The organism is Brevundimonas sp. P7753 (assembly GCF_013386595.1).
Lineage (GTDB): Bacteria > Pseudomonadota > Alphaproteobacteria > Caulobacterales > Caulobacteraceae > Brevundimonas > Brevundimonas bullata.
The window spans coordinates 1-42,926 of sequence record NZ_JACARP010000027.1 but is presented as its reverse complement, the minus strand read 5'-3'; the positions used below and the strand labels follow the sequence as shown (position 1 = coordinate 42,926).

Genomic DNA, 42,926 nt, shown 5'->3' with positions numbered 1-42,926 from the left:
TCGAACTTTTCCTTGGCCATGGCCAAACTCCTGTGGCCCGGGTCCAAAGCGGAGGGGCGCTTCTGCTCAGTTCAAAAATCTGGAGCGGGTAGACGGGATCGAACCGACATCCTCAGCTTGGAAGGCTGCTGCACTACCATTGTGCTATACCCGCGCGAAGAATGCGTTGCCCCAACCTCTCGTAAGAGATTGGCGTTTCCGCACCCGATTCCTTTTCTGGGTTTCCGTCCTCTCGGCCTTGAAACGCGCGTGGTGGGGGAAGAAGGACTCGAACCTTCGAAGCTTTCGCAGCGGATTTACAGTCCGCCCCCTTTGCCACTCGGGACATTCCCCCAGCGCGCGTTTTCAAAACCGGTCTGGATACGCAACATCACGATCTTTCGATCATTTTGTCGCGAAAGCCTTCGTGTCCGGCGACGCCTGTAATAGAGGAAGCGCCTGACCCGAAGCCCTAGGGCCCAAATCGGAGGCCGTCTTATAGTGTCGTCATTTTCAGAACGCAACGACCGGAAACCCGGTAAAAAGCAGTCTTTCCACAAACGCGTGGAAAGCCGGCCCGAGAAAGGTTGGTCGCCTACGCCAACAGGCCGTTCCGGGGGCGATTCAGCCCCCAAAGCCCCGCGCGGCAAGGCAGAATCGGATAATTTTGTCTGGGGCCGCCATCCCGTTTTGGCCGCCTTGGCCAATCCAGCCCGCCGCGGCATGGGCCGTTTGATGGTCACAGAGGACCGAGCCGCTGAAATCGAACGGGAAAATCTGGCGAACGGCCACCGAATCGAGGTGATTGATTCGACCGCTCTGGCCCGAATGCTGCCCGCCGGCGCCGTTCACCAGGGCATGGTCTTCAAGGTTCAGCCGCTGGAAGGCGTCTCGCTGGAAGACATCGCCGAAGACGCCAGCGGCGTCATCGTCCTGCTGGATCAACTGACCGACACCCAGAACGTCGGCGCCATCTTCCGCTCGGCCCTGGCCTTCGGCGCCAAGGGAATCGTCGTCCAGGACCGGCACTCGCCCGCCCTGGCCGGCGCCCTGGCCAAGGCGGCGGCCGGCGCGACCGAGCGCCTGCCCTGCGCCCGCGTGACGAATCTGAGTCGCGCACTGGAAAAACTGGCCGATCTGGGCTGGCGCGCCGTCGGTCTGGACGGTTCGGCGGAACAGACTCTGGAACAGGCGCTAGATTCGCGCCCGACCGTTCTGGTCATGGGGTCCGAAGGCGACGGCGTGCGCCGTCTGGTGGCCGAGCACTGCGACGTCATGGCCAAGATCCCCATGCCCGGCGGATTCGAAAGCCTGAACGTGTCCAACGCAGCGGCCATCGCCCTGTATGAAGTCGCCCGCGCCCAGCGGTCGGCCTGATCTACCTCGCTCCCGCTGGCCCGCGTCGGCGGGAGCGAGTTTGCTGCGACGTCTTGGCGCAGCTTTCCTCGGGGCTTAATGAACCCTGATGGAATTTCTCTCTGACCCCCACCTCATCAGTCAGGCCACCGCCCTCGGCAAGGTTCTGATGATCGACCTGGTCCTGGCCGGCGACAACGCCGTGGCCGTGGGCCTGGCCGCCGCCGCCCTGCCCCAGGAACAACGCCGCAAGGCCATCCTGATCGGCCTGGCCGCCGCCGTCGTCATGCGCATCGGTCTGGCCCTGATCACAGTGCAACTGCTGGCCATCGTCGGCCTGCTGCTGGCGGGCGGCTTCCTGCTGCTGTGGGTGTGCTGGAAGATGTGGCGCGAACTGCGCGAACAGGCGACCCATGATCAGGCCGAGGCCGAGGCCGAGATTGAACGCGCCCTGGCCATCGAACACGGCGGCGGGCCGTCCCCCGAGGAACTGGGCCTGAAGCGCAAGACCTTCGGCGCCGCCCTGCTCCAGATCATGATCGCCGACCTGACCATGAGCCTGGACAATGTGCTGGCCGTCGCGGGCGCCAGCCACGACCACCCCTGGATCATGGTCTTCGGTCTGATCTTGTCGATCGCCCTGATGGGCCTGGCCGCCAGCTTCATCGCCAAGCTGCTGAACCGCTATCGCTGGATCGCCTACGTCGGTCTGGTCATCGTTCTGTACGTCGCCCTGCACATGGTCTGGGACGGCGGACGTTCCGTCATCGTGCGTATGGGCCACGCCGACCAGTTCAATGCTTCGGCCCCCGCCTTCCTCGACATCGGCGAGGAAGAACAGGCCAAGCACATGAAACACGCCGGTGCGGGCAGCAAGGACGCTACCCCGGCCGGCCTGCCCGGCGCGCGAGAACAGCGAACCGCTCCGCCCGCCGAGACGGCGCCGGCCCAGTGACCTGACAGCAAAAAGGCCCGGAGCGATCCGGGCCTTTTCTTTATTCAGCGCTCAGAGGTTCAGCCCTCGGCGCCGCCGAAGCGTTCGGTCCATTCGGCGACCTGGGCGTCTTCGATCTTGGCGAACAGGACGGCGGGCGCGGCGACCGTCTGACCGGCGGGGACCAGGGTCAGCAGGTCGGCGTCGGCGTTCGGCCACGACAGGTCGGTCGCGCCGACCGTGGCGCCGATGCGCTCGGCGCTGCCCGGCATGAAGGGCACGGTGATGCGGGCGAACAGGGCAACCAAGGACAAGCCGGTGCGGACCACCACGGAGGCGCGGTCGCGGTCGGTCTTCAGCGCCGTCCAGGGGGCGGCTTCCTGAAGATACTCGTTGCCCATGACCCAGAGGGCGCGCGCGGCCTGAGCGGCCTTGCGGAACTCCATGGCCTCGAACTCTGCGGTCAGGGTTTCCAGACCGGCCTTGATGTCCGCCGCCAGCTTGGCTTCCAGCGGGCCGGCCTCGCCGCCCTCGGGCACGACGCCGTCGAACTTGGATTCCGTGAACTTGACGATGCGGTTGACGAAGTTGCCCAGGACATCGGCCAGGTCCTTGTTCGTCGTCGCCTGGAACTGCTCCCAGGTGAAGGCCGCGTCGGAGTGTTCCGGGCCATAGGCGGTCAGATGCCAGCGCCAGTAGTCGGCGGGCAGCAGTTCCAGCGCCTGATCCATGAAGACGCCCCGGCCCATGCTGGTCGAGAACTTGCCGCCGTACCAGTTCAGCCAGTTGAAGGCCTTGAGCTGATCGACCGTCTTCCACGGCTCGCCCGAGCCCAGAATCGTGGCGGGGAAGCTGACGGTGTGGAAGGCCACGTTGTCCTTGCCCATGAACTGGACGTAGCGGACATCGTCGGCGCCTTCATCCAGACGCCACCAAGAGCGCCAGTCGCCGCCGGTGGCGTCCGCCCATTCCTCGGTCGCGCCGATGTATTCGATGGGGGCGTCGAACCAGACGTAGAAGACCTTGCCCTCCATGCCCGGACGCGGGCCGCCGTCGGGACCGACGACCGGCACGCCCCACTTCAGGTCGCGGGTGATGCCGCGGTCGATCAGGCCTTCGTCCAGATGCTTGTAGGCGATGGAGCGGGCCAGCGGCTGCCAGCCCTCCGAGCGGGCGTCGACCCAGGCGCGGACTTCGTCAGCCACCTTGGTCTGCAGCAGATAGAGGTGGCGGGTGTCGCGGACCTCGAGATTGCGGCTGCCCGAAACCGCCGAATAGGGGTTGATCAGATCGGTCGGGTCCAGCAGGCGGCCGCAGTTGTCGCACTGGTCGCCGCGCGCCTTTTCGTAGGCGCAGTGCGGGCAGGTCCCCTCGACATAACGGTCGGGCAGGAAGCGGGCGTCGTCGATCGAATAGATCATCCGGTCCACGCGCTCCTCGATCAGGCCGCGCTCTTCCAGCACCTGGGCGAAGTGCTGGGTCAGGCGAGTGTTCGGGGCGTTGGAGCTGCGGCCGAAAACGTCGAAGGACAGGCTGAAGGCCTCGCCGGCCTTCTTCTGGACCTGATGCTGCTCGTCGCAATAGGTGCGGACGTCCTGGCCGGCGGCGGCGGCGGCCAGCTCGGCCGGGGTGCCGTGCTCATCGGTGGCGCAGACATAGAGGACGTCGTGGCCGCGCCCGCGCATGAAGCGCGCCCAGACATCGGCGGGCAACATGGACCCGGCCAGATTCCCAAGGTGCTTGATGCCGTTGATGTAGGGCAGCGCCGAGGTGATGAGGATGCGGGCCATGGTCGTCCAGTCTGCGGGAGGAAGCAGACGGATATAGAGGGCGAAACCCGAGGCGTCACCCCGCCGTCACGCCTCAGGCCGGCAAGCGCTTCGCGATCCGCACGAACCGGCCGATCAGCAGCGCGCCGGAGATCAGGCTGGCCACGATGACCGACCAGACCAGACCGTCGACGCCGATCCGATGCGCCAGCCACCAGCCCAGCGGGATCATGATGATGCCGTAGGACAGAAGGTGCATCAGCGTCGGCCAGACGACGTCGCCCGACGCGCGGTTGGCCTGGGCGGCTACGACCTGCTGGGCGTCGGCGACGAAGAATAGGGTCGCCAGCACCAGGGCCGGGGCTGCGATGGCCAGGATGGCCGGGTCGGTCGTATAGGCGCTGACCACCAGGGGCGCGGTCAGCCACAGGCCGATAGCGATGATGAAGGCCAGGACCGTCACCACGCCGATGCCGGCCAGGCCCCCGCGCATGACGCCGTCCCGGTCGCGCGCCCCGTAACTGCGGCCCACCAGGACCGCCGTCGCCGAGCCCAGGCCCATGGGCACCATGAAGACGATGGCGGAGACGTTGATGACCACGGCCCAGCTGGCGGTCTCGGCGGCGCCCAGCTGACCAGCGAAAACGGTCATGGCGGCGAAGGCGCCGACCTCGATGAAGTTGGACGAACCGGCGCCGACGCCGACCTTGACCTGCTCGCGCTCGACCGCCTTGTCGCGCTTGGGCTTGCTGAAGACGCCCAGAGCCCTCGCCTCGGGCAGGCGCAGGATGAAGATGACGAGGAAGATCGCCAGCGCGGTGCGCGCGCCGAAGGTGGCCCAGGCCGAGGCGACCGCGCCGTCGACGCCCAGCCCCAGAAGGTCCGGCACCAGCATCAGATTCAGACCCAGGTTGACGGCGTTGGCGACCCACATGGCCACCATCCCGGCCTTGGGCCGATGCAAGCCCTCAAGGAAGAACTGGGCCGCGACCGAGATCAGATAGGCCGGCATCGAAAGCGCGAAGACCATCAGGGCGGGCGAAGCGCCCTCGCCCAGTCCGTCTTCCAGACCCATGTGCTGAAGCCCGAACGGCCCCAGCAGCATCAGGGCGAACATGGAGACGAAGCCGATCTGCAGCGCATAGACCATGCCCCGGCGCAGCACGGCGCCGACCTCGTCCTTGCGGCCCTCGCCCAGCAGGCGGGCGGTCATGACCTGTACGCCCATCATCAGGCCGACCGCCGTGGTCAGGACGACCGACGACGGCGCCCAGGCCAAGGAGTGATAGGCCAGTTCGCGGCTGGCGTAGTGGCCGACGACGATGGCGTCGGTGAGCCCCATGGTCATTATGCCCAGACGCGCCATGACGACCGGCCAGGCCAGCTTCAGCAGCTCGGACAGGGTCTCGCGGGTCTTGAAGCTGAACAGGGCGTTGGTCATGGGAGCCGGGACAGGCCACGGCGGCGGCCAAAGGTCAATACTTGCGGCCTAAAGCCACGAAAGGGTCACCAAGCGCCGAGTTCGCGCAGCTCTCGGGCCAGATCGTCGGGCAGGTCCGTCGCCTCGGCCACGGATAGATCCGGCGGCACGTCCTTGTCGAAATAGCGCCAGCCCTGGAACGGCCGCCGAGCCAGGGGCGCGGTGCGGATGACCTGGCTGTCCAGCCTGATCTCGCAGCGGCTGGCCTTGCCCTCGCCGACCGTGGTGATGTCGAGGATGCGCTGACGGCAGGTCACAGAGCCCTTCATCACCCAGTAGAGCGAGCCGCCGTCCTCGATCTCGGCGGCGCGCTTGGGCGTCATGCGGGTGTGGACGATGCGCCAGTCGGAACGGGCCGCGTTCGCCTCCAGCGTCTCGACCTCGGACACGCCGACGCAGAGTTTGATCATGTGAAGGGGCATGAGGGTGCAGATAGTCTCTTGGCGGGATTGGCGAAACCACCTCTTCCGTCATCCGGGGCCGCGCAGCGGAACCCGGGACCCAGACGGCGGCTCTGATCCAGCCCTGCCCTGTTTGAAGTCAACGTCTGGGTCCCGGATCAGCCTGACGGCCGTCCGGGATGACGGCGGGGGTCAGTCCGCCGCCTTCACCACGGCCAGAACCGCGCCGTCCACGACCTGATCGCCGACGGCGACGTTGAACTCGGCCACCACGCCGTCGAAGGGCGCGGTCAGGGCGTGCTCCATCTTCATGGCTTCCAGAACGACGATGGGCTGACCCTTGATGACGGCGTCACCGGCCTTGGCGGGCGCGGCGACGATCTTGCCGGGCATGGGGGCGCGCAGGCCGCCGTCGGAGGCGGAAGCGCCCGCGCCCGCCGCATTGGGGCGCCAGTCCGCGAACTCGATCGCTTCGCCGCCGTCAAACAGCACCGCGCTGTCGCTCGTCTCAAACGACCTGATGAAATCGTCGCCGACCCAGATCCCCGACTGGAGGTCGTCAGGCGACACGCCTCCTGGCGCCACCCGCTCAACCGTGCTCGACGCGGTGACGTCATACCAAGTGGCGTGGCCCTTCCGGCGCATGATCAGAGAAGCCGTATAAGCCTCGCCGTTCATTGTCGTCTTAACCGCCAGCGCCGCAGACCTGTTCATTCTGAAGCCGGCGATATCGCCGCGGTAAGCGGCCCACGGAGATGTTCCGTCATCGGCAGGCGACAGCGACGCGCGGCGCTGCTCCTCGAAGCGATGCGCGGCGCCAGCCGCCGCAACCTCGGGCCGCACGGGTCGGGTGAACAACTCCTCGCCTTCCGCCCCGATGAACCCCGTGTCCACGTCGCCCTCGACGAAGCGCGGGTGGTCCAGGCAGCGGGCCAGGAAGCCGGCGTTGGTGCGGACGGGCCAGACCTCGACTGCGCGGCAGGCGTCGGCCAGGCGGGCGGCGGCGGCTTCGCGAGTGTCAGCGTGGACGATCAACTTGGCGATCATGGGATCGTAGAACTGGCTGACCTCGCCGCCCTGCTCCACGCCGGTATCGACGCGGATGTCGTCGGGCATGACGAAGTGATCCAGCTTGCCGATGGACGGCAGGAAGCCGTGGGCCGGGTCCTCGGCATAGAGACGGGCCTCCATGGCCCAGCCCTTCATCGGGATGTCGGCCTGGGCCAGCGGGATGGGTTCGCCCGCCGCGACGCGCAACTGCCATTCGACCAGATCGACGCCGGTGATGGATTCCGTGACCGGATGCTCGACCTGCAGCCGGGTGTTCATCTCCATGAACCAGATGCGGTCGGCCTTCAGCCCGTCGGAGGCGTCGGCGATGAACTCGATGGTGCCTGCGCCCTGGTAGTTCACGGCCTTGGCGGCGCGGACAGCGGCGGCGGTGACGGCGTCGCGCGTGGCCTGATCCATGCCCGGCGCGGGCGCCTCTTCGATCACCTTCTGGTGGCGACGTTGCAGCGAGCAGTCGCGCTCATGCAGGTGGACGACATTGCCGTGGCTGTCGCCGAAGACCTGCACCTCGATGTGGCGCGGGCGGGTGATGTAGCTCTCGATCAGGACGCGCGGATCGCCGAAGGAGGACTGGCCCTCACGCTGGGCGCTGGCCAGACCATCGGCGAAGTCCTCGGCCCGGTCGACCTTCTTCATGCCCTTGCCGCCGCCGCCGGCGACCGCCTTGATCAGGACCGGGAAGCCGATGCGGTTGGCCTCGGCCGTCAGTGTCTCCAGCGACTGGTCCTCGCCCTGATAGCCAGGGGTGACGGGCACGCCCGCCTCGATCATCAGCTTCTTGGCCGCGTCCTTCAGGCCCATGGCGCGGATCGAGGACGGCTGCGGGCCGATCCAGACGATGCCCGCGGCCATCACCGCCTCTGCGAAGTCGGCGTTCTCGGACAGGAAGCCGTAGCCGGGGTGGATGGCCTCCGCCCCCGTCGCCTTGGCCGCCGCCAGCACCTCGGCCGCATCCAGATAGGATTCGCGCGCCGCTGCCGGGCCGATCAACACCGCCTCGTCCGCCTCGCGAACGTGCAGGGCGGCGGCGTCGGCCTCGGAATAGACGGCGATGGTGCGCAGGCCCATGCGGCGGGCGGTGCGGAAGACGCGGCAGGCGATCTCGCCGCGATTGGCGACCAGGACGGACTTGAACATCAGGCTTTCCGAAGTGGCGGGTGACGAGTGTCGAGAAGATGGGCGGTCGGCGTCGGCGGGTGAAGGCGTGCTAGCACTCTCCCCACTCGCCACTCACCACTGACCACTCACCACTTTATTGCGCCCAGCTGGGGGCGCGTTTGTCGAGGAAGGCGCGGACGCCTTCCTGGCCTTCTTCCGAGACGCGAGCGCGAGCGATGCGCTTGGCGGTCTCTTCCAGCAGGCGATGGTCGATGGCTTCGCCGGCCAGGTCGTTCACCAGACGCTTGGCCTCGCCCATGGCGCCGGGGGCGCAGGTGGTCAGGCTGTCGGTCAGCATGGAGATGAACTCGTCCACCGAACCTTCCGGCAGGACCAAGTCGATCAGGCCCGCGTGCGCCGCATAGTCGGCGTCGAAGGTGTTGGCCGTCAGGAACAGCTGACGGGCGCGACGGGCGCCGACGGCTTCGATGACATAGGGAGCGATGGTCGCGGGGATGAGGCCCAGCTTGACCTCGGAGAAGGCGAAGCGCGCACCCTCGACCGCCACGGCCATGTCGCAGGCGGCGACGATGCCCGCCCCGCCGCCCATGGCCGAGCCCTCGACCAGGGCCACCGTCAGGGCCGGTACGTCGTGCAGGGCCTTGAGCATTTTCGCCAGACCCATGGCGTCGTCGCGGTTGTCGCTCTCGGACCAGCCGGCGGCGTCGGCCATCCAGTTCAGATCGGCGCCCGCGCTGAAGGTGCCGCCCGCGCCACGGATGAAGACCACGCGCACCCGATCCGCGCCGTGCAGGGTCTCGAACGCTTCATACAGGGCGGCGATGGTGGCGGCGTCGAAGGCGTTCTTCTTCGCCGGACGGTTGATCGTCACGAAGACCACGCCCGACGGCAGGGCGTCGATCTTGACCAGCTCATTGTCCGCGTCCGGCGCCGGATCGGCGACGAAGGGATGGGCGATGGCGTTCATCTCGGCGGCCTCGGCGTCGGTGATGTCGAGGGCGTTCAGGTCTTCTTCGGTAGGTTGGTCAGTCATGGATGGCTCCTTCAAGCTCTGAACGCCTGAAATGTCTTCCTTCTCCACTTGGGGGAGAAGGTGGCCTGCGGAGCAGGTCGGATGAGGGGGCGATTTCCCCATTTGTGCCGCGCGAAGGCGGATCGCGTCCAGCAAGATATTGGGATTGTGCAAAAATGCTTCGTTTGAGAAGCGGACAACGGCGAAACCCGCCTCGGCGAGGCGATGGTCGCGCAGGGCATCTTCGGCCTCGCGGAGGCGATGAACGCCGCCGTCCAGCTCGATGACCAGCTTGAGGTCGAGACAGAGAAAGTCGGCGACATAGCCGGCGACCGGGGTCTGACGCCGGAATTTCCAGCCTTCGAAGCCGCGATTGCGCAGCAGGGCCCAGAGGCGGGACTCGGCTGGCGTGGTGTCGGCTCGGAGACGACGGGCGCGGCGCGTTCGGTCTGGCGACTGATGCATAAGGCCTAGCCTAACCCCTTCTCCCCTCGGGGGAGAAGGTGCCTCGCGCCAGCGAGCCGGATGAGGGGGCCGTCGGCTCCATCCTCATTGTTCGCGTTTGCCTGCAGATAGCGCCCCCTCATCCGACCTGCTCCGCAGGCCACCTTCTCCCCCGAGGGGAGAAGGATTCTTGGAGTGCCAAGGATGCAGTTTACATCCTGAACACGCCGAAGCGCGTCTCGGGGATGGGGGCGTTCAGGCTGGCGCTGATGGCCAGGCCCAGGACGTCGCGGGTCTGGGCCGGGTCGATGACGCCGTCGTCCCAGAGGCGGGCGGTGGCGTAATAGGGGTTGCCCTCGTCCTCGTACTTCTGGCGGATCGGGGCCTTGAAGGCCTCGGCTTCGTCGGCGCTCCAAGTGTCAGCGTCACGGTGGACGGTGGCCAGCACCGAGGCCGCCTGCTCGCCGCCCATCACCGAAATGCGGCTGTTGGGCCAGGTGAAGAGGAAGCGGGGCGAATAGGCGCGACCGCACATGCCGTAGTTGCCGGCGCCAAAGCTGCCGCCGATCAGGACGGTGAACTTGGGCACCTCGGCGCTGGCGACGGCCGTGACCAGCTTGGCGCCGTGCTTGGCGATGCCCTCGGCTTCGTACTTGCCGCCGACCATGAAGCCCGAGATGTTTTGCAGGAAGAGCAACGGAATCTTGCGCTTGCAGGCCAGTTCGATGAAGTGCGCCCCCTTCTGGGCGCTCTCCGAGAACAGGACGCCGTTGTTGGCCAGGATGGCGACCGGATAGCCCCAGATGCGGGCGAAGCCGCAGACCAGGCTGGTCCCGTACAGGGCCTTGAACTCATCGAAGTCCGAGCCGTCGACGATACGGGCGATGACCTCGCGCACGTCATAAGGCGCGCGCACGTCGTCGGGGATGATGCCGTAAAGCTCTTGCGGGTCCAGGGCGGGGGGGCGCGGCTCGCGCACGTCCAGCGGCACGTCCTTGACCGTGTTCAGGTTGGCGACGATGGAGCGGACGATTTCCAGCGCGTGCTCGTCATTCTCGGCCACATGGTCGACCACGCCGGACTTGCGGCCGTGGGTCTCGGCCCCGCCCAGCTCCTCGGCGGAGATGATCTCGCCGGTGGCGGCCTTCACCAGAGGCGGACCGGCCAGGAAGATGGTGCCCTGGTTGCGCACGATCACCGTCTCGTCGGACATGGCCGGAACATAGGCGCCGCCCGCCGTGCAGGAGCCCATGACGCAGGCGATCTGCGGGATCGACCTGGCCGACATCCGCGCCTGGTTGAAGAAGATGCGGCCGAAGTGGTCGCGGTCGGGGAAGACCTCAGCCTGGTGCGGCAGGTTGGCGCCGCCCGAATCGACCAGATAGACGCAGGGCAGATTGTTCTGCTCGGCGATTTCCTGCGCCCTCAGGTGCTTCTTCACCGTCATGGGGAAGTAGGCGCCGCCCTTCACCGTGGGGTCGTTGGCGACGATCATGACCTCGCGGCCCGAGACGCGACCGACGCCGCAGATCATGCCCGCGCCGGGGGCTTCATCCCGGTACATGCCGTTGGCGGCCAACTGGCCGACCTCGAGGAAGGGCGAGCCGGGGTCCAGAAGGCGCTCGACCCGGTCACGCGGCAAGAGCTTGCCGCGCGCCACGTGGCGCTCGCGGCTGGCGTCGGAGCCGCCGCGCGCGGCCTTGGCGACCTTATCGAAAAGTTCGTCCCGCAGGGCGCGATTGTGCGCATCCAGCGTTTTGAAAGCAGGACTGTTGCGATCGACGGCGGAAATCAGCTTGGGCATGCCCAAGGTTTAGGAGGCTTCCGCTTCGGGGGGAAGCGTCCGCTTTCCTGTCGAACGGATTCCGGCCTAAACCATCCCCATGGTTGCTGAACGTAACGACACGCTGCCCGACACGCTGGAAGCCGCCCTCGCGCGTGTCTTCGATGGCGCCAGGAACACCCGCGCCAGCTGGTTCGCCCTGACGCGGGGCGAGCGACTGTTCTCGGCCGGAGATCCTGCCGACACCCTCTATCTGCTGCGCGCCGGGCGGCTGGGCGTGTTTCGCGACGACAACGGACGCGGGCAACAGTTCGTCGGCGTCATCAAGCCGGGCGATCCCGTCGGTGAGATGGCCATGCTGGCGGGCACGACCCACATGGCCAATGTCGTGGCCCTGCGCGACAGCGACGTGATCGCCCTGCCCCGTGACGCCTTCTTCGAGGCGGCCCGCGCCGAGCCCGCCCTGATGGCCGAACTGGGCCAGATCATGCTGATGCGGGCGCGCGAGCGGAACTCGACCGGATCAGACCCGACCGTCTTCGGTTTCGTCTCGGCGCGCGCCCAGCCGATTCGCAGCTTCGTCGAGCGGGTCGCGCGGGCTGTCGAGTCCCAGGGCTTTAGCTGCCGCATCATCGACCACAGCGCCCTGTCGTCCGCCGCCGAGTGGTTCTCGGGCGTCGAGGACGCGCACGACTACGTCCTCTATGTCGCCGAATCCGATGAGCCAGGCTGGGCCTCGCTGTGCGCCCGGCAGGTGGACCGAATCTTTATCGTGGGCGATGCCGACCGCAGGCCGCAGGCGCCCGTCCTGCCGCCCGAGATCGAGGACGAAGCCCACCCCCTGACCGACCTCATCCTGTTGCGTCCCGCGCATATGGCCCGGCCCACCAGGACGCGGGCTTGGCTGGAGGCGTTCAAGCCCGGTCGCTGGTTCCATGCCGTCGAGGGCCTGTTTGACGACACGGCGCGGATCGCCCGCATCGTCACCGGCTCGGCGGTCGGGGTGGTGCTGTCGGGCGGCGGCGCCCGGGCCTATGCTCATATCGGCGCCCTGAAGGCCTTGCGCGAAGCCGGGATGCCGATCGACTTCATCGGCGGGTCCTCCATGGGCGCGGTCATCGCCGCCGGCCCCGGCCTGGGCTGGTCCGACGATGAGCTGGACGAACGCATCCGCAGGGCCTTCGTCGAATCCGATCCCCTGTCGGACATCGCCTTCCCCATCATCGCCATGACCCATGCCCGCAAGGTCGCGCGCCTGATGCAGGAGGCCTATGGCGACGTGAATATCGAAGACATGCCCCTGCCCTTCTTCGCGGTCTCGACCAATCTGACATCCGGCAAGGTGGAGGTGCATCGCGAGGGGATGCTGCGCCACGCCCTGCGGGCCTCGATCTCCATTCCCGGCGTCATGCCGCCGGTGGTGATGAACGGCCAGGTGCTGGTCGATGGGGCCGTGCTGCGCAACTTCCCCAGCGAGGTCATGCGCCGCCTGAACAGCGGCCCCGTCGTCGGCGTGGACGTGTCACAGACGCGTGGCGTCGATCCCAAGGCGCTGGAAGACCCGCCGTCCTGGTGGCGCTGGATCGTCTCGGGCGCGTGGAAGAAGGGGCCGCCGATCGTGTCGGTGCTGATGCGCTCGGCCACCCTGACGACCGAGGCCGAACTGATGCAGGCGCGGGCGGACACCGACCTGCTGATCCTGCCCAGGCCCGAGGGCGTCGATATCCGCGACTGGAAGGCCTACGCCCCGGCGGTGTCTTCAGGATACGCCGCGGCGAAGACGGCGCTGGCGACGCTGAAATGCCCGGTCGAGCATCTGCACCGGGGGCCCGTCAACGACGCTGCGCCACCAGAAACAGGCGAGGAAATGGTAGAAACGTCGCTCCGTCCCGACGCCGTGGAAACGCCTCGGACAGTCGCAAGCTGAGAGCGGTCAGGAAGGCCTCGCGCAGCGCCGCGTCGCCTGCCAGGGCGGTCAGATAGGGCCGCAGCGCCGTCCCCTTCATCCATTCCAGCACGGCGTTCTCGCCCGTCAGAACATGCAGATAGGTCGTCGACCAGATGTCGATGTCGTCGCAAAGGGGCGCCAGAGCCTCGTAATAGGCCTCGGCAGGCAGCAGGGGCGCGATCGTGTCCACGCCGGTCAGGACCGAGGCCCACGGCCCCTCGGCCGCCGTCTCGCGCATGATCGTATGGTGGCACGTCTCCCAGGCCATGGGCATCTGCACCGCCAGCAGGCCGCCGGGCGTGAGGGCGCCGGCCAGATGAGCGAACAGGGCCGTGTGATCGGGCAACCATTGCAGCGAGGCGTTGGCGAGAATCAGGTCGGCGGGGCGATCCGGCGCCCAGGTCGCGATGTCGCCGACCGACCAGTCGACGTCGGCGGACAGGGCGCGGGCCTGCTCCAGCATGGCGGCGCTGGAATCCAGGCCGTACACCCTGGCGTTCGGGTGGCGGCGCTTCAGCAGGGCGGCGTGCTGGCCGGTTCCGCAGCCCAGGTCCCAGATCTCGGCGGGATCAAGATCCTCGGGCAGGCGCACGAGAAGATCGAACGCGGCGCGGTCGCGCTGGGCTTCAAATCGGTTGTATTGGCGGGGGTCCCAAAGGGGGAAAGCGTCGCTCATATCGTCACCACTCCACGTCGCCGAAAGCGATTCGTAGGAGCGATGGTACCGCCTCTCAGGCTTGAACTGAGGACCTCCGGTTCCACAAACCGGCGCTCTAACCAACTGAGCTAAGGCGGCGCGATCAACGCGAGGCCGGTTCTCTAGCGGGCCTCGTCCCGGTCAGCAATATGCATTTGAAGGAATTTCACTTTATCCCCCGTCAGTTCCAGCCTCGGCTGGCGATATACTGCTGCAAGGCGGTGATCCGGGTCTGGTCCGATGGGTGGGTCGAGGCGAACTCGGGCGTGCCCGACTGGCGCTGTTGCGCCATCAACCGCCAAAGCGCGATGGATTCCGAGGGCTTGTAGCCGGCGGTGGCGACGTAATCGACGCCCAGACGGTCGGCTTCCAGCTCATGACTGCGAGAGAAGGGCAGCAGCAGGCCCAGTTGCGCGCCCATGCCGCCCAGGGCGCCAATGGCCTGCGAATAATCCCCTGCCCGGCTCTGGACCGCGCCCAGGACAAGACCCGTCGTCGATTGGGTCGAATAGCGTTCGGCGGCGTGACGGGCGACGACGTGACCGACCTCATGGCCGATGACGGTCGCCAGCTGATCATCGTTCTGCACCAGCTTCAGCAAACCCGTGGTGACGCCGATCTGGCCCGAAGGCAGGACGAAGGCGTTGGGGCTGGCGTCCTCGAACACCGCATAGTCCCACTGGCGCCCCGCGAGCCCGGCGGCCTGAACCATCCGCCCGCCGACACGCCGCACGCGTTCGTTCTGCGCGGCGTTGGTCGACACCTTCTGCGACCGCAGCGTCTCGGCCCAGGCGGCATTGGACTGCTGCATCAGGGCGCTGTCGTCGACGATCAGGAACTGATTACGGCCGAGGCTCTCGTTGTAGGCGCAGGCGCCCAGGCCGAGCGTGGTGGCGGCGGCGATGACGGCGACGAATGTCTTCATGGCAAAGCCCTCTGATTATGCCTGCCGAACATGAGCAAGCTTGCCTCTTCGCGCCAGTCCTGCGCGCTGTTCAACGGACAAAGAAAAACGCCCCGGAGTTTCCTCCGGGGCGTTCAACCTGATCTCTAGAGAGATCCTTAGTCCAGACGGAAGCGGGTCGTGAACTCGACGCGGGCGCCGACGGCGGCGCCGTCAACAGTCCGCGGCGCCAGACGACCCGAACGGGCCGCCCGAAGAACCGCTTGGCCGAAACCGGCGCCGGCGGGATCTTCCGACACCACGCGGCAATCCGAGAGGCTGCCGTTCGGGGCAACCGCGCAGTTCACCTTGGCCGAGCCCGCTTCGATGCCGCGCGATTGGGCGCGTTCCGGGAATTCCGGCGCGACCTGGCGGGACCAGCTCGGGTTAGTGATGACCGAAGGCTTCGGCGGTGCGGGAGGAGCCGGCGGAGGCGGAGGTCCGGGGACGATCACGGGCGGACCCGTGTATTCCTGACGGTCTTCCTTCTTCGTCGGTTCGATGGCCACAGTCACCGGAGGCGGAGGCGCCTGGGTGTTGATCTGCGGTTCACGCACCTGAAGCTTCGGCGGCGGAGGGGGAACCTCCATCAGCTCGACGTCGACGGCCTCGTCCTCGTAGGTCATCTCCTTCAACACGAACTTGTTGTTATACAAGTACAGGCCCGCCAGGGCGTGAACGATCACCGAGACGGTGATGCCCACGACGGCGCCGGTCGAAAGCTTCTTCTTCTTCTTCGGCGGATCCAGAATCGGATCGCGGTGGACGTGAGGTTCAGCTGTCATGCTATGCGCCCCGCCCCCTTACGAGTTGTCTTCGCCAACCAGGGCGACGCTGTAGAAACCATTGTCCTGGAGGGCGTTCATGACCTGCATGAAGTCGCCGTACCGGGTCTGCTGGTCTGCACGAATGAAAATACGTTCTTCCGAAGGGTTCCTGCGTCCGATCTGCACCCGCAGGTCATCGCCCAAAGCACCGGGAGAAGACTTGAGGTCGCCGATCCACACGTCGCCATCGTTCTGGATGGAGATGAAGACCGGCGTCGGCGGATTCTTGCCCGGAGGCGCGACGGCGCGAGGCAGTTTCACCGGCACCGACACGGTGGCGAGCGGAGCCGCCACCATGAAGATGATGAGGAGGACGAGCATGATGTCCACGAAGGGTGTGACATTGATCTCGGCATTAGCCTCGACGGTGTACTTGCCGCCGCCGGAACCGGAAAGTTTGGCGGCCATCCGTCTTACGCTCCCTTGTCGAGCTGACGCGAGATGGCGTTGATCAGTTCAGCGTTGAAGCCGTCCGAACGCGTGCCGTAGTTCGAGATACGCGTGTTGAAGTAGTTGTAGAAGATAACGGCCGGGATAGCGGCGAACAGGCCGATACCCGTAGCCAGCAGGGCTTCAGCAATACCCGGAGCAACGACGGCCAGGTTGGTCGTGTTGGATTCGGCGATGCCGATGAAGGAGTTCATGATGCCGTAAACGGTGCCGAACAGACCGACGAACGGACCGGTCGAACCCGTCGAAGCCAGGAACTGCTGGCCGCCCGAGAGGCGCTTGGGCAGACCGGCTTGAACGGCGGCGACGGCGGTTTGGGCGCGCAGCAGAGCCGAGTCGCGGTGATCGCCAGTGACGCTCAGGCCAGCCTGACGCGACAGTTCGATTTCTTCGGTAGCGGCGGCGGCCATGTCGGCCAGCGGGTTGCCGTCGAACTCTTCCGAGGTCGAAACGCGACGCATGTCAGCGATGGTGCGAGCGCCGCGGAAGGCTTCCAGGAAGCGGTCGGTGGCTTTGTTCAGCGCGCCGAACTCCAGCAGCTTGATGAGCAGCAGGGTCCACGAGAAGATCGAGGCCAGCAGCAGACCGATCATGACGATCTTAACGACGGCCGTGGCTTCCATGAACATGGAGACCGGGGTGATGCCGCCGCTGTGACCGCCGGAAACCGATTCACTGACCGTAGTGGGGTCAGCGGCCGGAGCAGCAGCGTCAGCAGCCGGAGCAGCAGCATCGGCGGCCGGAGCGGCGGTCGAGGCGGCGGCTGCCGGAGCGGCCGGGGTTGCGGCGTCTTGCGCCAGAACCGGCGAGCTCGCCATCAGGACGGCAGCGCCGGCCAGTGCGAGGAGGATATTCGTCTTCTTGCTATCGAGCATTGTTCGCCAGTTCCTGCTTTGGTCTGACACGTGGAACCCAAGACACGGACCGCGTCAGTCGGCCGTCCCTATAATGAAATTTCACCACCGACGAGATCGAGCCCGCCGAGTGGAACCGCCCCCGCAACGGTCGTTCGAAAACAACCGTCGCCGCCAAGGTCCAGGACACAATATCCCGGTAGCCCCGACCTGCAAGCAGGAATGCGGTTAAGACCCTTTGGCGAACGCCTATCTTAGCGTCAAGTCCGCAAAGTTTCTTTTCCCCTTCGCACGTGCAGCAATCGGGAAGTTCGGCAAAATATTTGCGATTTTTGTAATGGCGACGACACGAAAGTGTCGCATCACGCCGCGTTACGGGCATGCAATGCCCATGGCGAAATTTAGGCCATTTTAGGGCAAAGCTTTCCCTGCGAGGGAAAGAGGTGAGTTGTAAGGGGAGTGGTGCCTGGAGGCGGGTTCGAACCACCGACACGCGGATTTTCAATCCGCTGCTCTACCAGCTGAGCTATCCAGGCCACGCGACGTCGCCGCGAGAGGCGGGTCTATAGGCGAGGCTGACGGGGCTGTCCAGACGCCAATTCACTCAATTCAGCGATCTTTTTCATCTTCGGCCACTTCGTCGGTCGGAACGGCGTAGCCGCCGGTGAACCAGCGTTGCAGATCCACGTCGGCGCAGCGTTTGGAGCAGAAGGGCTTGTAGGCTTCGACAGCCTTCTGGCGGCGGCAGATGGGGCAGAGCGACATTAGGGAGCCTCTTCTATTCTGACGGCGCCGGCGGCCATCGACGGATCAGCCAGCAGACCGCCCCTCGGGCCGAGGGCCTCGACCAAGGGCGCAGCCAGCGCCGCCGCTTCAGGCGCACAGCGCGCGACAAAGCGCGGCGTTGCGGGATCGGACAACAGGGCCAGACGCAACTGGCGCACTATATCTATGCTGCGCGCCTCCAAACCAGGTCTTCCCGCCCCGTCGAGCAGTCGTTCATCCAGCGGCGTCCTTCGCCACGGCAGGGACAGTTGCATCAGGCCGAACCGGCTCAACGGCCCGAACGCCGTCTGCGGTTCCCCCGCGAAGGCTGCGCGCGCCATCTTCATTATAGTGTCGCCGTGCAGCCCGACGCCGATCAGGTCGATCACGATCAGACCGCCCCACCCCTTGAGCGTCAGCAGCCGGGCGGCGTGAGCCAGGCCCTCGCGATTGGCCGTCTCGCGGTTCTTGCGGGAATCACGGCCCGGCGCAGGGGCATGGTCGATGTCGACGGCGATCAGGGCGCGGGTGCGCTGGATCATCAGATCCAGACCGCAGGAGGGATCGACGACGCTGGAGGACAGCGCGTCCTCCTCGGCCTCGAGGGCGGCGCGAATCGCAGCTACTCCGGTCTGAGGCGTGACGCCCGGCGCCAAGACAGAGAGAATCGCAGCCACGTCCGGCCCCGGCGCCAGCAGGCGCGGCTCGCCCGACGCGTCGCCGAGACGGCGCAGCACCGGGCCTTTGCGTTCGCGGGGTTCGGCGGCGACCTCGACCTCGACCTTGGTCCCCTCCCCCGGTTTGTCGTTCTGGCCCAGAGGCAGGAAGCCATAGGGCTCGCCCGCGCCCAGATCGACGAAGGCGCCGCGCAGGGCCGGTTCGACCCGCGCGATGCGCCCGACGCTGCGCGCGCCCAGCCGATCGCTCGGCCGGTCGCTGTCACGTTGGATAATCAGATGGTGGTAGCGCCCCTTGCGGGCGATGACGCCGCGGGTCTCGCCCGGCGTCTGATCGAGGAAGACCTCGATATCGGCCATGTCAGGCGATCCTGGGCCGCCAGCCGGCGCCCCGAAGCAGATTGGCCGCTTCATAGAGGGGCAGGCCCATGACGGCGGGATGACTGCCGACGATGCGGCGCACGAAGGCGGCGGCCGCCCCCTGGATGCCGTATCCGCCCGCCTTGCCGCGCCATTCGCCTGAGGCGACGTAGGTGGCGATCTCTTCGGCGGACAGGGTCTTGAACGAGACCCGGGTGTCGACGACGCGGCAGGTCGTCTGACCGCCCGCGATCACGACGACGCCGGTGAAGACGCGATGATTGCGACCCGACAGCAGTTCGAGGAAACGCCTGGCCTCAGCCTCGTCCGCCGGCTTTTCCAGCAGGCGACGGCCCAGGGCCACCACGGTGTCGGCGGCCAGGACGATGGCGTCGGGCGAACGCGCGGCCACGACCTCGGCCTTGCCGCGCGCCAGGCGCTCGGCCAGACGCGTCGGCGTCTCGCCTTTCAGCGGGGTCTCGTCGATGTCGGCGGGATCAACGTGATCGGGAACCACCCCGATCTGCGCCAGCAGCTCAATGCGGCGCGGGCTCGACGAGGCCAGAACCAGCCTCGGAGCCGAAAGGTCAGGACGCGACACGCGCGTCCTTACTTGAAGCGATAGGTGATGCGGCCCTTGGTCAGGTCGTAGGGCGTCATTTCAACCAGCACCTTGTCGCCCGCCAGGACGCGGATGCGGTTCTTGCGCATCTTGCCGGCGGTGTGGGCGATGATCTCGTGGTCGTTTTCCAGCGTTACGCGGAAGGTGGCGTTCGGCAGCAGTTCGCTGACGGTGCCGGGGAACTCGAGAAGCTCTTCCTTGGCCATGCGGTCTCTCTCACCCGAAAAACAGCTTAAGGCTCGCGTCGGGTGTGAACGCGAGCCGTGAAGGAGGCGCCTAATGCACCAAAATGCCGAAATAGTCGAGTTCAGCCGCGTCGATAGACGGCGCAAACCAGCGTGAACAGCCGACGGGCGGTTTCCTTGTCGATCTCGACCTTGCCTTCGAGGCGACCTTTAAGCAGTTCGGCGCCCTCGTTGTGCAGACCGCGACGGCCCATATCGACCGACTCGATCTGGCTGGGCGAGGAGCCGCGCAGGGCCTCGTAATAGCTTTCGCAGATCAGGGCGTAGTCCCGGATCACCGTCTTCATCGGCGACAGCGAAAGGACGTGGGTGCGGGCGAAGTCCGGCCCAGCGATGTCGAAGGCCAGGCGATTGTCCTGCGACGACAGGCGCAGGGTGTAGGGCCCGCCCGCGGCGCCCTCGGGCGCAAAGTTGTTCTGCTCGACCAGATCAAAGATGGCGACCCGGCGCTGATGCTCGATCTCGGCGGTGGCGGCCGGAAGGGTCGCGGCGTCCACCTCGATGGCGGTCAGCTTGTGCGGTCCGCTCATGGCTTGTTCTCGTCAGAAGGAGTCTCGTCCAGATGCGTCGGCGCCATGCGCGCGGGCCAGCGGTCGGACAGGTCGGTCAGCACGGCGTCCAGGCACTCCACGTCGATTCGCAGATCGCCGCCGCCGGCGAACATCAGGATGACGCGTCCGCCGGGGGCCTCGGTCGGTTCGAAGTCGAGGGCCAGCAGCTCCAGCGCCGATTCGGGCGCGCGCGGCAGGCGGCGGCTCTTGACCGCCTCGACGTCGCCGAACTGCATGGCGGACATGACGCGCGTGCCGCCGCATTCCCAACAGAAGCGCGACAGGACGATGGTCAGGCGCCGCGCTTCCCTTTCCCAGCTGATATCGACGGGACGCATGATGGCGTCCTGAAGCGCGGCAGAGATGATCTGTAGGTCGACGGCGTCCTCGGCCAGCAGGCGCAAGGGCTCCATCGGCGCCAGGGATTCGGCCGCCGCGTCGTTGTCAGAGACCGCCTGGACCTCAGTGCTCATCCGCCTCGCCTTTCACGCGCCGGACATCGGCGCCGCAGGCTCCCAGCTTTTCTTCCATCCGCTCGAAGCCGCGATCCAGATGATACACACGACCGACCGTGGTTTCGCCCTCCGCGACCAGACCGGCCATGACAAGGCTGATCGAGGCGCGCAGATCGGTGGCCATGACCGGGGCCCCGTGCAGTTTCTCGACGCCGCGCACATGGGCCTCGCCCGCGTGGACCGAGATGTCTGCGCCCAGACGCGCGAGCTCGGGCGCGTGCATGAAGCGGTTCTCGAAGATGTTCTCGTGGATGACGCTCTCGCCTTCGGCGGTCGTCATCAGGGCCATGAACTGGGCCTGCAGGTCGGTGGCGAAGCCCGGATAGATCTCGGTCGTGACGTTGACCGCCTTGAGCCGCTGCGTCGGGTCGCGGCGCACGATGAGGCCGTCGTCGGTCGGTTCGACCTCGACCCCGGCCTCGATCATCTTGTCGTTCAGGGCGGTGATCAGGTCGGCGCGGCCCTTGGTCAGGCGCACCTCGCCCCCGGCCATGGCGGCGGCCAGGGCATAGCTGCCCATCTCGATGCGGTCGGGAATCACCGACCAGGTCGTGCCGTTCAGCGACGAAACGCCGGTGATGGTCAGGACATCGGTGTCCAGGCCTTCGATCCTGGCCCCCATGGCGATCAGGCAACGGGCCAGGTCGCCGATCTCGGGCTCGCGGGCGGCGCGTTTCAGCACCGTCGTTCCATTGGCCAAAACAGCGGCCAGCAGGGCGTGCTCGGTGGCGCCGACCGAGACGAAGGGAAACTCGATCTCGGCCCCGTGCAGCCCCTTGGGCGCATGGGCGGAGACATAGCCCTCTTCCAGCTCGATCGCCGCACCCATGGCGGCCAGCGCCATCAGGTGCAGATCGACGGGCCGGGCGCCGATGGTGCAGCCGCCCGGCAAAGAGACCTTGGCGTGGCCCGTGCGCGCCAGCAGCGGCCCCAGGACGTTGAACGAGGCCCGCATCTGGCGAACCAGATCATAGGGGGCGAAGGTCGAGGTCAGTTCCGGGGCGTAGAACAGGGTCTCCTGGCCGTCAGCGCCATCGCGTTCCGTCACCTGAACGCCGAACTGCTGCAGCAGCTGGCCCAGGAAGCGGGTGTCGGCCAGGCGCGGCATATTGGTCAGCAGCAGGGGCTGATCCGTCAGGATCGAAGCCGCCATCAGCTTGATGGCCGAATTCTTGGCGCCGCTGACTTCGATCTGGCCGTTCAGGCGGTTGCCGCCGTGGATGACGATGCTGTCCATGGAATCTTTCGCGGCCGGAAACACTGCGCCCCGGCGAACCGCTTATCTAGCAAGCCCTTACGCCCTCGCGAAAGAGCCGTATGCGCGCAAGGACGATGACTTTCAGTTGCGCTCTGTCGCGGGGCGCGGCGCGGCGGTCGGCGCCTTGCGGCGCTTGAGGTTAGTGCGCAGGGCGGCGGCCAGCCGAACGGCCCGTTCGGCCTTGGCCTTCTGTTCACGGGTCGGCTCCACGACCGGAGCTAGGGGAACGGCGTCTTTGGGCGGGGTATCCATGGCGTGCAGCAGACCGCGTGCAAAGTTTTTGATCAAGCGTGCATTTTCCACTTGGCCCGGCCGAAGCCGTTGGCTATACGGCCGCTTCCTCAGTGAGGGCCGCCGTAGCTCAGTGGTAGAGCGCATCCTTGGTAAGGCTGAGGTCGTGGGTTCGATTCCCCCCGGCGGCACCATCCGGACCCTTGCAGATCAGTGATTTGCAAGGGTCCGGGCCAATCTTCCCGACAATCCAATGCGATGTCCTGACGCAGGTGATTTGCGCCTGCTCGGCGCCTGACGTCTGGTCAAGACCGCTCCGCTCCCGCTAGACCTTGCGACCTCAGTTCGAGGGGTTTGGGGGCTTTCATGAAGCGCAGTTTGTTGACCACCGTCGCGGCCCTGGCCGTGGCCTTCCCGGCGTTCGCGCAAAATGCGCCGGCCAGCGATTCAACGGCGAGCGCCGCCCCCACGACGCCGGACAAGCCCAAGTGGGACGTCCAGAACCCGCCGGGTCCGTCGCATGACGCGACCATCGACGTCACCGAAGGCACCTGGATGTCGCTGGACGTCAGCCCTGACGGCCGCGAGATAGTCTTCGACCTGCTGGGCGACATCTATGTCATGCCGATCAGCGGCGGCGAGGCCCGCGCCATCGCCTCCGGTGTGGCCTGGGACATGCAGCCCAAGTTCTCGCCCGACGGCCGCTCCATCGCCTTCACCTCGGACCGGGGCGGCGGCGACAACCTGTGGGTAATGGATCGCGACGGCTCCAACGCCAAGCAGGTGTCGAACGAGACCTTCCGCCTGCTGACCCAGCCCGACTGGTCGCCGGACGGCCAGTTCATCGTCGGCCGCAAGCACTTCACCTCGTCGCGCTCGCTGGGCGCGGGCGAGATGTGGATGTACCACCGCGCGGGCGGCGGCGGCGTGCAGCTGACCGAGCGCCGCACCCAGCAGAAGGACACGGGCGAGCCCGCCTTCTCGCCCGACGGCCGCTATCTCTACTTCAGCGACGACGCCACCTCGGGCGGCGTGTTCGACTACTCCAAGGACCCGAACACCCAGATCTATGTGATCCGGCGCCTGGATCGCGAAACGGGCGAGGTCACGCCCTTCGTCACCGGCCCGGGCGGCTCGATTCGCCCCACCCCCTCGCCCGACGGCAAGTCCCTGGCCTTCATCCGGCGCGATCGGTACAAGTCCGTCCTCTACGTCATGGACTTGGAATCAGGCCGCGAGACCCCGGTCCACGACGCCCTGGACCGCGACCTGCAGGAAACCTGGGCCATCCACGGCGTCTATCCGACGATGAGTTGGACCCCCGACAACCGCGCGATCGTCTTCTGGGCCGGCGGCAAGATCCATCGCATCGACGTGGCCTCCAAGGCCGTCAGCGAAATCCCTTTCCACGTCGCCGACACCCGCCGCGTGCAAGAGGCCGTGCGCTTCCCCGTCGAGGTCGCCCCTGACCAGTTCGACGTGAAGATGGTCCGCTGGGCCCAGACCTCGCCGGACGGCTCGAAGGTGGTGTTCGAGGCCCTGGGCAACCTGTGGATTCGCGACCTGAGGAACGGCGTGGCCGGGACGCCCCGTCGCCTGACGCGCCAGAGCGACCACTTCGAGCTCTATCCGTCCTGGTCGCGCGACGGCCGCTCCATCGTCTACACGACCTGGAACGATCAGGACCTCGGCACGCTGCGGGTGATTCCCGCCGCCGGCGGCGAGGGCCGCGTCATCAGCGCCCAGCCCGGCCACTATCTGGAGCCGCAGTTCTCGCCGGACGGCCAGACCGTGGTCTATCGCACCTCCAGCGACGGCTTCCTGCGCACGGCCCTGTGGAGCCGCGAGCCGGGCGTCTATCGGACCTCGGTGCGCGGCGGCCAGCCGACGCTGATCACCGATGAAGGCTCCAACCCGCAGTTCGGCGCCCGCAACGACCGGGTCTTCCTGACCGCGCGGGACGGCGACAAGCGCGTGCTCAAGTCGGTCAACCTGTCGGGCGACGACGAGCGCACTCACCTGAGCAGCGAATGGGCCGCCGAGTTCTCGGTCTCGCCTGACGAGCACTGGGTGGCCTGGACCGAGCGCTTCAACGCCTATGTGACGCCCTTCGTCGCCACAGGCCGCGCCGTCACGGTCGGCGCCGAGACCAAGGCCCTGCCCCAGACGCGCGTCACCCGCGACGCGGGCGAATGGCTGCACTGGTCGGGCGATTCCAGCCGCCTGCAATGGTCGATGGGGCCGGAGCTGTTCTCGCGCCCGCTGCAAGAAAGTTTCGCCTTCGCCGAGGGCGCGCCCGCTGAACTGCCCAAGCCCGCCGAGCATGGCATCAAGATCGGCTTCAGCGCCAACTACGCCAAGCCGACCGGCCTTGTGGTCCTGAGCGGCGCCCGACTGATCACCATGAAGGGCGACGAGATCATCGAGGACGGCGTGGTCGTGATCAACGGCAACCGCATCGAGGCCATCGGCCCGCGCGGCTCCGTGACGGTCCCCGCCGACGCCCGTGTCATGGACATGGCCGGAAAGACCATCATCCCCGGCCTGGTGGACGCCCACTGGCACGGCTCGATGGGCTCGGACGAGATCATCCCGCAGCAGTCCTGGGTCAACTACGCGGCGCTCGCCTTCGGCGTGACCACTATCCACGACCCGTCCAATGATTCGAGCGAGATCTTCGCCCACAGCGAACTGGCCAAGGCCGGAAAGGTGGTCGGGCCGCGCATCTTCTCGACCGGCACCATCCTGTACGGGGCGGCGACGCCGTTCACGGCCCAGGTCAATGATCTGGACGACGCCCGGTCCAACCTGCGCCGGATGCAGGCCATCGGGGCCTGGAGCGTCAAGAGCTACAACCAGCCGCGCCGCGACCAGCGCCAGCAGATTCTGGAGGCCGCGCGCGAACTGGGCATGATGGTCGTGCCCGAGGGCGGGTCCCTGTATCAGCACAACATGAGCATGGTGGTGGACGGCCACACCACGATCGAGCACTCGATCCCGCTGGCGCGCCTCTATGCGGATGTGCACCAGCTGTGGCGTCAGACCAAGGTGGCCTACACCCCGACCCTGGTCGTGGCCTATGGCGGCAACTGGGGCGAGAACTACTGGTATCAGGCCACGGATGTCTGGAACGACCCGATCCTGACGAAGTATGTGCCACGCCGCATCCTGGACAGCCGCGCCCGTCGCCCGGTCCATGTGCCCGAAAACGAACTGAACCACATCGACATCGCCCGCGAGGCCAAGCGCCTGTCGGACGAGGGCGTGTCGGTGCAGATCGGCGCCCACGGCCAGCGCGAAGGCCTCGGCGCCCACTGGGAGCTGTGGATGTTCGAGCAGGGCGGCATGACCCCGCATCAGGCCCTGCGCGTCGGCACCCTGAACGGCGCCGCCGCCCTGGGCATGGATAAGGACATCGGCTCGCTGGAAACCGGCAAGCTGGCCGACCTGGTCGTGCTGGACGCCAACCCGCTGGAGAACCTGCGGAACACGGTCAAGATCGGCTATACGATGATCAACGGCCGCATCTTCGACAACCAGATGAACGAGATCGGTCAGGCCCCGCGTCAGCCCTTCTGGCACCAGAGCGCCGAGGGTCAGGCCTGGAGCGCGGGCGCAGCCTCCGCCGAAGCAGATGCACACGGTCACAGCCACGGCCACGACTGACGCGCGTCAGTTCTGAAACGAAGAAGGCCCGACCTTCCGGTCGGGCCTTTTTTCGTGGCTGCAACGTGGGACATGCTCCCCCACCGTCATCCTCGGGCTTGACCCGAGGATCGGATTGTCCGCCTGCGGGACGGCAGCCATGATGAGTGCGCCCTGACGCTCGATCCTCGGGTCAAGCCCGAGGATGACGGCCGTGGTGGAGGGGTTTAAAAGGGCTCGCTTACTTGACCGTCGCAGCCAGCAAGGCCGAGCGCCTGGCCGCCCTGCCCTTCAGCCAGCGCATGGCGACGACGGCGACGACCACCAGTGTCCCAAAGGCGATCAGCATCAGGGTCGGGCCGTGCGCCTCGCTCATGAACTCCAGCTGCGCCAGACCCTTGGCGGCCAGATAGCCGGGCGCCAGCATGGCCAGGACCCAGACGAAGGCGGACGTCACATTGGCCAGTTGGAACACGCGCTGGCGCATCCGCAGAACGCCCACCATGACCGGCACGAAGGCCCGCAGCGGACCGAAGAAGCGGCCGATGAAGATGGAGGCCACGCCGTAACGACGGCAGTAGAGCCGCGTCCACGCGATCTTGCGACGATGCGGCAGCAGCATGGGCTGGCGCAGGACGCCCGTGCCCAGTCGCCGTCCGATCCAGTAGGAGATGGCGTCGCCCATGACCGCGCCGATGACGCAGCCGGCGATGACGGTCAGCGGGTCCAGCACGCCCGCAGCCACCAGACCGCCCGCCGCCACCAGCAGACCCGTGGCCGGCACGAAGGCGCCAATGACCACCAGAGATTCAAAAAACGTGACCAACCCTAGAACGACCCCGGCCCAGACATGGTGTCTGGCGATGAAATCGGCGGCCGAACTAAGCAAACTATCCATACTGGTCCTCTATCGCCTCCCGCATATGGGAGATCGCCCCCCAAAGGGAATGCGGCGATGGGACGCCACCGACGGAAACAGGCAGGCCGTGGCGCGAACGCCTCAGTCCGGGCCGTGGAGTCTAGTTGCCGCCGATCTGGAGCGAGACGCCGGCGGACTTGGAGGTCGTGTCCATGTCCCGCACGTCCGAACGGTCGCGCAGCGGCGCATAGGCCCGGCTGCGATAACCGCCTTCATAGCCGAACGGCTCGACGACGCCGAAAGGACGTCCATAGGCGCCATAGGGCTGCCCCCACGCCGAGCCATAGCCATAACCCCAGGGGCTGTTCTTGGTCTGGCTGACCATCAGATTCAGCGTGCCGGTCTCGCCCAGGGGCAGGGACACCGCCGCCGAATAGTCCCGATAGCCGCCCGTGCCCATGCCGACGCTGAACTGTCCGTGCATCTTGCGCGGCCCGGCCTCCCCCTCGGCCCAGGGATCGATCGGCGCCGGCGAGGCGCTGGCCGTGCGCTCGCCGATCCAGCGGGAAATCTGCGCATCCGTCGACAGGCCGTGCGGGGCGGCGCTCTGCACCGTCGTGCTGGGCGAGGCGTCGGAGGTGGATTCGGCCAGCAGGGCGGCGGAGGCTGTCGGAATAGCCTGTTCGCCGCGCGGCGCGGTCGTGACCACGCCCTCCGGGTCCATGTTCGCCAGCAACATCGCGGCGGCGGCCAGTTCGATCATCATGCGCCCGTACTCCCGTTCACGACTACCCTAACCGCAAATGCGGCCCCAAAACGACTATTCGCTCAGGCGGTCCCGTCACCGCGCCCCAGCGGGTCAGGCAGGGCCTCGCCTTCCGGCACAAAGCTGAGGGCGACGGAATTGATGCAATAGCGCAGGCCGGACGGGGGCGGACCGTCGGGGAAGACGTGGCCCTGATGGCTGTCGCAGCGGGCGCAGCGCGTTTCGACGCGGACCATGCCATAGCTGTCGTCACGCACGGCGCGCACATGAGCCTCATCCACCGGCACGCTGAAGCTGGGCCAGCCGGTGCCGCTTTCGAACTTGGTGGCTGAGCGGAACAGCGGCAGGCCGCATTCACGGCAACAGAAAACCCCGGCCCGCTTCTCGCCCAGCAAGGTCCCGCAGAAGGGCGCCTCGGTGCCGTGGGCCAACAGGACGCGCTTTTCCTCGGGCGACAAGTCGGCCTCCAGCGCGATGCGCTGGCTCTCGCTCGGCGGCGTCAAATCAAAGCCCGAAGGCGAACGCAGAGGCGTGGGGGATTCGGTCTGGGTCATGACCCTAATGTAGTCAGGGCGAAAGAGATTGCACGGACGGCTGGTTGGCGAACTTGCGAAAGGCCACCGAGAACCCTCTCCCGGCGGGAGAGGGCTTGAGCCTCCAAGAGCGTAGCGATTGGAAAGGCGAAAGGGTGAGGGGCTGCGGCCTCATTCGGCGATAGCCGTGGCGCGGCGGCTTGCGCCGACGGATACCGACGCCCCTCATCCGGCCCTGCGGGCCACCTTCTCCCATCGGGAGAAGGACGACTGAGATCAGCGTCAGTCCCCAGAATCAAAACACCCCCGGGCGCGAACCCGGGGGTGAGATGGACGGGCCTCAAGTAGCCCGAAGGGCGGTAGGCCCTAGAACAATGGCCTCAAGTAGCCCGAAGGGCGGTAGGCCTAGAACAAAGTGCCCACCCAGGCGCGAACGGCGGCTTCGTCGGTCGGGTTGCCGGTGTAGGTCAGCCCCTGGGCCGGGACATAGCCCTGGTTGTTGCCGCGCTGACGCGTGGTCCAGGCCTTGTGGCCATAGCTGAGGTCCGAATAGTTCGACGGCAGGCGCTGCACGGTCGGCTCGATGAAGATCGAGTCCACGTCAGTGGCCGAACCGGCCAGCTGCACGTTCGGCAGACGGGTCAGCAGGTCGAGGGTGTCCAGGCAGCCGTTGGTGCAGCCGCCGTCGACCAGAACCACAACCTTGCCCTGCACGGGGTTGGTGGCGCCGGTGTCGGCCACGGACGGACGGCCCGGCATGACGAAGGTCTGCTGACCAGCAGCCAGGGCGGCGTCAAAGGCGGCGACGATGGCCTGGGTCTGCTCGATGACCGGGGCCGATTCCTGCACGAAGCGCGGGTCCGACTGCATCCGGTTCAGGGTGTCGGCGAACCACTGGCGGTTGGCGGCGGTGGCGCGATAGGTGATCTGACCGGCTTCCGGCTGGCGGCTGACGGTGAACTCCGGCGTCCAGATGCGGTTGGCCAGGCCATAGCCGCGCGAGGTGGCGTTGACCGAACCGCCCTCGGCGCCGCGCAGGTCGATGACCAGGCCCTGCGCACCGCGCAGCGTTGCGATCTGGCTCTCCACCTGAGCGAAGAAGGCGTCCCAGCCGGCGTTGTCTTCCAGCGAGTTGACGTGCACCCACGGACGACCGTCAACCTGCTCGATCGACAGCTTGGTCGCGCCCGGCGTGAAGACCGAAGCGCGGTAGGCGGCCTCCAGGTTCGCGGCCGTCGCCGGCTGCGGGCTCATCTTGTATTCGCGGGCGCGACGGCCGACCTGGAACTCGCAGGTCGAGGGCACGCCGCCGACCATGGGGTTGTTGCGGTTCCACAGGAGGTAGGGCGCGGTGCGGACCCGGGCCGCCTCGGTGGTCAGGTCGCCTTCAAAGCCGTCGAGCTTGGCCTTGGCGAAGTCTGCGATGGGCTGAAGGTTGCAGGTCTTGACCACGGCGCCGACCGGCGGCGCGCCGCGCACGCCCGGCTGGACGTAGGAAACGACGTATTCGCCGTTGCGCCAGGCGGTGGCCACGCCGGGCCAGCCGGTGGCGAAGAAGGGGCTGGCCGCTTCAAAGGTCGGCTTGGTGGCGATGTTCGAGTCGCGGAAGCCATTGGCGTAGTAGCGCAGCAGGTAGGCGTGGCTTTCGCCGCTGTTGACCTGACCGGCCTTGGACAAAGCGTCTTGCAGCCCGGCGTCGATCCAGCTGCGGAAGGTTTCGCTGGCGGCGCCCGGCACCACGGCGGCGGGGTGGTTGGCCTTCAGCGCGTCGTGCGTGGCCTGAAGATCCTGGCGGGCCAGGTCGCTGAAGTTCTGAGCCGAGGCGTTGCCGGCCGCGAGGGCCAGGGCGAGAACAGCCGCCGAAGCGGTGAGCAGACGTTGCATGAAGGGAACTCCCAGAGGCCGTCGAAACGCGGTTTCGCCGTGTTTAAACCCAAGAAAGGCCGTCGTTAAACCCCCGCGACGAATTGACCGCGACGCTTGGCCCCGTGCCTGGCCCCGTGCTCGCCCTCGTCGCCGCCCGTTTACTCGGGCCGACCTGCGCCCTAGTTCGGGCGGATGCATCGCTTCTCTGACCTGTTCCTGACGTCCAGCGGCCGCATCGGCCGGATCGCCTTCCTCGTGGGGGCGGGCCTGGTGCTGGGGGTCTGGGCGGCGTTCGACCTGCTGGCGCCTTTGGCCGTGCGCGACATGGCGGGCTGGCTGGTTGCAGCCGCCCTGCTCTACAGCGCCGCCTGCCTGCTGTCGCAACGGCTGCACGATCGGGGGCGGTCGGGCTGGTGGAGCGGGCCGATCCTGCTGGCCTTCGCCATGGCCTGGCCTCGGCCCCAGGCGCCGTTCGACTGGATCGCCCTCGGGCTGCTGGTTCTGGTCGCCGTCGACCTGATCCTGCTGCCGGGCCAGAAGGCCTTCAACCGCTACGGCGCGCCGCCCAAGACCTAAAGAGGAGCTTCGCTCGTTTCGACCGGGCCGAAGACCCGCTGGAACGAGGCCTTCAGCGCCCCGTCCGCCTCGTCCATCGTCGCCAGGACGCCGAGATCGACCAGGCTGGTGACGCCGTGCTCGGTGATGCCGCAGGGCACGATGCCGCCGAAATGATCCAGCTCCGGCTCCACGTTCAGGCTGATGCCGTGGAAGCTGACCCATTTGCGCACCTTGACCCCGATGGCGGCGATCTTGTCCTCGCGAGACCAGCCCGCGCCCTTGCGCTCGACCCATACGCCGACGCGGCCCTCGCGCATTCCGGCCTCGACGCCGAACTGATCCAGGGCGCCGATGATCCAGTCTTCCAGACCATGCACGAAGGCGCGCACGTCCTTACCGCGCTTGTTCAGGTCCAGCATGACATAGGCCACGCGCTGGCCCGGCCCGTGATAGGTGAACTGCCCGCCCCGCCCCGTCCGATGCACCGGGAAGCGGTCGGGCGCCAGCAGGTCGTCGTCCTTGGCCGAGACGCCCGCCGTATAGAGGGGCGGATGCTCCAGCAGCCAGACCACCTCCTCGGCCTCGCCCGCCGCGATGGCCGCGACGCGGGCCTCCATGGCGGCGACGGCGGGCTCATAGTCGACATAGCCGGTCGAGACCGCCCATTCGACGGGACGACCGTCGGCGCGGATCAAAGATGGTTGGGTGATACTTAACGGGTCGGCAAGCATGACGCTTCAATGTGTCTCTCGACGGGGCGGCGCAAGGGCCTCCCCTTCATTGTGAGTATCATCTTGAGCCAGATCGAAGCCGTCGAAGTCGAGATTTCGGTCGTGCTGGGCCGTTCGGTCCTGCCGATGCAACAGCTGCTGCGCATGGGTCGCGGCGCGGTGATCCCGCTGGACGCCTCGGAACGCGACGAGGTCTGGATCCTGGCCAACAACCACCCGGTGGCGCGCGGCGAGATCGAGATTCGCGACGACCGTATCGCCATCACCGTGACCCGCCCCGCCGACATCTATGACTTCATGGCCGGCGCGGCTTGATGTGGAGCCGCGTTCAGAAGGCTCCGCCTTCTCGACCCGACGCGGCTCTCGATGGTGAAACCGCAGGAAAAGCCGAGACTTCGTCTATTTCCGCAAAAGCCTCTTTTCTTTCCGTCGCCTCTCCGCTATTGCCCGCCCTCCGATGCGAGCGGTCGTGGCGGAATTGGTAGACGCGCAGCGTTGAGGTCGCTGTGGGGCAACCCGTGGAAGTTCGAGTCTTCTCGACCGCACCATCTGATCTGACAGGGCGATATTCGGCTTTCTACCAAGGCTGACAACATTCGGGGAGGCAGACACGTGAGCAACACGGATTCCGCCTCCCCGGCCCCTGAACACGACATCGAAACCGAAGATCACGTCGCCCTGGGCGAGGACTACGCTCTGACGGCGTCCTTCGTCGAAAAGGTCGTGGACGCCGCCGACGACGGCGACGGCATGCGCCTTCGCGGCCTGCTGGAAGACCTGCACCCCGCCGACGTCGCCGACCTGATGGGCTTCCTGACGTCCGAGCACCGCGCCGTCGTGGTACAGTGGCTGCCGCCTGACCTTCTGGCCGACACCCTGCCCGAGCTGGACGACGGCATCCGCGAGGAAGTGCTGGAGCGGGTGCCTCACCTGACCCTGGCCGAGGCTCTGCAAGAGCTGGACTCCGACGACGCCGCCGCCGTGGTCGAGGACCTGGAGGACGACCAGCGCGAGAAGGTGCTCGCGGCCATGCCCGAGGAGGATCGGGCCGCGATCGAAAGCTCGCTGGGCTATCCCGAGGATTCCGCCGGCCGCCTGATGCAGCGCGAGGTCATGGCCGCGCCGCTGTTCTGGAACGTCGGCGACACCATCGACCACGTCCGGCGTCAGGGCGAGGACCTGCCCGAGCTCTTCTTCGACATCTATGTGGTCGACCCGTTGAACCGCCCGGTCGGCGGCGTGGCCATCAGCCGCCTGCTGCGGGCGCCGCGCGAGACCCCGCTGTCCGAGTTGATGCAGCCGGTCAACGAGATCGACGTCGATGTGGACCAGGAAGAGGTCGCCTACATCTTCGAGAAGTACAACCTGATCTCGGCCCCGGTCGTGGACACCGGCGGGCGGCTGGTCGGTCAGCTGACGGTCGATGACATCGTCCACATCATTCAGGAAGAAAACCGCGAGGACATCCTGCGTCTGGCCGGTGTTTCGGACGAGGACCGCTCTTCAGGCGTGCTGGAGATCGTGCGCGGCCGCGTGCCGTGGCTGGGCATCAACCTGTTCACCGCCGTCCTGGGCGCCGCTGTCATCGCCGTCTTCGAGGGCACGATCCAGCAGATCGTCGCCCTGGCCGTGCTGATGCCCATCGTCTCGGCCATCGGCGGCAACGCCGGCACCCAGGCCCTGGCGGTGACGGTCCGCGCCCTGGCCACGCGGGAACTGACCTCGTCCAACGCCGTGCGAACCTTCTGGCGTGAGATGATGGTGGGCCTGGTCAACGGTCTGGTGCTTTCGCCCCTGATCGGTCTGGCGGCGGGCTTCTGGTTCCAGGACTGGCGCCTGGGCGCGGTCATCGCCGCGGCCATGATCCTGAACCTGCTGGTCGCGGCCACGGTCGGCGTGCTGACGCCGCTGACCCTGTCCAAGCTGAAGTTCGACCCCGCCGTCTCCTCGGCGGTCTTCGTGACGGCGACGACGGACTTCTTCGGCTTCCTGATCTTCCTCGGCCTGGCGACCATCGTCCTCCTTTAAAGGGGGCGTCCTCCTTTAAAGGGCGCGTCCTCCTTTAAAGGGCGCGTCCTGCTCTGAAGCGGGACGACGTGGTTCGGAACGCGGCTTGCTGCTTCGCCTAATGGGCGAGCGCGCCCGTTCCGAATTGGGTCAGTCCGTGTCCGCAACAACGTCCCAGCGTCTGAAGGTGTCCCGCGAGGGTCTGCTTCTGATCAAGAGCTTCGAGGGCTTTCGCCCCCGGACCGTGCGTCGTCGCGACGGCGTGCCGGTCATCGGCTACGGCCACGTGAAGTCCGCCCGCCCCGGCGCGACCATCACCGAGGCCGAGGCCGAACTGCTGCTGCAATATGACCTGCTGCCCATCGTCGAGGTCATCAACAGCCGCGTCTCGATCCCGCTGAACCAGCATCAGTTCGACGCACTGGCCAGCTTCATCTTCTCGGTCGGGGTCCAGCGTTTCGAAGGCTCCGACGTGCTGGAGCGCCTGAACGCCGGTTCAACGGCCCAAGCCGCCGAGGCCCTGAGCGGTTGGCCGGATCGGGTCCAGCCGCCCGTCGACGCCCCCTATCGCCGCCGCTCGGCGGAACGCGCCCTGTTCGACGCCGCGCCCGACCGCCCCGCCCCGCTCGACGCCCTGCTGACCGCGCCCGTTCGCGGCCCCAACGCCGTCCAGCACGCCGAAGATGAAACGCCCGCCACCGTTCAGGTGCTGCGTCACGAGAAGCGCACGACGCAGACGCCGGCCTGGAACGACACCGGCGCCGTCATCTTCATCGGCGGCGTCGGCCTGCTGGCCTTCATCGCCGGAATCGCCGCCTTCCGTCGCGTGCTGGCGGATCATCAGGCCACCGACGGCACGGTTCTGATCGGCGGGGTTTTGGCCGTCATCGGCCTGATCTTCATCGGCGTCGCGGGCTGGAACCTGACGCGCAAGCGGAACAATAAGCGCGCCGTCTGACGCCACTTTGCGAAGCGCGTGCGCGATGCTACGCCTTGCGGCATGAGCATTCCCTTCGCGCCCCAATCCATGGAATTCGGCCTCGGCGAGAACGCCGACGCCATTCGTGAAACCACCGCCCGCTGGGCCGCCGACCGGCTGGCTCCCCTCGCCGCCGAGATCGACGAGAAGAACGAGTTCAGGCGCGAGCTGTGGCCCGAGATGGGCGAGCTGGGCCTGCACGGCATCACGGTCGAAGAAGAGTTCGGCGGCCTCGGCCTCGGCTACCTCGAACACGTGGTGGCGATGGAGGAAGTGTCGCGCGCCTCGGCCTCGATCGGCCTGAGCTACGGCGCCCACTCCAACCTGTGCGTCAACCAGATCCGCCGCTGGGGCACGCCCGAGCAGAAGCAGAAGTATCTGCCCAAGCTGATCTCGGGCGAACACGTCGGCTCCCTGGCCATGTCGGAGGCCGGTTCCGGCTCGGACGTCATGTCGATGCGCACCCGCGCCGACAAGAAGGGCGACCGCTATGTTCTGAACGGCACCAAGTTCTGGATCACCAACGCCCCCTCGGCCGACACCCTGGTGGTCTACGCCAAGTCCGACCCCGAGGCCGGCTCCAAAGGCTGCACCGCCTTCATCGTCGAGCGCGGCATGAAGGGATTCAGCGTCTCCAAGAAGCTGGACAAGATGGGCATGCGCGGCTCCGACACCGCCGAGCTGGTGTTCGAGGACTGCGAGATCCCGGAAGAGAACGTCATGGGCCCTGTCGGCGGCGGGGCCGGAGTGCTGATGAGCGGCCTGGACTATGAGCGCGCCGTCCTAGCGGGCGGGCCTCTGGGCATCATGCAGGCGGCGCTGGACGTGGTCCTGCCCTACGTCCGAGATCGCAAGCAGTTCGGCAAGCCGATCGGCAGCTTCCAGCTGATGCAGGCCAAGGTCGCCGATATGTACGTCGCCCTGAACAGTGCCCGCGCCTATGTTTATGCCGTGGCCCGCGCCTGCGATCAGGGCAAGACCACCCGCTACGATGCTGCTGGCGCCATCCTGCTGGCCTCGGAAAACGCGGTGAAGGTGTCACTGGAGGCCGTGCAGGCCCTCGGCGGCGCCGGTTACACCAAGGAATGGCCGGTCGAGCGCCTGGTCCGCGACGCCAAGCTCTATGACATCGGCGCCGGCACCAACGAAATCAGGCGCTTCCTGATCGGGCGCGAACTGCTGGGCTGACGGAACGACACGGCGGGCGGACGGTTTCTTTTGCTCACGCAGGAGAGCCGCCATGCCCGCCAAATCCGCCGCTCAACAGAAGGCCGCCGGGGCCGCCCTGTCCGCCAAGCGCGGCGAAACGCCGAAATCCAGGCTGAAAGGCGCGTCGAAATCCATGATGGAGTCGATGAGCGAAAAGCAGCTTGAAGAATTCGCCCATACGCCGCGCAAGAGCAAACCCGAGCACGTGACGAAACATTAAGCCGCACCCTATGCGTGAGGGATGGCGCAGGGTTCGCGCCGCCCCTAACTTGGCGAACATTCGCTCCCCGAGTCTCGCCTGATGACGCTTGTTTCCTCGCCGCCGCCCGATGAGAGCCGGACGTTTTCGGACGTTCTGGAATCTCTCGGCCATGGCGACGATCCCAAGCTGACCTTGAAGGAAATGGTCGAGGCCTTTGGCGAACGGGGCTTCGGCGCTGTCATCCTGATGCTGTCGCTGATGGCCCTGCTGCCCTGGCCCCCAGGGGGAAAGGCGGTGTTCTCGGCCCCCATCATCCTGATCGCCGCCGAACTGGCCCTGCAACGCGACAAGGTCTGGCTGCCGCGCTGGCTGATGAAGGTCACGCTTGGCCGCGAGACCTACCGGCGGCTGCTGGCCTCTCACTTCGCCGCCCCGCGCTGGCTTCGTCGCTGGGTGCTGCTGGGCGAGGTTCAGATCGGCTTCGGTCGATGGTCGGCCCGCTACGGCTTTTCAGACTGGGTTCGGCAAGCCGTCAGAAAGCGCCCCGACAGCCCGACGACCATTGAGCTTCTGCGGCGCGCCGAACGCCTGACCCGCCCCCGCTGGCCCATCATGACCGGCGAGGCGGCCGATGTGGTGATCGGGATCATCTGCATCCTGCTGGCCATGATGATGGCCTTGCCCGTGCCGTTCGGCGACGCCCTGCCCGGCCTGACCCTGGCGATCTTTGGGCTGGCCATCATTCAGAGGGACGGCGTCTTCATCGTCGCCGGACTGATCGGCACGGCCATCTGCACCGTCTATCTGGCCCTGGTGTGGACCACCGTCGTGGCCATTGTTCACGGCATCGCCCACTGGTTCGGCACGCTGTTCTAGCGCTCAAGTCGCGCGCAGCGCGATAGCGCACATCAAGATACAAAAAGCGCCGCCGGGTTGCCCCAGCGACGCTTCATTGTCTGACCGCGAACGGCCTAACCGCTGCCTCCCCGAAGGATCAGGCCCGGACCTCCCGCGAGGTCCAGATCGCGGCTGTCGCTCGCGATTGATGACAATGAGACACTGGCCACCTCCTTTCAGCTGCTTGAACAGGAAGGTCAGGCTAGGTCCGGTCGCGGCCAGTCGTAAAGGCCGCTCCCGCCATCGTGATCAGGCCGGTTGAGGCGAAGGCGCCAGGCCCTGCATGACCATGCGGTTGATGTCGATCAGGGTCTCGAAATCCCCCTCGCCGCGCATGACCGCCGAGCTGTGGCGACCGATGAACAGGTCCAGTGAAATGATCTGCGCCCGCAAGGCCTGCGGCATGGCGTTGGTCGAGTCGCTGCACGACGTGGACAGCGTCGACCACAGCCGCCGGTTCCAGTCGATCGCGTCGATCCGGGTGGCGATGTCCAGCTTGTCGACCGTGGATGCGTGCATCAGGGCCCGCGTCACCTGGCCGAACAGCCGGTATTCCATTTCGCGCGGTGATTCAGCCCGCGTCGCCGCCGTCTTGTACGCTTGAAGCGACATTGCCGAGCCTTTGGTCTTCGTAATCGACGATCTTACGGGCGCCCATCAGGGCCTTGTAGTACTGCCGCGCCAGCACGTGCTTGGAGCAGGTCACGCACTCCGCCAGGATATCCGGGTTGCGGACCGCCCCCATGAACTCCGTCAGGCGCAGGGCGAACTCGTCATAGAAGTTCGCCGCCGACGGCTCGTCCAGATACATCATCATGACGGGGAAATAGATGCGGCGCGCGGGCGTGGTCACGTCCTCGGGCTGCATGATGTCCTTTTCACGCAGGACGCTGGCCTTGTTTTGCAGAACCAGGACGCCGCGCCGGTCGCCGTTCTGGACGACGGCGCCGTTCAGGACGAATTTCTCGCCGGGCTTGAGCGATAATTTCAGCGGCAAAGGGGATCTCCGTGGCGCACCCCAACCTGAACGGTCGGCGACTGAAGAACTGTAAAGCAGCGTGGTTAACCATCTCTTCCCGCGTCACTGCGGCAAACGCCGTATGCATCAATCAACGGAACGTCGCCCCTGCCTGAGCCGTTAGCTTGATCAGCAAGGAGGCGCACAATGGGCAACCCGGACCACGATTTCGACGCCCAGGATCAGGCCGAAATCTATGACGAGACCCACATCGACGATGAAGGCGACGGCGAGTTGTCGCTGGATGAAGCCGACGACGTTCTGGACGTCACCCAGGCCGAAGGCGACGGCGACGAGGAGCCGTTCGACGAAGACGATCAGGACCTGGACCAGGCGCTCGCCCTTGACGGCATCGAAGCTGAGGCGGACGCCCTGTTGGGCCTGGATGCCCAGCGCGTCAGCGAAATCGACGCCAACGGCGAGATCGGTTCCGCCCCGGACGAGGTGGAGCTGGTCTACGCCGGTCTGATGCGCAACCAGCGCGGCGCCCAGGCCAGCGCCGCCCACTGGGAGGCCAAGCGCCTCTCGGATGACGACATCGAGGACCTGGGCTACGGCCCAGACAGAGAGGAGACAGCATGAGCGAGCATCATCCCACCAAGACCCAGGAAGACTGCGACCCCAACACCCCGCCCGCGAAGTCCGCGGCGCGTGAGGAGGGCAAGCCCGACCAGTTGAAGGACAAGGCCAAGGAGGCCGAGAACCGCCAGGAAGCTCTGATCGACGAAGGCGTCGAGGAAACCTTCCCCGCCAGCGACCCCGTCTCGGCCAAACGCATCACCTGACGGGCGGCACGGTCTGTTCAGGCGCGTCTTGATAAGCTACCTGCTCCATTCCCCCTTGATTGGAGCAGGTTTTTCATGAGCCGGTTCGAAGGCACGTCCAACTATATCGCCACCGACGACCTGAAGGTGGCGGTCAATGCGGCGGTGGCGCTGGAGCGCCCGTTGCTGATCAAGGGCGAGCCGGGCACGGGCAAGACGGTTCTGGCCTATGAGCTGGCGCGGGCGCTGAACGCCCCCCTCATCACCTGGCACGTCAAGTCGACGACCAAGGCCCACAACGGTCTCTATGAATACGACGCCGTCAGCCGTCTGCGCGACAGCCAGCTGGGCGACGAGCGCGTCCATGACGTGCGCAACTATCTCAAGAAGGGCAAGCTGTGGGAGGCCTTCACCGCCCCGGCCCGCCCGGTCCTGCTGATCGACGAGATCGACAAGGCCGACATCGAATTCCCCAACGACCTGTTGCAGGAACTCGACCGCATGGAGTTCTACGTCCAGGAGATCGACGAAACGATCCGCGCTGAAATCCGCCCGGTCGTGGTCATCACCTCGAACAATGAAAAGGAGCTGCCGGACGCCTTCCTGCGCCGCTGCTTCTTCCACTACATCCGCTTTCCCGACGCCGAGACCATGCAGGACATCGTCGAGGTCCACTTCCCCGGCATCAAGCCGCGGCTGGTCGCCGAGGCGCTGCGGACCTTCTATGAAATCCGCGACACGCCGGGCCTGAAGAAGAAGCCCTCGACCTCGGAACTGCTGGACTGGCTGAAGCTGCTGCTGGTCGATGACGTCTCGCCCGAAACCCTGCGCGAAAAGACGCCGGGCAAGCTGATCCCGCCCCTGCACGGCGCCCTGCTGAAGAACGAGCAGGACGTTCACCTGTTCGAGCGGCTGGCCTTCCTGAACCGGCGCGAGGGCGGCCGTCCCGGGGGCTGAGACCGCCGCGCTTCGGCCGTCTTCGATTACCGCGATTTCACTGGAATAGCTGCGCCTTGCGCGCACAATCGGACCCGAACAGGAGCCGACCCATGCATCATCTCCTCTGGCCCGCCTGCGCCCTCGCGCTGATGACCGCCGCCTGCGACAACGCCGGTACGGTTCGCATCACCTCGACCTCCTCCGGCAAGGAAGCCGGCGTGCTCAAGGTCGTGGACACTCTGCAATGCCCGCAGACTCAAGGCGTGCTGACCCGCAAGGGTTCGGCCCGGGCCGACGGGACGACCTGCGTCTACAGCGGCCCGCGCGGCTCCGAAGTCACCCTGCATCTGGTGTCGCTGAACGGCGGATCGGTTCAGGACGCCCTCAAGGTGTTCGAGAATCGCCTGTCCGCCGACCTGCCCGAAGCCCTGGCCGAAGCCCGCGCCGACGAGGATCGCGCTCGCGCCGAAGCCGACCGCGCACAGGCCGACGCCGCCAGGGCCGAGGCCGATGCCGAACGTGAGGGCGCCGATGCCAAGCGCGCCGCCGCCGACGCCGCTGCGGACTCCGCCCACATCAGCGCGCCCGGCATGCGCATCGACGCCCAGGGCGACAAGGCCACCGTCCGCCTGCCCGGCATGAGGATCGACGCCGACGGCGACCGCGCCAACATCAAGATCGGCGGCATCACCATTCGCGCCGACGACAAGAGCGGTCAGGTGAACGTGCGCTCAACCGACGAGGTCGTCAGCATCGACGCCCACGACAATACCGCCCGCATCCGCACTAGCGCCCCGGGCGAGGCCGTGCGCGCCACCTTCCTGATGACCGCCGACCAGTCCTCGACCACCGGCTGGCGCATCGTCGGCTATGAGGCGCGCGGCCCCTCGGGCGGCCCCATCGTCGTCGCCACCGTGCGCGGCAAGGATCGCAATGAAAACCGTGTGTTCGAGGCCGCCAAGGCCCTGGTGACGCTGAACGTCGGGGATTAACCCCCACGAATCGCAACGCCTGCCCTTGATCGAGCGTTCGGGATGCGTCACCTCACCTGCCCCATGCGCAGGACCCCGATTTTGGCCGAAGAACACGAAGACCTGGCGCCCAAGCCCAAGCCCAGAACGCCCAAGCCCCCGCGCGCCTGGCAGCGGATGCTGTCGGGCCGTCGCCTCGACCTGCTCGATCCGTCGCCGTTCGACATCGAGATCGAGGACATCGCCCACGGCCTGGCCCGCGTCGCCCGCTGGAACGGCCAGACCATCGGCGAGCACGCCTTCTCGGTCGCCCAGCACTCGCTGGTGGTCGAGGAGATCGCGGCCCACATCCGTCCGGGTCTGGAACCAAAATGGCGGCTGGCAGCCCTGCTGCACGACGCCTCTGAATACGTCATCGGCGACATGATCTCGCCGTTCAAGTCGGCGCTGGGCGCCGGCTACAAGGACTTCGAGGCCCGGCTGGAAGCCGCCATCCACGTCCGTTTCCAGCTGCCGCCCAAGACGCCGCAGACCATCAAGACCCTGATCAAGAAGGCCGATCGCGCCTGCGCCTTCTATGAAGCGACCCAGCTGGCCGGCTTCAACCGGCGCGAGTCTCTCCAGATCTTCGGCGCCCCGCCCGCCGGCTATGACCTGATCATCGATCCCCTGCCCGCCTCGGTGGCGCAGCAGCGCTATCTGGACCGCTACCGCGTTCTGGCCGAAGCTGTCGGCATCCTGCCCGGCGCCGACGCCTGGCACACGGAATAAGGGACTGCATGACGCAAGGGGCGGCGACCCAGGGCAACGAGCAAGGCGTGCGGATCGGCCTGTCGGCCGTGGTCATCGCCCTGCGCGCCGGTCAGGCGGTGGTCCTGACCACCCATGCCGCCGACGGCGCCCCGGCCCTGCCCTTCGGCCCCTTCGACCCGGCCCGCGACCGCACCTTCGAACTGGCCCTGCGCGCCTTCGTGACCCAGCAGACCGGCTTTCCGCTCGGCTTTGTCGAACAGCTCTATACCTTCGGCGACGCGGGCCGCGCCTCGCCGCGCGCCACGCCCGGCCCTGAACGTGCGCGCGAGGTCTCGGTCGGCTACCTGGCCCTGACCGCCGAGGCGCCCGAGGCCCCCGGCCTGGACGCCGCCTGGACCCCCGTCTTCGACATCTTCCCGTGGGAGGACTGGCGCGACGGCCCGCCCGCCGTGATGGCCACCCTCTCGCCCGCCCTGCGCGCCTGGGCCGCCGACGACGCCCGCCGCCTGGGTCGGGCCGAGACCCTGTTCGCCCTGACGCCGGATCGTCGCTGGAATGAAGAGCGGGTGCTGGAGCGCTATGAGCTGCTCTACGAGGCCGGGCTGGTCGCCGAGTCCGCCCGCGACCACGACCGCCCCGCGCCGTCACCGCTGCCTGACCTGCCTATGGCCTCCGACCACCGCCGCATCGTCGCCACCGCCTTGGGCCGCCTGCGCTCCAAGCTCAAGTATCGCCCGGTCCTGTTCGACCTGACGCCCGACACCTTCACCCTGTCCGCGCTACAGGCCGCCGCCGAGGCCGTCGCGGGGCTTTCGCTGCACAAGCAGAACTTCCGCCGCGGGGTCGAACGCGCCGGCCTGGTCCAGGCCACGGGCGTGTTTTCCAGCGACACCGGCGGTCGTCCGGCCGAGCTGTTTCGCTTCGTCGGCATTGATCCGCTGGGCGGCCCCGCGCCCGGCCTGACCCTACCCGGACAGCGCTGAAACTTTTATCGAATTTCTTGCCTAGAATCGCTTGCGGCCCGCGCCGCCTTTGACTAGAGAAGCCCCTCGCTCGACCAAGCGAATATCGGCCCCGCGGAGAGGTGGCAGAGTGGTCGAATGTACCGCACTCGAAATGCGGCGTAGGTGGAAGCCTACCGTGGGTTCGAATCCCACCCTCTCCGCCACCGGCCTTGATTTCATTGAACTTTTCCCCACTCGGGGGCCTCACCCATCAAACCACCCATCAAAAACTCTACGCCTGAATCCCACCTTTTCACGGCTGTTCAGGTGGCGCCATGGTGTTTCAAAGACCTTGAGGCCGCGCCGCTCTCCGCTTGATCATGCCAGATGGCTTCGCCCCCACGCCTTCGCCTCGACGAAGCCAGGTCATATAGAGATTGAACAGAATCCCCCCCTTGGCGACGCCCACGCGACGCGCGCGCCGGCCCTTGCCGCGATGACTTCGAAACCTGCTAGTCGCCCGGTCCGCTTCGCCATCATCCGTCTCCGACTCATTCTCGCACGAGCTTCACCCATTCTCGGGCTTCCCTGAACCCACGACCGCGCGGGCCCCATCCCGTCACTCGGACGATCTTTGTCCGTCGCCCGCCACCTAGGTCGGCAAAGCGCCGATACCGTTGAAAAAGTCCGGCGACCGCTGAAACGGCGCAAACCACGGGCGGGTCCCGAAATTCCGCCCCAATGAAATCAATCGCTTAGTTTTCCGCGACGGCTCCAGATCGAGCCGAAAAGGCCGATCACGGCCGGCTCGCGGACTTTTTCAACAGTATCCGCCATGTGTGGAAGGCTCTCCGTTGGCAAGGATTGATTTGACGTTCTGCTGAGCCTGGTCGGTGCGGCCATGTGTTCGACCTGTTGGTGCGGTTCGCATGACCGCTGGCCATAATGCCTTCCGCGAAGATGGGTCCTGACCAACAGCACGCGCTCGAGGCGC

At 66.7% G+C, this 42,926-nt stretch carries 44 protein-coding genes, 7 tRNA genes and 1 pseudogene; 20 read left to right on the top strand and 32 right to left on the bottom strand.

Translation table 11 applies throughout. The annotated features are described in order from the left end of the window. Nucleotides 1-80 precede the first annotated feature (80 nt). A tRNA-Gly gene (locus HX774_RS06655) sits at nt 81-154 on the bottom strand. 96 nt (nt 155-250) lie between these two features. Next, nucleotides 251-334: transfer RNA gene (locus tag HX774_RS06650), tRNA-Tyr, on the bottom strand. 146 nt (nt 335-480) lie between these two features. Here HX774_RS06650 and rlmB point away from each other — a divergent pair. Together rlmB and HX774_RS06640 are read left to right on the top strand one after the other, a co-directional pair. Beyond that, nucleotides 481-1,356 (top strand): 23S rRNA (guanosine(2251)-2'-O)-methyltransferase RlmB, encoded by an 876-nt coding sequence (gene rlmB, locus HX774_RS06645; protein ID WP_178825327.1) that lies wholly within the window; start codon nt 481-483, stop codon nt 1,354-1,356. Between the two features lie 88 nt (nt 1,357-1,444). Next, entirely contained in the window at nt 1,445-2,290 is an 846-nt protein-coding gene (locus HX774_RS06640) for a TerC family protein (protein ID WP_178825325.1), read from the top strand. A 59-nt stretch (nt 2,291-2,349) separates the two neighbouring features. Here HX774_RS06640 and metG read toward each other — a convergent pair whose 3' ends face one another. The 7 genes and pseudogenes from metG to HX774_RS06610 all read right to left on the bottom strand — a co-directional run bounded on the left by metG (nt 2,350) and on the right by HX774_RS06610 (nt 11,369). After that, nucleotides 2,350-4,059 (bottom strand): methionine--tRNA ligase, encoded by a 1,710-nt coding sequence (gene metG, locus HX774_RS06635; RefSeq protein ID WP_178825323.1) that lies wholly within the window; start codon nt 4,057-4,059, stop codon nt 2,350-2,352. Between the two features lie 73 nt (nt 4,060-4,132). Then, nucleotides 4,133-5,479 carry an MATE family efflux transporter gene (locus HX774_RS06630; protein WP_178825321.1) on the bottom strand — a complete coding sequence of 449 codons (1,347 nt, stop codon included), beginning with the start codon at nt 5,477-5,479 and terminating at the stop codon, nt 4,133-4,135. A gap of 65 nt (nt 5,480-5,544) precedes the next feature. Next, nucleotides 5,545-5,940: a DUF1489 family protein gene (locus HX774_RS06625; RefSeq protein ID WP_178825319.1), complete on the bottom strand. Its 396-nt coding sequence runs from the start codon at nt 5,938-5,940 to the stop codon at nt 5,545-5,547. A gap of 171 nt (nt 5,941-6,111) precedes the next feature. Further along, the gene (locus HX774_RS06620) at nt 6,112-8,127 is read right to left on the bottom strand and encodes a biotin carboxylase N-terminal domain-containing protein (protein ID WP_178825316.1); all 2,016 of its coding nucleotides are present in this window, start codon (nt 8,125-8,127) and stop codon (nt 6,112-6,114) included. 115 nt (nt 8,128-8,242) lie between these two features. Continuing rightward, a complete protein-coding gene (locus HX774_RS06615) occupies nt 8,243-9,142 on the bottom strand; it encodes an enoyl-CoA hydratase-related protein (RefSeq protein WP_218650300.1) in 900 nt (299 codons plus the stop codon). Between the two features lie 177 nt (nt 9,143-9,319). Continuing rightward, nucleotides 9,320-9,586 (bottom strand): annotated as a pseudogene (locus tag HX774_RS19750) (endonuclease domain-containing protein); the annotation flags it as partial. A 190-nt stretch (nt 9,587-9,776) separates the two neighbouring features. Next, complete coding sequence (locus tag HX774_RS06610) at nt 9,777-11,369, bottom strand: carboxyl transferase domain-containing protein (RefSeq protein WP_178825312.1); 1,593 nt, start codon at nt 11,367-11,369, stop codon at nt 9,777-9,779. 79 nt (nt 11,370-11,448) lie between these two features. Here HX774_RS06610 and HX774_RS06605 point away from each other — a divergent pair, with 79 nt between their 5' ends. Then, a complete protein-coding gene (locus HX774_RS06605) occupies nt 11,449-13,275 on the top strand; it encodes a patatin-like phospholipase family protein (RefSeq protein WP_178825310.1) in 1,827 nt (608 codons plus the stop codon). Here HX774_RS06605 and HX774_RS06600 read toward each other — a convergent pair. From HX774_RS06600 to HX774_RS06530, 15 genes are all read right to left on the bottom strand, one after another. Further along, nucleotides 13,181-13,972, bottom strand: coding sequence for a methyltransferase domain-containing protein (locus tag HX774_RS06600; protein WP_178825308.1), 792 nt, complete (start codon nt 13,970-13,972; stop codon nt 13,181-13,183). The genes HX774_RS06605 and HX774_RS06600 overlap by 95 nt on opposite strands. A 43-nt stretch (nt 13,973-14,015) precedes the next feature. After that, a tRNA-His gene (locus tag HX774_RS06595) sits at nt 14,016-14,092 on the bottom strand. A gap of 82 nt (nt 14,093-14,174) precedes the next feature. Then, nucleotides 14,175-14,918 carry a M48 family metallopeptidase gene (locus HX774_RS06590; RefSeq protein ID WP_178825306.1) on the bottom strand — a complete coding sequence of 248 codons (744 nt, stop codon included), beginning with the start codon at nt 14,916-14,918 and terminating at the stop codon, nt 14,175-14,177. Between the two features lie 137 nt (nt 14,919-15,055). Then, nucleotides 15,056-15,721 carry an energy transducer TonB gene (locus HX774_RS06585; protein ID WP_178825304.1) on the bottom strand — a complete coding sequence of 222 codons (666 nt, stop codon included), beginning with the start codon at nt 15,719-15,721 and terminating at the stop codon, nt 15,056-15,058. 18 nt (nt 15,722-15,739) lie between these two features. Continuing rightward, nucleotides 15,740-16,171: a biopolymer transporter ExbD gene (locus HX774_RS06580; protein ID WP_114817772.1), complete on the bottom strand. Its 432-nt coding sequence runs from the start codon at nt 16,169-16,171 to the stop codon at nt 15,740-15,742. 5 nt (nt 16,172-16,176) lie between these two features. Next, nucleotides 16,177-17,088, bottom strand: coding sequence for a MotA/TolQ/ExbB proton channel family protein (locus HX774_RS06575; protein WP_178825302.1), 912 nt, complete (start codon nt 17,086-17,088; stop codon nt 16,177-16,179). A gap of 439 nt (nt 17,089-17,527) precedes the next feature. After that, nucleotides 17,528-17,603: transfer RNA gene (locus HX774_RS06570), tRNA-Phe, on the bottom strand. A 73-nt stretch (nt 17,604-17,676) separates the two neighbouring features. Further along, on the bottom strand, nt 17,677-17,832 hold the full coding sequence (locus tag HX774_RS06565) for a DNA gyrase inhibitor YacG (protein ID WP_114817774.1): 156 nt from the start codon (nt 17,830-17,832) through the stop codon (nt 17,677-17,679). Further along, the gene (locus tag HX774_RS06560; protein ID WP_178825300.1) at nt 17,832-18,869 is read right to left on the bottom strand and encodes a ribonuclease E/G; all 1,038 of its coding nucleotides are present in this window, start codon (nt 18,867-18,869) and stop codon (nt 17,832-17,834) included. The genes HX774_RS06565 and HX774_RS06560 overlap by 1 nt, the downstream gene beginning before the upstream one ends. A 1-nt stretch (nt 18,870) precedes the next feature. Continuing rightward, entirely contained in the window at nt 18,871-19,470 is a 600-nt protein-coding gene (locus tag HX774_RS06555; protein WP_178825298.1) for a nucleoside triphosphate pyrophosphatase, read from the bottom strand. 8 nt (nt 19,471-19,478) lie between these two features. Next, the gene (infA, locus tag HX774_RS06550; RefSeq protein ID WP_008261544.1) at nt 19,479-19,697 is read right to left on the bottom strand and encodes a translation initiation factor IF-1; all 219 of its coding nucleotides are present in this window, start codon (nt 19,695-19,697) and stop codon (nt 19,479-19,481) included. Between the two features lie 101 nt (nt 19,698-19,798). Further along, nucleotides 19,799-20,266, bottom strand: coding sequence for a UPF0262 family protein (locus HX774_RS06545; RefSeq protein ID WP_178825296.1), 468 nt, complete (start codon nt 20,264-20,266; stop codon nt 19,799-19,801). After that, the gene (locus HX774_RS06540; RefSeq protein ID WP_178825294.1) at nt 20,263-20,760 is read right to left on the bottom strand and encodes a DUF2948 family protein; all 498 of its coding nucleotides are present in this window, start codon (nt 20,758-20,760) and stop codon (nt 20,263-20,265) included. The genes HX774_RS06545 and HX774_RS06540 overlap by 4 nt, the downstream gene beginning before the upstream one ends. Beyond that, the gene (gene murA, locus HX774_RS06535; RefSeq protein WP_178825292.1) at nt 20,750-22,039 is read right to left on the bottom strand and encodes a UDP-N-acetylglucosamine 1-carboxyvinyltransferase; all 1,290 of its coding nucleotides are present in this window, start codon (nt 22,037-22,039) and stop codon (nt 20,750-20,752) included. The genes HX774_RS06540 and murA overlap by 11 nt, the downstream gene beginning before the upstream one ends. Nucleotides 22,040-22,141: 102 nt before the next feature. After that, nucleotides 22,142-22,348: a hypothetical protein gene (locus HX774_RS06530; RefSeq protein ID WP_114817780.1), complete on the bottom strand. Its 207-nt coding sequence runs from the start codon at nt 22,346-22,348 to the stop codon at nt 22,142-22,144. Between the two features lie 62 nt (nt 22,349-22,410). Between HX774_RS06530 and HX774_RS06525 the strand changes: the two genes are divergently transcribed. Both HX774_RS06525 and HX774_RS06520 read left to right on the top strand, forming a co-directional pair. After that, nucleotides 22,411-22,485: transfer RNA gene (locus HX774_RS06525), tRNA-Thr, on the top strand. 184 nt (nt 22,486-22,669) lie between these two features. Beyond that, the gene (locus HX774_RS06520) at nt 22,670-25,957 is read left to right on the top strand and encodes an amidohydrolase family protein (protein WP_370523359.1); all 3,288 of its coding nucleotides are present in this window, start codon (nt 22,670-22,672) and stop codon (nt 25,955-25,957) included. Nucleotides 25,958-26,177: 220 nt separating this feature from the next. Here HX774_RS06520 and HX774_RS06515 read toward each other — a convergent pair whose 3' ends face one another. From HX774_RS06515 to HX774_RS06500, 4 genes are all read right to left on the bottom strand, one after another. Next, the gene (locus HX774_RS06515; protein WP_178825288.1) at nt 26,178-26,834 is read right to left on the bottom strand and encodes a DedA family protein; all 657 of its coding nucleotides are present in this window, start codon (nt 26,832-26,834) and stop codon (nt 26,178-26,180) included. A gap of 121 nt (nt 26,835-26,955) precedes the next feature. Then, nucleotides 26,956-27,561, bottom strand: a complete 606-nt coding sequence (locus tag HX774_RS06510; protein ID WP_178825286.1) for a hypothetical protein — start codon at nt 27,559-27,561, stop codon at nt 26,956-26,958. Between the two features lie 62 nt (nt 27,562-27,623). Then, nucleotides 27,624-28,115: a peptide-methionine (R)-S-oxide reductase MsrB gene (gene msrB / locus HX774_RS06505; RefSeq protein ID WP_114817783.1), complete on the bottom strand. Its 492-nt coding sequence runs from the start codon at nt 28,113-28,115 to the stop codon at nt 27,624-27,626. Between the two features lie 384 nt (nt 28,116-28,499). Continuing rightward, nucleotides 28,500-29,978: a S41 family peptidase gene (locus HX774_RS06500; RefSeq protein WP_178825284.1), complete on the bottom strand. Its 1,479-nt coding sequence runs from the start codon at nt 29,976-29,978 to the stop codon at nt 28,500-28,502. A 174-nt stretch (nt 29,979-30,152) separates the two neighbouring features. On the opposite strand from HX774_RS06500, the gene HX774_RS06495 reads away from it, so the two are divergent. Then, nucleotides 30,153-30,536: a DUF805 domain-containing protein gene (locus tag HX774_RS06495; protein WP_178825282.1), complete on the top strand. Its 384-nt coding sequence runs from the start codon at nt 30,153-30,155 to the stop codon at nt 30,534-30,536. Here the strand turns inward: HX774_RS06495 and lipB are convergent. Then, nucleotides 30,533-31,249, bottom strand: coding sequence for a lipoyl(octanoyl) transferase LipB (gene lipB, locus HX774_RS06490; protein ID WP_178825281.1), 717 nt, complete (start codon nt 31,247-31,249; stop codon nt 30,533-30,535). The genes HX774_RS06495 and lipB overlap by 4 nt on opposite strands. 9 nt (nt 31,250-31,258) lie before the next feature. Here lipB and HX774_RS06485 point away from each other — a divergent pair, with 9 nt between their 5' ends. The 7 genes from HX774_RS06485 (at nt 31,259) to HX774_RS20015 (ending at nt 36,522) form a co-directional block, all read left to right on the top strand. Then, nucleotides 31,259-31,564: a FliM/FliN family flagellar motor switch protein gene (locus HX774_RS06485; RefSeq protein ID WP_114817787.1), complete on the top strand. Its 306-nt coding sequence runs from the start codon at nt 31,259-31,261 to the stop codon at nt 31,562-31,564. A gap of 148 nt (nt 31,565-31,712) precedes the next feature. Next, nucleotides 31,713-31,797: transfer RNA gene (locus HX774_RS06480), tRNA-Leu, on the top strand. 64 nt (nt 31,798-31,861) lie between these two features. After that, a complete protein-coding gene (mgtE, locus tag HX774_RS06475; RefSeq protein ID WP_114817788.1) occupies nt 31,862-33,277 on the top strand; it encodes a magnesium transporter in 1,416 nt (471 codons plus the stop codon). A gap of 85 nt (nt 33,278-33,362) precedes the next feature. Continuing rightward, nucleotides 33,363-34,214: a lysozyme gene (locus HX774_RS06470; protein ID WP_178825280.1), complete on the top strand. Its 852-nt coding sequence runs from the start codon at nt 33,363-33,365 to the stop codon at nt 34,212-34,214. Between the two features lie 42 nt (nt 34,215-34,256). Continuing rightward, on the top strand, nt 34,257-35,423 hold the full coding sequence (locus HX774_RS06465; protein ID WP_178825279.1) for an isovaleryl-CoA dehydrogenase: 1,167 nt from the start codon (nt 34,257-34,259) through the stop codon (nt 35,421-35,423). Nucleotides 35,424-35,475: 52 nt separating this feature from the next. Further along, complete coding sequence (locus HX774_RS06460; protein WP_178825278.1) at nt 35,476-35,664, top strand: DUF3008 family protein; 189 nt, start codon at nt 35,476-35,478, stop codon at nt 35,662-35,664. Between the two features lie 81 nt (nt 35,665-35,745). Then, complete coding sequence (locus HX774_RS20015) at nt 35,746-36,522, top strand: exopolysaccharide biosynthesis protein (protein ID WP_178825277.1); 777 nt, start codon at nt 35,746-35,748, stop codon at nt 36,520-36,522. A 270-nt stretch (nt 36,523-36,792) separates the two neighbouring features. Here HX774_RS20015 and flaF read toward each other — a convergent pair whose 3' ends face one another. Both flaF and flbT read right to left on the bottom strand, forming a co-directional pair. Next, nucleotides 36,793-37,155: a flagellar biosynthesis regulator FlaF gene (gene flaF / locus HX774_RS06450; protein WP_114817793.1), complete on the bottom strand. Its 363-nt coding sequence runs from the start codon at nt 37,153-37,155 to the stop codon at nt 36,793-36,795. Further along, nucleotides 37,115-37,540, bottom strand: coding sequence for a flagellar biosynthesis repressor FlbT (gene flbT / locus HX774_RS06445; protein ID WP_114817794.1), 426 nt, complete (start codon nt 37,538-37,540; stop codon nt 37,115-37,117). Before flbT ends, flaF begins: the two co-directional genes overlap by 41 nt. A 168-nt stretch (nt 37,541-37,708) precedes the next feature. Between flbT and HX774_RS06440 the strand changes: the two genes are divergently transcribed. The 7 genes from HX774_RS06440 (at nt 37,709) to HX774_RS06410 (ending at nt 42,156) form a co-directional block, all read left to right on the top strand. Further along, the gene (locus HX774_RS06440) at nt 37,709-38,143 is read left to right on the top strand and encodes a hypothetical protein (protein ID WP_178825276.1); all 435 of its coding nucleotides are present in this window, start codon (nt 37,709-37,711) and stop codon (nt 38,141-38,143) included. Then, complete coding sequence (locus tag HX774_RS06435; RefSeq protein ID WP_178825274.1) at nt 38,140-38,346, top strand: hypothetical protein; 207 nt, start codon at nt 38,140-38,142, stop codon at nt 38,344-38,346. The genes HX774_RS06440 and HX774_RS06435 overlap by 4 nt, the downstream gene beginning before the upstream one ends. A 75-nt stretch (nt 38,347-38,421) precedes the next feature. Further along, nucleotides 38,422-39,282 (top strand): MoxR family ATPase, encoded by an 861-nt coding sequence (locus HX774_RS06430; protein ID WP_114817797.1) that lies wholly within the window; start codon nt 38,422-38,424, stop codon nt 39,280-39,282. 92 nt (nt 39,283-39,374) lie between these two features. Further along, complete coding sequence (locus tag HX774_RS06425; RefSeq protein ID WP_178825272.1) at nt 39,375-40,256, top strand: methyltransferase type 11; 882 nt, start codon at nt 39,375-39,377, stop codon at nt 40,254-40,256. A gap of 156 nt (nt 40,257-40,412) precedes the next feature. Beyond that, entirely contained in the window at nt 40,413-41,006 is a 594-nt protein-coding gene (locus HX774_RS06420; protein ID WP_114817816.1) for a YfbR-like 5'-deoxynucleotidase, read from the top strand. Between the two features lie 8 nt (nt 41,007-41,014). Next, nucleotides 41,015-41,971: an NAD regulator gene (locus HX774_RS06415; protein ID WP_178825271.1), complete on the top strand. Its 957-nt coding sequence runs from the start codon at nt 41,015-41,017 to the stop codon at nt 41,969-41,971. A gap of 95 nt (nt 41,972-42,066) precedes the next feature. After that, nucleotides 42,067-42,156: transfer RNA gene (locus tag HX774_RS06410), tRNA-Ser, on the top strand. 523 nt (nt 42,157-42,679) lie between these two features. Here the strand turns inward: HX774_RS06410 and HX774_RS19735 are convergent. Further along, the coding region (locus HX774_RS19735; RefSeq protein ID WP_218650297.1) for a hypothetical protein at nt 42,680-42,926 on the bottom strand (247 nt) is incomplete at its 5' end.

Bases quoted from the DNA above. Each gene is read 5' to 3' on its own strand.
- HX774_RS06640 (WP_178825325.1), top strand. From the start codon at position 1,445: ATGGAATTTCTCTCTGACCCCCACCTCATCAGTCAGGCCACCGCCCTC.
- metG (WP_178825323.1), bottom strand. From the start codon at position 4,059: ATGGCCCGCATCCTCATCACCTCGGCGCTGCCCTACATCAACGGCATC.
- HX774_RS06630 (WP_178825321.1), bottom strand. From the start codon at position 5,479: ATGACCAACGCCCTGTTCAGCTTCAAGACCCGCGAGACCCTGTCCGAG.
- HX774_RS06625 (WP_178825319.1), bottom strand. From the start codon at position 5,940: ATGCCCCTTCACATGATCAAACTCTGCGTCGGCGTGTCCGAGGTCGAG.
- HX774_RS06620 (WP_178825316.1), bottom strand. From the start codon at position 8,127: ATGTTCAAGTCCGTCCTGGTCGCCAATCGCGGCGAGATCGCCTGCCGC.
- HX774_RS06615 (WP_218650300.1), bottom strand. From the start codon at position 9,142: ATGACTGACCAACCTACCGAAGAAGACCTGAACGCCCTCGACATCACC.
- HX774_RS06610 (WP_178825312.1), bottom strand. From the start codon at position 11,369: ATGCCCAAGCTGATTTCCGCCGTCGATCGCAACAGTCCTGCTTTCAAA.
- HX774_RS06605 (WP_178825310.1), top strand. From the start codon at position 11,449: ATGGTTGCTGAACGTAACGACACGCTGCCCGACACGCTGGAAGCCGCC.
- HX774_RS06600 (WP_178825308.1), bottom strand. From the start codon at position 13,972: ATGAGCGACGCTTTCCCCCTTTGGGACCCCCGCCAATACAACCGATTT.
- HX774_RS06590 (WP_178825306.1), bottom strand. From the start codon at position 14,918: ATGAAGACATTCGTCGCCGTCATCGCCGCCGCCACCACGCTCGGCCTG.
- HX774_RS06585 (WP_178825304.1), bottom strand. From the start codon at position 15,721: ATGACAGCTGAACCTCACGTCCACCGCGATCCGATTCTGGATCCGCCG.
- HX774_RS06580 (WP_114817772.1), bottom strand. From the start codon at position 16,171: ATGGCCGCCAAACTTTCCGGTTCCGGCGGCGGCAAGTACACCGTCGAG.
- HX774_RS06575 (WP_178825302.1), bottom strand. From the start codon at position 17,088: ATGCTCGATAGCAAGAAGACGAATATCCTCCTCGCACTGGCCGGCGCT.
- HX774_RS06565 (WP_114817774.1), bottom strand. From the start codon at position 17,832: ATGTCGCTCTGCCCCATCTGCCGCCGCCAGAAGGCTGTCGAAGCCTAC.
- HX774_RS06560 (WP_178825300.1), bottom strand. From the start codon at position 18,869: ATGGCCGATATCGAGGTCTTCCTCGATCAGACGCCGGGCGAGACCCGC.
- infA (WP_008261544.1), bottom strand. From the start codon at position 19,697: ATGGCCAAGGAAGAGCTTCTCGAGTTCCCCGGCACCGTCAGCGAACTG.
- HX774_RS06545 (WP_178825296.1), bottom strand. From the start codon at position 20,266: ATGAGCGGACCGCACAAGCTGACCGCCATCGAGGTGGACGCCGCGACC.
- HX774_RS06540 (WP_178825294.1), bottom strand. From the start codon at position 20,760: ATGAGCACTGAGGTCCAGGCGGTCTCTGACAACGACGCGGCGGCCGAA.
- murA (WP_178825292.1), bottom strand. From the start codon at position 22,039: ATGGACAGCATCGTCATCCACGGCGGCAACCGCCTGAACGGCCAGATC.
- HX774_RS06515 (WP_178825288.1), bottom strand. From the start codon at position 26,834: ATGGATAGTTTGCTTAGTTCGGCCGCCGATTTCATCGCCAGACACCAT.
- HX774_RS06510 (WP_178825286.1), bottom strand. From the start codon at position 27,561: ATGATGATCGAACTGGCCGCCGCCGCGATGTTGCTGGCGAACATGGAC.
- msrB (WP_114817783.1), bottom strand. From the start codon at position 28,115: ATGACCCAGACCGAATCCCCCACGCCTCTGCGTTCGCCTTCGGGCTTT.
- HX774_RS06500 (WP_178825284.1), bottom strand. From the start codon at position 29,978: ATGCAACGTCTGCTCACCGCTTCGGCGGCTGTTCTCGCCCTGGCCCTC.
- HX774_RS06495 (WP_178825282.1), top strand. From the start codon at position 30,153: ATGCATCGCTTCTCTGACCTGTTCCTGACGTCCAGCGGCCGCATCGGC.
- lipB (WP_178825281.1), bottom strand. From the start codon at position 31,249: ATGCTTGCCGACCCGTTAAGTATCACCCAACCATCTTTGATCCGCGCC.
- HX774_RS06485 (WP_114817787.1), top strand. From the start codon at position 31,259: ATGTGTCTCTCGACGGGGCGGCGCAAGGGCCTCCCCTTCATTGTGAGT.
- HX774_RS06465 (WP_178825279.1), top strand. From the start codon at position 34,257: ATGAGCATTCCCTTCGCGCCCCAATCCATGGAATTCGGCCTCGGCGAG.
- HX774_RS06460 (WP_178825278.1), top strand. From the start codon at position 35,476: ATGCCCGCCAAATCCGCCGCTCAACAGAAGGCCGCCGGGGCCGCCCTG.
- HX774_RS20015 (WP_178825277.1), top strand. From the start codon at position 35,746: ATGACGCTTGTTTCCTCGCCGCCGCCCGATGAGAGCCGGACGTTTTCG.
- flaF (WP_114817793.1), bottom strand. From the start codon at position 37,155: ATGTCGCTTCAAGCGTACAAGACGGCGGCGACGCGGGCTGAATCACCG.
- HX774_RS06440 (WP_178825276.1), top strand. From the start codon at position 37,709: ATGGGCAACCCGGACCACGATTTCGACGCCCAGGATCAGGCCGAAATC.
- HX774_RS06435 (WP_178825274.1), top strand. From the start codon at position 38,140: ATGAGCGAGCATCATCCCACCAAGACCCAGGAAGACTGCGACCCCAAC.
- HX774_RS06430 (WP_114817797.1), top strand. From the start codon at position 38,422: ATGAGCCGGTTCGAAGGCACGTCCAACTATATCGCCACCGACGACCTG.
- HX774_RS06425 (WP_178825272.1), top strand. From the start codon at position 39,375: ATGCATCATCTCCTCTGGCCCGCCTGCGCCCTCGCGCTGATGACCGCC.
- HX774_RS06420 (WP_114817816.1), top strand. From the start codon at position 40,413: ATGCTGTCGGGCCGTCGCCTCGACCTGCTCGATCCGTCGCCGTTCGAC.
- HX774_RS06415 (WP_178825271.1), top strand. From the start codon at position 41,015: ATGACGCAAGGGGCGGCGACCCAGGGCAACGAGCAAGGCGTGCGGATC.